Here is a 56408-nt window from a genome sequence, read left to right as displayed (position 1 = left end):
GCGGCGGCAGGCGGTCGAGGCCGAAATTGCGGGCCGCGTAGTCGTTGGCTGAAGTCACCACGTTCCAGGCGGCCCGGCCATGCGAGATGTGGTCCAGTGAGGCGAATTGACGGGCGAGGTTGTAGGGTTCGAAGAAGCTCGTGGAGGCGGTCGCGCCGAGGCCGATGCGGCTGGTCGCGCCGGCGATCGCCGACAGCAGCGTGATCGGTTCCAGCACGTTCATGAAAAGGGGAGAGCGGCTCCAGACCTTGAGGTTCTCGGTGCGCGCGGCCGGCGTGTCGGCGATGAAGAAGAAGTCAAACTTGCCGCGTTCCGCCAACTGGGCCATCTCACGGTAGTAGTCGATATCGGTGGATGCGTGTGGCCGCGCTTCGTCCATCAGCCAGGATGCCGCATGCGATCCATTGGCGTGGATCAGCGCGCCGATTACCATTTGCTTCTTCCCGCTCATGACCATCCCTCGGTGTTTTTGAATCTGTCCAATTCGTTGCTGGCTCAGCGTTTCCCACCCATCAGCAGCCACTCCTGGAAGCGATCGGAAATGGCCGCGTAGTTCTTGCCCCAGTAGGCGTAGTCGCGCACGGTGAGGCCGGCGATATTGTCCGGAAATGTCGGCAGTATCTTCGCGCGTTCCGGTGCGATGAACTTGTACGCCTTCAAATTGCTTGGGCCATTCGCGACGAGGCCGGAATAGGCCGCCTGCCATTCGGGCTGCATGCAGAAACGCACGAAGTCGCGCGCCTGCTTCAGCTTTGGCGTTCCGAGCGGAATCGACCAGCCGTCGATCGAGTATAGGCCCTTCCAGACGATGTCGACCGGCGCGCCGGAGTCAATGGCGGCAAAGGCACGCGCCGACCAGGTATCGGCCATGTCGACTTCGCCGCTCTGCAGGATCTGGGTGTTCTGTGCGCCGGCAGTCCACCACACGGCAACATCCGATCGGATCTTGTCAAGCATCGTGAACGCCCGGTCGACGTCGAGCGGATAGAGGTCCTTGGGCGCGACGCCATCGGCAAGCAGGGCGGATTCGAGCACGCCTTTGGGGTTGCGATACAGGCCCCTGCGTCCCGGAAACTTGGCCGTGTTCCAGAAGTCGGCCCAGCCCTTCGGGGCTTCCTTCTTATAGACATCCGTGCGGTAGGCCATGACGATGCCATAGGCGGAGAAGCCGAACCAGTTCGGCATCAGCGCGCCGGGGATCAAGTCATCATCCGGCCCCTTGGAGATTTCGAGCGATTCGAGATAATTCTTTTGTTGCGTGAGGCGGGCCACGTCGTCAGGCGTCACCATGCAGACGTCCCAGATATTGCTGCCGGTATCGACGACCAGCTTGAACTGGGTCACCGGATCGGATTCATGGGCGACGTTTTCGACGCGAATGCCGGTTGCCTTCTCGAAGGGATCGTAGAACGCGGTGCGCAACGCCTGCCCCGGCGCGCCACCGACGTCGGCGACGGTGATCTGTTCGGCCGCGCGAGCGCGCTCGCTCCAGACGGCTGGGAGCGCTACGCCTGTCGCGGCCGCGCCGGCCGCTTGCAAAAGCCTACGTCGCGTGATCGTCGTCGTCACAGACATTGTCTTTCTCCGTGAGGCACCGGTCGGTACGGCAAATGGATGGAAGGGGGCGGCGGGCGCGGACCATCTTCACACCACCGCGGCGGTCGTGCGGCCTTCGAGCAGGCGGGCCTGGTTCTGGTCCCAGCACATGAAAACGCGCTCGCCGATCGCGACCGGCGGCAGGCCGGTGGCACGGCGAACGGTCATCAAGGTGCCCCCGGAAAGCCTGACCAGAAGCCTCGTTTCCGCGCCGGCGTAGATGCTTTCCTCGACCCGGCCAGACAGGGTGCCATCGTCGCTGTTGCAAAGCAGCAGCTTTTCAGGGCGGACAAGCAGCGCGACTTGCTGGCCCGCCCGCGCGGCGCAGTTGGCGGGCAGCGGCAGGGCACCCTCGGCGCTCTCGATGCGGCCGTCGGCAGTGATGGTTCCAAAGATCAGGTTGGACGCGCCGATGAAATCGGCAACGAACGTGTTGGCCGGCCGCTCATAGATGTCTTCGGGGGTCCCGAGCTGCTCGATATAGCCATCGTTCATGAGGCAGATGCGATCGGACAGCGCCAGCGCCTCTTCCTGGTCGTGGGTGACGAAGATGATGGTCGCGCCGGTCTCCCGGTGCAGCCGTTTGATCTCGATCCGCATGCTGTCCCTGAGCTTCTTGTCGAGCGCGGACAGCGATTCATCCATCAGAATTAAAGACGGCCGGTAGACGAAGCACCGGGCAAGCGCCACGCGCTGCTGCTGTCCGCCTGACAGCTCGAGGGGAAAGCGCTCGGCGAAATTCGACAGGCCGACCATTGCGAGCGCCGCCTCGACCCTGGCGCGGATCTCACCCTTCGACGTTCGTCGCATCTGCAGCGGAAACGCGACATTCTCGCGGACGGTGAGATGGGGGAACAGCGCATAATTCTGGAACACCACGCCGATGTCGCGCTTATCGGCGGGATTGTCGGTCTCATCATTGCCGTCGATCATGAGCCGGCCGCCGGAAGGCTCGACAAGTCCGCAGATGATCTGCAGCAGCGTTGTCTTTCCTGAGCCCGAAGGGCCGAGAATGGCCAACAACTCGCCGGCGAAGACTTTCAATTCTAGCGGCTTGAGCACCATGGAGGTGCCGTAACTCTTCGAGATGCCGCGGACGTGCAGTTTCATCTCCGAGGGTTGCTGCCGCGGCTCGGTTACCGATCCTTGGTCCAGGGCAACATCGTCCGCGCACGGGCCGGGTTCGCTGGACCGCCACATCTTACGAAACGCTTCGCTGCCGCGGTTTCGAAGTAGTGGTGAGGCGCGGATCGCGTCCATTATAGGTCCTGTCGGGTCTCGGCCCGGGAAGTAAGCCTCCCTGAGCTGCGAGGTGTAAATTACAAAATGCGGGCCCTTTGCTTAGGCGAGAGCTAATCGGCCCGAGTGCGCAAATAGTGAGCAAGCAGTGGCTATGCATCGATCTTTGCGCCCGATGCAACGGCAACCTCCCGCTATAGATTCCCAATAATCACCGGCCACGATTTTCCTATTGTCCCCTCGCCACCGGAATTCATAATCTCGGCTACGTCATTTGGACAATCGAGAAGCCGGGGACAACTGATGAACCATTCTACAGTGGCACCGGATGAACGCCAGCTTCGCATTGATCTCGCCGCGGCGTTCCGTGCGGTTGCCAAGCTCGGCATGCATGAGGCCGTCGCGAACCACTTCAGCGCCGCCGTTTCGGCGGATGGCCGCAAGTTTCTGATGAACCCCAAATGGCGCCACTTCTCCCGGATCAAGGCCAGCGACCTGATTCTGTTCGACCTCGATGATGCGACAAGCGTCAAGAACAGGCCCGACGTCGATCCGACGGCGTGGGCCATCCATGGCCAAGTGCACAAGCGCTTGCCCCGGGCCCGGGTGGTGATGCATCTGCATCCGCCCTTCGCGACGACGATAGCCTCGCTGGCCGATCCAAGCGTCAAGCCGATCGATCAGAATACGGCGCGCTATTTCAACCGGCTTGCCATCGATAAGAGCTATGCTGGCATGGCCGACAGCGAGCAGGAGGGGGCGCGCCTGGCCCGCCTGCTGGACAACAAGTCGCGTCTGATGATGGGAAATCACGGCGTGCTCGTCACAGCCAGTACGGTCGGCGAAGCCTTCGACGACATCTATACGCTCGAGCGGGCCTGTCAGGTGCTGGTGCAAGCCTATGCGACCGGCCAGCCGTTGAAGGTGCTCCCCGACGAGGTCGCGGAAAACACCGCGCAGGATTGGGAGCAGATTACCGACTTCTCGATCGCGCATTTCGAGGAGATGAAACGCGTCCTCGACGCCGACGATCCGTCCTACGCGCACTGATGGCGCTTGGGCATGCGACGTCCATATCCTTCGGCCGCCGCGAGGCAAAGCGCCGGAAAGTGACGTCCCGAGCCAAAATGACTACAATAACCGAGGCGGAAAGGCCGCCGCGGTCAAGCCTATCTTCCCGAACGATCTGGAAAGCCAATGACTCACACGCGCATCCGCAAGTTCAACACCAAGAATACCTATCCCGAGCAGAAACTCGACAATGATCTGTGCCAGGCCGTGGTGGCGAGAGGAAGCATCGTCTTCGTTCGTGGGCAGGTCGGGCAGGATCTCGACACCGCGGCAAGCATCGCCATCGGCGATCCCGCCGCGCAAGCCGACCGGGCGATGGCCAACATCAAGACGCTCCTGGAAGAGGCCGGTGCGCGCCTCGAGGACATCTGCAAGATCACCATCTACATCATTGATCCACGCTATCGCGAGCCGGTCTATCGCAAGGTTGGGGAGTACCTGAGGGGCGTCTTTCCGGTCTCGACCGGGCTCGTCGTGTCGGCGCTGGCGCGGCCGGAATGGCTGGTCGAGATCGACGCTACCGCCGTCATCCCCGACAACCGATGAGGCCGGCATGACCTTCTCCCTAACTGCCCGGTGCCCGGAGACCGGGATGTTCGGCATGGTGATCTCGTCCTCCTCCCCGGCGGTCGCGGCACGCTGCGTTCATCTGCGCGCCAAGGCCGGTGCGGTCGCGAGCCAGAACGTCACCGATCCTGCGCTAGGCCAGATCGGCCTCGACCTGCTCGCGCGGGGCCTGGGTGCGCACGAAGTGTGCGCCGCACTCGTCGCATCGACCCCGTTCATGGCGTACCGTCAGCTTGCGCTAGTCGACGCATTCGGGCGCGTGGCGTCATATTCCGGCAGCAACACGCTCGGTATCCACGCCGTCCATAGCGGCGAGGGCGTGATTGCGGCGGGCAACCTGCTGTCCAGCGACCAGGTGCCGGCAGCGATGGTCCGAAGCTACCAGGACAACGCCGGCAAACCGTTCGCGACGCGACTGGTTGCTGCCTTGCGGGCGGGGCTCGACCAGGGCGGGGAGGCCGGCCCGGTCCATTCCGCCGGTCTTTGCGTCGTGCGAGAGGTGTCCTGGGCGATCGTCGATTTGAGAGTCGACTGGAGCGACAGGCCTATCGCAGCGCTCGAGGAAGTCTGGGCTGCCTACGAGCCCCAAGTCGAGGACTATGTCAGGCGCGCGAGGAATCCCTCAGCGGCGCCCGGCTTTGGCGTGCCCGGCGACAGCCGGGTCTGAGCGGCAAGGGCTCGATTCTGTTGCCGTCAATCCTGCTATATTCCGGGCCGACGCTTTGCGATCGGCATCTTCCAGGAGACACGGTGTGGTCGCTATCAGCCATCCTTGCAGCGAGGGTCGATAACGCCACATGCGATACACGCTACGCCAGATCGAATATTTCATTGCGACAGCCGAGACCGGAAGTATCACTCTGGCGTCCGAGCGAGTTAACATATCGCAACCTTCGATCTCGACGGCGATCGCGCATCTGGAGGAGGAGCTCGGAACCCAGCTTTTCGTCCGCCGCCATGCGCAAGGACTTTCGCTCACTTCGGCTGGGCGGCTCCTGCTGGTCGAGGCGAAGCGGCTGGTCGAGCAGGCCGAGTACATCTATTCGGTCGCCAGCGAGGTCGGAGAGCGGGTCCGCGGGCAACTGTCGCTGGGGTGTTTCATCACGCTTGCGCCAATGGTGATGCCGGAGCTTTCGCATTCGTTCACGTCGTCCTATCCGGAGACACGCATCATACAGACGGTCGCCGACCATGAGCAGCTTCTGGAGCGCCTGCTGAATGCCGAGCTCGACGTTGCGATCACATATGACCTGCTGATTCCCGACGAGTTCGAATTTCTGCCGTTGGCGAGCCTGCCGCCGCACGTCGTCGTCAGCGAGGGGGGGTCCTTGGCGCGTCATTCCGCCGTCAGCCTTAAGGAACTGGCGCGCGAGCCGCTGATCCTTCTGGACCTGCCGATCAGCCGCGAATATTTCCTCAGCATGTTCCTCAAGGAGGGGATCGAGCCCAACATCGCGGCGCGATCGACGCATCAGGACGTGATCCGGACGATGGTAGCCAATGGCTACGGCTACACGCTCGCGAACGTTCGCCCGCGTTGCGAGCTCGCGCTGGACGGACGACGCGTCTCGCGGATTCGCTTGTCCGGCGATCACAGGCCGATGGTGATCGGCGTGCTGACATTGGCGCAGCGCCGCAAGTCGCTCCTGCTCGACGCCTTCGCACAACATTGCCGCCTGCTCGTGTCCGATGCGAGTATACCCGGCATGGTGGCGCCGGCCATGGAGCGTCGCACCTTCGTGGGGCAGGCCGACGGCAACGAGGCTCGACCCGCCGATGGCTCATCGGGTTAGCGCCGGAAGCGGTCGATGCGCCGGCTGATGGACACCTTTTTGTACGATAGACTTGCCTGTCCTACGATCAATGGGCGAAAGGTCTCGTCCAGTTTGAAGTGAAGCCGCAGCTTGTTTGCTGTTGAAGCAAGTCGATGCTTGGGAACCGGCGAGAGTTTCCGGTGCGGCGATCGGGCCCGCGAGAAAACAGCGGCTAATAACCCACTGATTTCACTGGTGCGCTCGGCAGGATTCGAACCTGCAATCAGACCGTTATGAGCGACAGAATATCGATCAGCTTTGTTGTTTTTAATACGGTTTTGTTTGATTTCGATTGCGTTCGTTGTGCTTTGTCGAGGTTGTTTCTGGTGCGAAACTGGTGCGGTTAGCGAACCTCGGGGCGGAGCCGTTTCACGCGGCTAGCACCGACCGTTCGGAGGACTGCATGTCGGGGGTGTGAGTCGGTCCCATGATGGATTGGACCGGGACATCTCAAAAAGCAAAAGTACAATCAGTACTTAAGAGCGGTCGTCGCTCGCCGTGCAGTACCAAACGCAGTACCGCTCCATTGATGAGTGCCATGTAGCGAACAAAATTCGGCTTCCTGCTGCGCTCGGCGGCTGCAGAGCGCGCGATTTCATCTCCGGCCCTCATACGCTTGTCGCAACTTCATCCTCAAGATTGACAGAGACGTTGCGGGCTCAGCCGGCGTGGGTTGGTAGCGGAATCCCGCTACGCCATCCCACTAACTTCTATGCCAAACTACGATTTTTCGCGATTTTGCGCGCCTGATGGCAGCGTCTAACAGCGCGTTAGATTTCGTGGAATGAGCGGTTATGGAATGCTTGCGGCCCCCCCCCGCTCGGCCACATCGCCACGCGCGGCATCAATGGTCGTTCAGATGGCGAGAAAGTCTGCTCGTTAGGCAACATCGTAATCTACCAGGGACGAGAGGCAAGTGATCCAGAGATCGCTTTACTGCCGAGCGGCCGTCGGCGGTTCGACGGACCGCGTGAAGCCGCTTCTTTCAATTTCAAGACAAGAACCGGAGTTCTGCTCGGGGGGACGATGCCTAGTGATTGCAGCGATCGCCAGTCGATCTGTAGTTCCTGCAAAACAAAGGTGTCTTTCAATGAGCAAACAAGATGATAACAAGGCCGTCGTTGGTCGTTGGTTCACGGAATTCTGGGGCAAGACCGTCAATCTTGGTGTCATCGACGAGATCGCGGCCCCCGAAATGCTGCTGAAATATTCGCTGCATGAGCCCCGGCGCGGCCGCGCCGACATCAAGGCGTTCATGACCGACTTCCGCGCCGCGTTTCCCGATCTGAACTTCTGGGGCACCGCGGATCTGATCGCCGAGGGCGACTATGTCGTCGGTCAATGGGAAGGCGGCGGTACTCACACAGGCCCGGCATTCAACGATTTCCTGATCGGCAGCCTTCCGGCTGCGACTGGCCGCAAGATGCACTTCACGGGCACGACGGTGCTCAAGGTCGTCAACGGCAAGATCGTCGAGGAGATCGGTCTCGATGACGGCGTCACCGCGCTGACCCAGCTCGGGTTGCTCAAGGCGGCGGCCTGATCGGAACGCATCCTCACCATCGGTACATCCGATGTCTTTGAGCGAGGCTCGCACGTTGTGCGAGCCTCGTCTGCTTTTGGACCGGCCGCAACGAGCATCTCGGCGAGCGATGTTGGATTGCATCGCAGGAAGCGGAGCGTGCCGCTGCCATCGTCACGGTAGCGTCTGCCGCGCTGAAGTCCCGATAAGAACAGGACCACTCACATGATCCGCATTGGTTACGCGCCGGGCGCATACGATCTCTTTCACATCGGCCATCTCAATTTGCTCCGTCGCGCCAGGGAGCACTGCGAATATCTGATCGCTGGCGTCGTGGCAGACGAAGTGCTGATCCGGCACAAGGGGGTGGCGCCGGTGATTCCCCTCGCCGAACGGGTCGAGATCGTCCGCAACGTTCGTTTCGTCGACGCCGCGGTCCCGGCGCTGACGAACGACAAGGTCGGCATCTGGAAGGATCTTCGCTTCAATGTTCTGTTCAAGGGAAACGACTGGCAGGGTACCGAAAAGGGCAACAAGCTCGAGCGCGACTTCGCGGCGCTCGGCGTCGAGGTCGTCTACTTTCCCTACACGCTTTCCACGTCGAGCAGTGCGCTTCGTCGCACCCTGCAGAACATCGACGCTCTGGCCGGCCATTCGTCCAGTGGCCCCGATCTTGAGCGCGCGGCCTGAGCGGCTCGCCAACCCCAGCAAAGGAGGACACTCGCCATGTCAGCATTGGGAGTGGACGCGCCTGTCCGAAGCCGCCGTTCATGGGCTTTTCTGAGCAAGATCCGCGCGATTAGCGCCACCAAGCGCGCCGATGTCGTTCGTATCCGCCAGCGAGGAGGGGAACGCGTGTCGGGGGGGCCGCCACACGCATCGCCTCGCCGAGACGCGCCGCTTGGAACGACTCGGCGACGCGTCGTTCTCGGCCCGCGACCTGAATCGTCGCCGGCGCCTTCGATTTGAAGGCAAGGACCGGAGTGCGCCCTCGGAAATCGGGTGGCAACGTCTCTGGTATCGTGGAGACTGGAAACCGATGACCGCAGCGCTCGTTCAATTCCGGAAACAGATGCCCCTACCGGTCGCGGATGATCCTCGATGGGCCCGCGTCCTCGCGCGCGACAAGACGGCCGATGGTCACTTCTGGTATTCGGTTTCGACGACGGGGGTCTATTGTCGTCCGTCGTGCCCCTCGCGGACGGCAAACCCGACAAACGTACAGCTTCACGACAGCCTGGCAAGCGCCAAGGCGACGGGCTTTCGCCCCTGCAGGCGTTGCAATCCGGACGGGCCCTCTGTCGAAGCCGAGAATGCCACCTCGGTCGCCAAGGCGTGCCGCATCATCGAGACGAGCGAGGAGGAGCCTTCTCTGGAGGATCTGGCTGAGGCAGTTGGCATGAGCTCTGGCTACTTTCATCGCATGTTCAAGGCCGCAACTGGACTCACGCCGAAGAGCTATGCCGCCGCGCACCGTGCCAAGAAGGTCCGCGAAGGTCTGGTTTCCGGCAATTCCGTCACCGAGGCGATGTACGACGCCGGCTTCAATTCGAGCGGGCGGTTCTATGAGAAATCGACCGACATGCTCGGCATGACGCCATCGCAGTATCGCGCCGGAGGGGCGAACGAGGAGATCAGGTTCGCGGTCGGTCAAACTTCTCTCGGCGCCATTCTGGTCGCATCGAGCAAGAAGGGCGTCGCCGCTATCCTTCTCGGGGACGACGCGGAGGAGCTCGTCCACGACCTTCAGGATCGCTTCCCCAAGGCGCGTCTGATCGGCGCCGACCGTGACTATGAGGCGATGGTCGCGCGGGTGGTCGGCTTCGTGGAAGCGCCGGAGATCGGTCTCGATCTGCCGCTCGACATTCGCGGCACTGCGTTCCAGCAGCGGGTCTGGCAGGCGCTTCAGGAAATTCCCGTCGGCGCGACGGTCTCCTATGCCGATCTCGCGCGGCGGATCGGGGCTCCCAAAGCGGTGCGCGCGGTCGCCGGCGCTTGTGCGGCGAACAAGCTCGCGGTCGCCATTCCGTGCCACCGCGTGATCCGCAACGACGGGTCGGCATCCGGATATGCCTGGGGAGTGGAACGCAAGCGCGCCCTGTTGGACAGGGAAGCCTCGCAAGCCAGCTGAACCGCGCCGCAAACGACCCCGAGCCCCGATGACGAGTTCGCCATGCGCGTCCCGAGAGGTTTCACGCGCCGGACCGCGCTACGCGTTCCTCGCGGCAACCTCGCTAACCCTGCTGAAGCCTCTGCTTCGAAGGGCGTTGCGGCCCATCGCCGGCCGTCTGTACGAAGCGGGCGTCACCGCCAATCAAGTAACGTCGACGTCCCTCATCGGCTCCGTCCTGGTTGGCGCGCTCCTTTGCCGCTTTGCGGACTATTCCTCGTTGTTCGCGATGCTTCCGGCCTGGCTCGTGGCGCGTACCGCATTCGCGGCCGTCGATGGAACGCTCGCCATCGAATTCGGGCAAAAGAGCCGCCTCGGCGGCGTCTTGAACGAGGTAGGCGATGTCGTTTCGGATATCGCTCTCTTCTCGCCGCTTGCGTTTGTTCCTCCGTTTTCGGGCGCCTCGATTGCGTTGGTCGTCTGCTTTGCGGCCATGTCCGAGTTCGTCGGTGTGGCCGGGACGATGCTGAGCGGCACCCGCCGGCTCGAAGGCCCGCTTGGAAAAGTAGATCGATCGATCGTGCTCGCGCTTGTCGCGATAGCGATCGCCGCGTGTGGCCGGCTTCCCGAAGGCGCGTGGCTCGTCGTGCCGGCGCTCTGCCTTGGGCCGGTCATCACCATTTGGAATCGCTTGCGCTTCGCGCTGGTCGAGCGGGGGACGCAAACCGGGTAATTCCATGGATTTTGACGACATTAATCGGAGTGTCGGGTCGCTCTCTCGCGGCTACTAGGATATGGATCGCGGTGATCCGGGCGGGCGTCGGTACCGAAGTCGCTGTTGATCGCCCCCGCGAATCGACGGGCGCAAGGAACCTGCTCCGATCATGACGGCATGGCGCGCATTGAAGGCGAAGAAAAGACACGGGAAACGTGTTCGCGCCCAGGCGAGGCCCGCCGCGCTCGTAGATGGCGTCGAGGCAGATTCCGACAAGGCTCGCGTCATGGCTCATTTCCGGGGGCTAGTCGCCGACGGACTGGCCGAGTGGCAGACGCTCGATGACGGAACCATCCGGCTCTGTCTCAGCTCCGGCGAAACCTACCTTCTCAGGAAGACGACCGTCACGCGCTTCGCGTGACTTTACCGGACCTTTAGGCCGTCAAACGCGGCCGGATGCCATCGCGTCCGGCCGCGTTTGATTCGCGCGGAAGGTCTTCGGAGATTTTCTCGGTTTGAAAGCAAACATCGGAGTTTGGGTAAGAGCGCGTGCGCGTAGCTTCGATCATGAGGACAACGAAGGAGTGACACCATGAACCTCATGACATCCGAAGCCGCCTTGCGGCTGCTACCCGCGGCCGAGCCCGCCAACACGGCGACCGACGTCCTCCTCTTCGGGGTCGGTGACAGCGCGTTGGGCAAGGTTCTGCTCGCCCGCAGCGCCAAGGGCGTCTGCGCGATCCTGCTCGGCGACGACGCCGGCGAGCTGGAAGCGGACCTCGCGGGTCGTTTTCCCGAAGCCACTCTCGTCGCGAACGAGGTCATGGTCCGCGACGACCTGGCGAAGGTGGTCCGCTACGCGGAAAAGCCCTCCGAGGGACTCGACCTCGCGCTCGACATGCGCGGGACGCCGCTTCAGCGCCGGATCTGGCGGCAGATCTGTGCGATCCCCGTGGGCAATACGATGAGCTACATGCACCTGGCTCGGTTGATCAACAACGTCTATCCGAAGGTCGCCGCTCGCGTGGTGGCGAACGCTTGCGCCGCCAATATGATCGCGCTCGCCGTTCCTTGCCACCGCGTCATCCGCACGGATGGCGAGCTCGCAGGCTACCGTTGGGGCATCGAGCGCAAGCGCGACTTGATCGAGAAGGAGGCGCTGGCATGAGGCCGAACACTTCCATCGTCACGACGGCTTTCGCGGGCGTGCCCGCGGAAGCCCGGGTCGCGGCCTACGACTGGCAGGTGCTCGCGCAGGATCTCGACGGCTTCGGCTGTGCCGTCCTGCCGAAGCTCCTGTCGCCCGTCGAGTGTCGCGCCATCTCGAGCCTTTATTCCGAGGAGGAGCATTTTCGCAGCCACGTCCACATGGCGCGGCATGGCTTCGGCAAAGGCGAGTACCGCTACTTCAAGTATCCGCTGCCCGACCTACTCGGCGGCTTGCGCACGGCGCTCTATCCGGGCCTCGTGGACGTCGCCAACGAGTGGAACGATCGCATGGCAATCGACGAGCGGTATCCCGTCGAGCACGCTTCGTTTCTGAAGCAATGCCATGAGGCCGGCCAGGCGCGGCCGACGCCGCTGTTGCTGCAGTACGTGCCCGGCGACTTCAACTGTCTGCATCAGGACCTCTATGGCGATCTTTTCTTTCCAGTTCAGGTCGCGATCCTTCTCTCGGAGCCCGGCGCTGATTTCACCGGCGGAGAGTTTGTCCTGACAGAACAACGGCCGCGGATGCAAAGTCGCGCCGAGGTCGTCCCGCTTCGACAGGGTGATGCGGTGGCCTTCGCGGTTCATAACCGACCGGTGCGAGGGACGAAGGGCAATTACCGCGTGAACCTCCGGCACGGCGTCAGCCGCTTGCGCTCCGGCATGCGTCATACCGTCGGCATCATCTTTCACGACGCGAAATAGCAAAGCTTGGGCGGCGCGCCGTCGCCCCGCTCCAGATTCAACGACCTGTCAACCCGACCGCAGGCTCCTCATGACTCATGCGCGGAGAGGCAATTCTCTTTTCGAACGGTGAACGTCATGAAACTCGTCAGAATGGCCGATGGAAAGATTGGGCTCTTAGTGCTGTTGCCCAAGGGAGCCTACGCGATCGATATCGCGAGCAGCTTGGGCGTCTTCTCCCACGACCCGCTGTCAAACGGTCTCCTCAACGGCGTACTGAAGGACGGCCATCACTGGTCGCTCCTGGTAAACCACTGGGCCCACTTGCGCTCGCCCCTCAAGAGGCTGCAAAATATCGCGCTGCGAAGTCCGGATCATCCGAGCCTGGTCTTGCAGCCCCTCACGAGCGGCCCGCCCGCCGCCAGTGTCGGCGATCCGATCATCGCCATCGAAATTACGGACATCGAGACCTTCGAGGAGCAAGATCCGACGGGTCGGCGCGCAATGGAGCGGCAGTTCATGCCGCCTCCGGAGAGCAATTCGCCACGCGGCTCGACGGCGACAGAAACTGCGCAGGTGATCGACTTCTCTTCTATTAGAGGCGATTCCTCTCGGAGGTAGCGAAGCCCGCATCGGCAGTGGTCTCGCTGGATCGATACAAAGACGCGTTGGCGACGACGCTCGGCTCGAGCGGCGCCGCCATTTGCGTTCGCTTCGAAGTTTACTGTCGGTCGGCTTCGCTTCTTTCCGATTTGAAAGCAAGGATCGGATCGGCTCCGCCGATGTCACTTCGTATCTTCGGTACAGACGATGCGAAGGAGCGAAAGATGCGCGAGGTAATCCGTTTCGCCTGGGGGAATAGTTCTCTCGGCGAGTTCATGGTGGCGATGTCGGATAAGGGCCTCGTGGCCTTAGAGCTCGGCTCGGGTCGTGACTTGGTGGAAGAGGCGCTGCGAATCCGTTTCCCGGGCGCTGAAGTCGTCAGCAGACAGCTTGAACTGATCGATATTCTCGACAAGATCACGCGCGTCATCGAAGAGCCGAGGTTCAATCCGGAACTCCCGCTCGATATGCGTGGAACGGCTTACGAGATCGAGGTCTGGTCGATGCTGCGCGTGCTACCCGTCGGCGAGACGATCAGCTACGGCGCGTTCGCGGCCAAACTCGGTACGCGCGACGCCCGAGACGTGACCAAGGCAATCGCTTCCAACCCGATCGCCGTGCTTGTGCCATGCCATCGTGTCATCAAGAAGGACGGATCGATCTCGGGCTATCGCTGGGGCGTCAAGCGCAAGCGCGAACTGCTGGCGCGCGAGCAACGGGCCAAACCTCTCCCGACTTCGGAGGGAGATGGATGAAAAGTCATTCGAGTCTATCTTTGCAGGCCGGCAACCGGCAGTGATCCGACCCTGCCACCGGCATAGCCGGTCTTCCATTGCCGTTATTTCCCGTCAGCGACCCCACGGACGAAGCGGTGGCGGATCGCCCAGCGGATCCGCAAGATCATCGACGTCGGGAAACAGATCGCGTGTCTCCAATAGCTTTGTAAGTTCCGTGGGCAGGAGGAAGCGTTCCATGTCCAACAGGGTTTCTCTCGCCCACTTTATCAGGCGTCGAATTTCCGGTGAGGCTGCCTCTCCGTTCATCTCCCATTGCGCAACCCACCCGCGCAACTCAAGCGCTTTCCGCTCGGTTTCGATGAGCTTTTGCAGCAGAGCTTCCCGCTCGGTATTCCTCGATCGACGGGCAGCCGCGAGCCCGCGCCGGTGAGCGAGTTCCTCGACATCACTTCTGGCAGCACGAATGTCGCTCATGTGAGCTTCCTGATCGTTAGGTGATCAGGCGAAGACTGGGCGTGGGCCAAGGTTTCGACACTCCGTTTCTTGCTTTCGAATTCTAATCGATCTCGAGGTCTGCCCCGGCTGCCAGGGTTGCTGACGAAGTGGTTCACGACCGCGGCTCGCGGTAGCGGAAATCGAGTACAGCGCGCATCACCGGCCAGATCCGGGACTCCTTGATCTCGTTCAGTTTGATGCACAAGCGAGCTATAAGCGATCGCCGCACTGCAAGCGCTTTACCGCGTAATGTCGCGCCGGCTTGGCGACTTCTGGCGACACTCGCGATTGCATCCCTCTTGGCGGGTAAGCGAACGTCAAGCGATGCTACGACGCCGGCGAACGATCGTCAGGGCGGGGCGTTCGGTCTGGGCCGGGCGCGATGGCTCGCCAAAGAGCAGGGCATCCAGTTGCTTCCGGAGAGCTGCGGCCTCTCGGCGCAAAACGGGGGCATGTGGATTGGCGAAATCGAAATAAAGGCCGACCGACGCGCTCTTGAGAAGGGCCTGGACACCCGGCCGCAAGAATTGCCCGCGCGCGGCCGCAAACGTGTAGAGATTGAGGGGAGGAAAGCTCATTTCGCGGTCTCCTACCGCCAAGGAGCTTCCAGTTTGCATGGCGTCAGGGTCGCGGCACTCCGATCCTTGCTCTGATATTCGCGTTTTGCTGAGGGCGTACTCGCGGGGGCGGAGCCTCACGGCTAGTGCGTTTTGGCGCGATGTCCACCGCCTTCGAGATGTGCCTCGCCCAGTTCTTGCGAGAGTTCCTCGGTGAGGCTGAAGGAGACCGTGAATCCGTCCGGTGTCCCGATCGTCGGAATACGAAGATTGTCGGGACCAAGCTCGATCTCAAATTCCCGGAGAGGATATGTGATCCTCATGCTGGGATCGTTGTGCGCACGCTTGACGGCGCTCGATGCGATCGCCGGCAGTGTCATCAGCAGCGCCGACAGCGTCTCGATCGTCAGGATGATGCCGATCTTGCGGTTCGCGACGTCGCAGACGACAAGCTTGACCGCGGTGCCATCGGTCGCAGTCTCGAAGTTGATCAATCTCTCAACCTCGATTTCGTTTGTCATCGTGCGCCCTTTCCTTTCGGGCACCTAGCGCATCGGCGTGGTACCGACACTCCGCTTCTTCGCTCCAAACTCCAGCCGCTCCGAATGACGACTTAGATTTGAAAGCAAGATCCGGAGTGGCGACCGACCTCCGCCGATGCAAGCTACCCGACATGTAAGAGGACTCGGGAGTGCAGGAATGATGTCTCTAGGCAATTTCAATGCGATTGCGGCCTCGCGTGGTGAGGGTCTCCATCCGAAGCTCCGCGAATTGCTCGATCGCTCAGCCGCCTCTCCATATTCCGAAGTAGCCGTGCGCTACGATGGAATGCTCCAGGCCGGACCGAGCCCGCAGTCTGAGAAGGGTAGGGTCTCCTCCAGTCAAACCGAGCCGCGACTGATCTACGAGGCTCGCGTATCCCAAATGGGAAAGGCGTCAGAGCGCGCTTAGAACTCGGCGGCTTTCGCCCGATACTAAGGTTCGTAGCCCTTCGACGTATGTCTTTTAGAGCGTAAGAGCCGAGCTCGCTGCGGCCCTCACGAACTGCCTCATGCGAGGGATTGGATGAGATGTCGTAGGTTTGGTTGGTGAAAGGCGGCGGCGCTCCAGTGACTCGAACCCCCGACCAGAGAGTTCGATAGAAAGGAATTACTCTATCTGCGCACGGGCGCGCCCGACACGATTCGACGTGTGACCTTCGGGCAACGCTCATTCTTCGGGCCCAATATTGGCCGAAGCTTTCGCCAGCCCGCGGTTCTCGTAACGAAAGCGCCCACTTGCGGACCGCAGCCCCCAAGTTTTCTTGCTCTATCGCCGCCAAAACTACGACTGCACTTGTTCTACGCTAGGCGTGGCCAGAGCGGCGCGTTACTTTGCGGCCGAAGCGAACCGGATCTGTAAGGAGGGTCCAAACCAGACGGTACTGCGGGAGCTCATCCGGTACTGGGCGCCGTACCGAGAAGGGGAGCCGTGTTCTAGGGGTGAGAAGCCTTCCTGATAGGCACTTGAACTGAAAGGAAAATGCCTCAACTGTCAGCCTGCGATTTCTGTCGACCCAAAAATCAACTGCGCCAAACGAGACGATAAAGCGAAATAACATCAACATGTTAGCGCATCGATTTTGCATTGCACCCATGATGGATTGGACGGACTCTCCGGAAAAGTGAAGGATCATCAGCACTTAGCGACGGCCAAATGAAGCGTGCAGTACCAAATGCAGTACCGATCTCGTTTGAGGCGTACGCAGGCGATTGATGTCGCAATTTGGTGTGCATTGGGTCACTCGCGCGTCGCGCAGCGTACTACACCAATCTGCGCGATTGTGCTCCTTCGAACGAAGGCGGCGCTGTGTCTCGTTTATCAAGGTGGGAGAGGCTGCGAATATCGGGCCGGTCGTCGTCACCGTTCGCTGGCACAGATAACCCGTGTCGAGGTGGTCACGGGCCCGCTCACGGAAAATCAGAACGCGGGCGTCAGCCGCCACATAGAGATTCAAATCCGCCGGTGGACCACCAGGGTCAGCGTTCACTCGGCGCCAGCCGCGCAACACGGCAGCGGAGCATTCAGACATCCAGCACAAAATTTTACCTTAGGCGACCACATGTAAAAATACGGCAGTTGGCGTATTTCGTATCAAGATCATCTGGCTGATGGTTTAGTGGATCCAAATCCTTGATTGGAGTTGATTGATATCCTAACAACGTTATAGGCCGGGGCGATACATGTGTGGACTCGTGCGAACGATCATTGCTGACGATCACGCCATCATTCGGGAAGGTCTCAAACAGCTTCTGTCGACCGTGGACGAGCTTACGGTCAGTGGAGAAGCGGCGGACGGTGAAGCCGTTCACCGGCTGCTGAACGAAAGTTCCGCCGATCTTCTCATACTCGATCTCGGCATGCCGGGTGTGAGCGGGTTTCAGTTCATAGCGAACCTGAGAACCGAATGGCCGGAGCTACGAGTTCTTGTCCTCACCGCCAATGTTGACCCACGTTCCGTCCGGGCAGCTTTTTCCGCGGGCGCAAATGGCTATTTGACCAAGGGCGGCGATCCATCCGAACTCATCGCTGCAATCGATGCCATCAGAAAAGGCAACGCCTATGTCGCGGAGGAGGTTCGCTTTGCGGTGGACCGGCATGACGGCCCGAACGGGACCCCGGAGCCCACGGCTGCGATAATGTCTCCGGTCACGCTTACGAGGCGTGAGCGGCAAATCCTGGGGATGATCCCTCACGGTGCCAGCAGCCGCGACATCGCCATCCGCCTCGGCATTAGCCCGCTTACCGCCAGGAAGCATCGCGAGAATCTTATGCGGAAGCTTGATCTGCACAGTGGTGCAGAATTGACAGCCTACGCAATTCGTCTTGGCCTTCCAGCGGGCTAGCGCAGCGCAACTCGCGAACGAAGCCGCCGCACCGACCGGCGCGCGGAGAGGTTTCGATGCAAGAAGACAGGATACGCGAGGCGCTCGTCGAGCTCTTGTATCGCAATTCCTATGGGGTGGTGGTCGCCAACATCCTAATCTCCCTCGCGGCAGCGTACGTACTAAGGAGCACCGTATCGACGAACTGGTTGATCGGATGGCTCGGTGCGTTGTATCTGCTCACCGCCCTACGCGTCTTGGCGGCTCGCCGGTTCTTCAGCCGGGATAGAGAGCCTGCGTCCGCGTTGCGATGGGGCTGGCTTGCGGCTGCGTTTTCTTGCGTGTCGGGCCTGCTGTGGGGAATGCTCGGCTGGGTTGGGTTCCTTCCTCAGGAGCCCATTCTTTTCTCATTCACCGTCATCGTCTTGACCGGTCTGATCTGCGGCACGGTTCCGTCGCTCTCGGCCTTTCCGCCTGCTCTGGTCGGCTCGATCGTCGCAACGGTGCTGCCGATCACGGTACGCTCCATTACCAATGGGGGTGATATCTCCGGCGCATATCTCTCCCTGCTCGCGGGGCTTGTGGCCATCAATCTCTATTACTGCCGCACGACGTACCACATGCTGCGAGAGACCATCAGGTTGCGCTTGGAAAATGTCGAGTTGGTCAGTCACCTGCAGGAAGAACGCGACCGCGCGCAAGCCGCCGATCGTGCGAAAACGCGCTTCCTTGCGGCCGCCAGTCATGACCTGCGCCAGCCGATCCATGCTTTGAGTCTGCTGATCGCCACGCTCGCGATGCTGGGTCAGCGCGGCGCTGTCCAATCCAGCGATGCACGCGATCTGGCCGGCAAGGCAAAATCCATTGTCGGCAACCTCAGCGCCCTTCTGAATGGACTGCTCGACATCTCCCGGCTTGATGCCGGCGTCGTTACCGTTGCGAGGGAGACGGTGAATCTGTCCCAACTTTTCTACCATCTCAGCAACGAATTCGCTGCAGCCGCGGACGATCGCGGCCTTGATTGGCGTGTCGTTGAATGCCGTCTGCAGGTGGACAGCGATCCCATGATGCTGAAACGGATCTTGGGCAATCTGCTGTCGAACGCCTTTCGATACACGAGGTCCGGCGGCGTTCTGCTCGGCTGCCGCAGACGCGGCGCTTCGGTGGAAATCCAGATATGGGATACCGGCCCGGGCATCCCCGCAGATCAGCAAACAATAGTCTTCGAGGAATTCGTGCAATTGCAGAACCCGGCGAGGGATCGCGCGCAAGGCCTTGGCCTCGGCCTCGCCATCGTTCGCCGCACCGCCGTACTGCTGCAGCATCCGCTGAAGCTGGTCTCCGTCACCGGGCGCGGCTCGATGTTTTCCGTTACGGTTCCGAAAGCCAGTGCGGTGGAAACTCTTTCGCCCGATAACAGGGCATCACCAGCAGGCATCGCCGTTAGCATCATGGTGGTGGAAGACGAGGGGGATGTTCTCGATATCATGGTGCAGTTGCTCACGCTGCAGGGGCATCGCGTCTATGCCGGCCGATCTGCCGCCGAGGTGCAACAGGTTCATGCAAAGGCGATAATGGCCGGCGATGCACCGGTCGATCTGATCATCGCCGACTACCGGCTCGGAGATGGTGCTACGGGCGTGGACGCAATCGAGGCTCTTTGCGCCCATATCGGCCGCTCGGTCCCTGCCGTTATCGTGACGGGCGATACCTCGCCGTCGCGCATCAAGGAAGCCACCGCCAGCGGCCATCGTATTCTGCACAAGCCGATCACCGGCGAGGAATTACACGAAGCGATCGTTGCAGCCTGTGTTGACGGCAAGGATTCAATCAATGGTGGTTGCTAAAAGAATGTGTAGCTGCCCACAGGTCGGCGATCATCCCGGCCACGGTTGAGATTGTGTCTCGGCGCTGATCTCCCTCGGCTCCACCACCTGCGGCGGCGCGGGGCCTTTCGACATTAGCCTCCTTAACTGACGGCGAAATACGATATCTGCCGTATCGCTTGCGAATGAACCCAGCGATATCTTTCACCCCAACTGGACACGCTTGAACAGCAGTCGATCCTGAGTTCGGCAGTTGGTCGCAGCAGTGCGCCATCAACGGGGCTATTTGATTGCGAAGGAGTGCGCTTTCAAAGTGGCAGTGGAATTTTCCGAACGCGTACAAGAAAGCAATTTGGATATGGCAATTACCGATAGTTCCCACGCCCGGCGACCATCGCCACCTCTCAAGGCGCGGGCAATCGCTGTCCTGGCTGGCTTCGGCATTTTGCACGTCGTCGGAGGATACATGCTGCATCACGCGCCGAGTATCCGACCCATCGAAACGGCAACAACGGCGATCCACGGCGACTAAATGGATTGATTGTTGTCACTTGAGTGAGTTCGGACGACCCCACGCTGTCCCGCCATCGACGACGATCAACGTTCTAGAGGACGCGCTGCCATGTCAGACATAGCGGTTTATTTGGTGCTGAGCGGGGCAGTTTTTGCCGGCGCGCTCGTTTCCGGCCTTTCCGGGTTTGCGTTCTCGGCGGTCGCCGGCGCTATCCTGCTGCACGTTTTTCCGCCGATAGAAGCTGTGCCATTGATGATGGCTTGCAGCATCACCGTACAAGCGGCCAATCTGTTTGCGCTACGCAAGAGCATGCAATGGAAAACCAGCCTCGTTTTCATCGCTGGTGGACTGTTAGGCATTCCGATCGCGATCTATCTCCTGCAGAATGTGGATACGGCGATTTTCAGGCTAGGTTTTGGAACGCTCGTATCGCTTTACGCGGCATATGCCTTGTTGCGGCCAACGGCTGCTTACTTGCGTCAGATGGACAGCCGAAGCAGGAACGCGCTGGTAGGGTTTGGTGGGGGGCTGGTCGGCGGGTTGACCGCGATGCCCGGCGCACTTCCTGCGATCTGGTGCGACATCCATGGTCTCCCGAAAACTCAGCAGCGCGGCCTGGTTCAACCCTACATCGGGGTCATGCAGCTTTTCGCGCTCGCTCTCATGCTTTCGCACCACAGCCTCTCGCTGCAGGTTTTGATCGACTTTGGCATTTCTCTGCCCGCCTTAGCTGCTGGAACGGCTGTAGGTATCGTCCTGTTCGGACGGATCAACGAATCGGCCTTCAAACGAATTATCCTGGGCTTGTTGCTGTTTTCGGGACTTTGCCTTGTGATCTAGAAGGGGGTCTTCGTGGAAAGGTGTGAGTGGTTTCGGGCTGAACATCATCTGAGAGCGCGAGAGTAGCCTTTTCATACGATGAGGTCGCCGAGTTCTGCTCGGCTGCCGCAGGCGCGGCGCTTCGGTGGAAATCCAGATCTGGGATACCGGCCCTGGCATCCCCGCAGATCAGCAAGCAACGGTCTTCGAGGAATTCGTGCAATTGCAGAATCCGGCGAGGGATCGCGCGAGGCGATCGTGGCGGCCTGTGTTGGCGGCAAGGAATCAATCAATATTGGTTGCTAAAAGGATGTGTAGCCGCCCCAGATTGGCGATCACCCGGCCACGGTTGAGATTGTATCTCGGCGCTGATCTCACACCACGCCGCCACCTGCGGCGGCGGCGCAGGGCCTTTCGACATTAGCCCCTCACCGACGACGAAATACGACATCTGCCGTATCGCCCAGCGACGGAGATAAAGATATGAAGCTTGGTCATTGGGCGAATTTCGTCTCGAGCATTCGCGTGAGTGGACGGTAAATAAAGAGGGAGTTGAGCGCAAAGTTCGAACGCCGGGTATAACGCTTGGCATTGATGAAACTGGAGATTGAAATGACCAATACGCAGGATGCGAATAATCAAGGGGACGCCGTGCCTGGCGAAAACCTCAAGGACAGCGCTCAGAGCAAAGCATCCCAAATCTCGACGTCTGATGCACTCAGCGACAGCTCGCTGGACGATGTGTCAGGCGGCAGTTGGCCGTACGCAACCTTGCGCTCCGCTCAGGTCTCTCCAACCATCTGATCTTGGGGTGACGGCGGGATCGGCTTAGATATTACCGAGCCTTTACGATGACCGGTCGTCCTGCAGGCGGGGGCATCGGTCATTTCGTTTTGCTGTGGAGCAACTTCGCCCAACGTGCTGCAGGCCTTTTCGTAGTACTTGAGCTGGGCTGCAGGCGCAGCCCTCCCCAGTGACTGGTGCAAATCGCGTCACGGTCGCTCGCCGGACTGCCCCACGAAATTTTAAAGTGGGTCTCAATTTCACTCACAGCAGACGCATTGATTAAGCCATTGAGATTATGGAGGGGTGCACCCGACACGACTCGAACGTGGGACCTTTGCCTTCGGAGCAAGATAACGTACCCATCCGAAAAATGCGATAGGGCACGCTATGCTACGCTATCCACCTAAAGCAACTGGATATTCTCGACAACAACAGCGACTTTCCTATCCGAAAACCCGCACCGATTTTCTCCCGCCTGCTTACGCGTTGCTTACTTGGGAGATCGCGCCCGGAACGAAGGAACGTCATGGTCAAGATCACGAAGAGGGTTGTCGAGGCGGCGGATGCCCGAGAGAAGGACTACCTAATCTGGGACGACGAACTGCCGGGCTTTGGACTCCGGGTTTTTAGTTCTGGAAAGCGCGGCTACGTCATCCAGTATCGAACGAGAGGTCGGTCTCGTCGATACACAATTGGGCTTCACGGAGCCTGGGCACCAGAGACTGCACGCCGAGAGGCAAGGGTGCAATTGGGGCGCGTCGCTGGGGGTGATGATCCCGTCGAAGATCGCCAGCTCGATCACAAGGCGATCACCGTGAAGGAACTGTGCGCCCGCCATCTCGCCGACCTCCAGGCCGGCCTCATCCTGGGAAAGGGAGGGCGACCGAAGAAGGCCTCAACGATCGTCACCGATACTGGCCGTATCGAGCGTCACATCATTCCCCTCATAGAGATCCGGCGGGTCAAGGATCTGGCGAAGACTGACATCAACAAGGTCCTCAAGGACATCATGGCCGGAAAAACGCGGGTTTCGGTCAAGATCAAGAAGCTGCGCGGAAAGGCCATCGTCCGAGGCGGCGCTGGAACGGCCACGCGTACCGTTGGTCTTCTCGGCGGCATTCTTACCTACGCCGTCGAGGCAGGGATCATCGAGAGCAACCCGGCACATGGCATCCGCAAGCCAAAGGACAACGTGCGAAAGCGTCGACTGTCAGAGGCGGAGTATCGAATTTTGGGTGGGATGCTCCGCGCGGCCGCCAAGCAGGAGAAATACGCCATGATCGTAGACGTTGTCCGTCAAATTGCACCGACCGGCTCCCGGCGAAGCGAGATGATCGGCTTGAAATGGACGGAGGCGGATACCGAGGCGAGCTGCCTGCGGTTGGAGGACAGTAAGGAGGGTGAATCCATCTGTCCCATTGGGCTGCCTGTCGTCGAATATCTCGAGCGACGGCGTACTGACGATGTTGGCACATACGTTTTCCCGGGTCAGTGTGAGGACAACGCGTTCGGCAGCTTCCGGAGCCATTGGAAGCACATCTTCGAGGACTCCCCCCTGTCGGATGTGACACCGCATGTCCTACGTCATAGCTTCGCGAGCAACGACCCCGGCTTTACCGAGGTCACCATCGCGGCTCTGGTCGGTCATGCCAAAGGTTCGGTGACCAGCAAGTACATCCATACGCTTGACACCGCGCTCATCATGGCTGCGGACACGATCTCCGGCTACATTCAAGGGCTCCTCGACGGCATTGAGTTCAAGCAGACCGCCTACGCGCTGGATCGCGATTCACGAAAGGCCACCCTTGCCCGCTTCCTGAAAAGGGCGTCAGGCGACGAGCCGGAGGAGGGCGAAGAGGAGCGTCGCTTGGCTGCATAATCCCGAGTCGCAATGTACTGTTTGTGGAGCGGCCGCTCATGGGCGCAAAGCGGGCACTCATAGAGCTTTGCGATGGGGCGAGACCAAATTATATCGCTATTCGATAGCTCTTATATTATTGAAATACCTAAATATTTTTTCTTTGATGGGACACGAAACTCGACTGAATGGCGACTTTACGCCGGGAGGAGATACCCGCGCTCATCGTGAGCGTGGGTGAACTCAGAGGACGACCACTGCGTGAAGATCTCCCAGTCCATGTTAGATCAGAAGCGCGAAGCGGATACATCCGCCTCGCGCTGCTATCCTGCGGTCTCAGTGGCCGATGTGACTGCGGATGCCGTCCGCGACCTGGCGGATGGCCGCCCGGGTCGTCGGCAGATCCGCAATCGCATTCAGCACGCCGAAGTCATGGATGGTGCCGTCGTAGCGCGTGGAGACCGTGGGTACGCCCGCATCCTGAAGACGATGCGCATAGGCCTCGCCTTCGTCACGCAGCACGTCGTTCTCGTCGGTGATCACCAGAGCGGGCGGAAGTCCGTTGAGGTGGTCGAGGCTGGCCCGTAGCGGCGAGACATAGGGATTGTCCCGTTCGGCCTTGGTCGTCGCGTAGAGATCCCAGCCGTACTTCATAAAGGCGCGGGTGAGGAAGCGATCGTTCGCGAACTTCTCGTAGGAGCAGGTATCGACGCCCGCATCGGTCGCCGGCCACAGCAGCGCCTGGTAGCTGATCTTCGGCCCATTGCGATCCTTGGCCATCAGAGTGAGCGCCGCCGTCATGTCGCCGCCGACCGAATTGCCGACGACGGCTATGCGGCTGGGATCGGCGCCGAACTCCTCCGCATGCTTGGCGGTCCATTCGAGGGCGGCGTAGGCCTGGTTCATCTGGACCGGGTATCTCGCCTCCGGCAGGCTGCTGTATTGCAGGAAGACCGCTGGTTGTCCGGATTCGACGACGATGTCGCGGACCAGACGCTTATGGTTGTCGAAATTGCCGACGATCCATACGCCGCCGTGCAAGAAGAGTATTACGCCGGGACGCCCCTCGACGTGGTCGGGCTTCATGACGAACAGCTTGACGTCGCGGCCGTCGACCGTGAGCGACTGTTCGGTCGTGGTCACGCCGGACATGTCGACCTTGGTCTCGTTCTGCAGCGCCGTTAGAGTGTCCTGCGGCTTGGGCTGCGGCAGCTTCCAGAACGGCGAAGAGTTCTTGTCGAGCTTGACCAGGAATTGGCGGACCGCGGGTCCGATGTCGGGATCGTCGGCGACGTCCGACGTCGCCGGGGTCACGCGTTCGGTGCAGGCCTTCGGCTTGAACGGGATGGTGGCCTTGCCCTCATCCTGGGCAAACGCGCTGGTCGGCGTCAGGGCGTGCAGCACGCACGTCCCGATCAACAGATGCTTCAGTCGAACCATTGCAGACTCCTTCTGGACAGTCATTGTTGGCGATGCGAGGCCAATGTAGCTGTCCGGTCGGAATCGGTATTTCGATTAAGGCGAGGAATTTTTAGTGTTTGCACGTCAATTCGGCCGGAGGCGCCTCGTCCTGAGAAACCGGGCTTCGCTTGCTCGCGAGCAAGTCTGTAATTGCAGAGAACGTTCAGCCGCTCAGGCCGGTTTTGGCACGTATGGGAAGGTCGACGTCGGCTTGGATGTGACGGACTCCTTGCCGATACCGAGCCGGACCGGCGCGTTCGCCGCGATCGAGAACATCACGTCAGGGGCGTTGTCCGTGAGCGAGCGGCCGTTCCATTCGGCGAAGCCGAACACCGCCGGCGTTCCGACGACGTAGGGAAGAATGTTCGGGAAGAGGCGCTGGACCACCATCTCGGCATACGCGCGCGGGCTCTCGGCTGTTCCGGTCGCGGCCACCATGGCGGCGATCGCTTGGGCGACGGCTTCGCCATAGGTGGCGAAGTCGTCGGCGGGGCAGCCGGCATTGAGCCGGTTGCCGAGATCCTCGTTGTACTGCGTAAACAGCGGATGGATCATCGGCAGCCCGACCCGGTTGATCGGGCGCCATCCCCCCGCATCGGTGGCGAGCGTCGCGACGGCCCAGACGCCGATCCGGCGGCGGCCGGGCGCATCCACGAGCAGCGCGGCATCCGGCACCTCCAGCACGATGGAATAGACCGTGTGGCCGGCGAACAGGTTCCTGGCACGGGCCGGATCCCATCCGGTGAGATCGACTATGGTGCCGTCCTGGAAGGCATGACCGACGGCGTGAAGCACATCCGGTTCTATCCAGAACGGATCGCCGGCCTGGCCGGCCCAGATGCGCACGTCCTCGGATGTGGTGGCCGTCGCGCCGGTCGTTCCTCGCGCAATGACGCTTCCCGGGGCAGCGGGATCGGCGGCCTCCGCCCCCCGAAGGCAGCGCAGGACAAAGGCCTGGTTGCCCTGCGCGTCGCGCGCGTCGAACGTGATGCGATAGGTCACATCCTCGACGGCGTCGCCGTCGCGATCGATCTTGAACTCGTACATGCCTTCGGGATGATAGCCCGGGGCGGCAACGGGGCCGGCGATCGAGTGACAGACATTGATCACGAACACCGTGCCGATCTCGCCCCGGAACAGATAAAGGTCTGTGATGTCGAGCCTTATATCCTGGCGGGCAAGCGGCGAATCGAGGTGGTGGGACATATTGCCTCCTTTGTCATACGCGCCGTGTCGGCCGAGCTTGGCGGCCCGGCGCGGATTGCTTTGGCCCGAGCCTCTACCGGCCGCCGCCCTCGAGATTTCGAATCCCAACGCAGAATCCAGAATTCGCACGATCTTGTCGGGGGCGCGCCCGCAGATCGGAACGAGGCCCGATTTCTTGGCGTAGTCCAGCGCTTCGATTGACTTGTCTCGGGCGCCTTTCAAGGCGAGACGGTCATTTGCTCGGACCACAATCCGTTCGCGCAAAGACGAGAACTTTCAACTGTCGATTGGCAAGCAGCGTCCAATCGAAACGAGCCTCATCGGTCATCAAGAGACGACCTAAGCCGACCATGCAATATCGTCCGCCGGTATTCGCCTGGTGTTACGCCGAGGCTACGGCGAAACACCGTTGTAAGGTGCGCCTGACTAGAGAAGCCGCAGGCCGCGGACACCTGCGTGAGACTGCTTCGGCCACGATTAAGCATCTCTTGCGCACGGCGAATTCGGCGGCACAGAACGTAAGCGTGAGGGCTCATACCAATCGTCTCCCTGAACCGGCGCGCGAAATGATAGACGCTCATTGAGGCGACGCTTGCAAGCGAGGCCAAATCAAGATCTCGATCAATACTGGCTTCGATATAATCAACCACGCGTGCGACGCCGAGAGCGGGAATCTTTCCGAATGAAGTGCGAGGATGCTTGTCGCTATGGCTTGAGAACTGGCGCACCAGGATCTCCGACAGGATCAGCGCCCAGCTATCGAGAATGAGGTTTGTCGGCTCGATCAACGATAGTGCATATCGAACGGACCGCGCGGCACCGCATAGTCTATCGCCTCCAACGCCAGACGGCATCCGCAGCTTGTCGTGAGCAAGCTCCCGGTTGAAGATGCTCTCCGAGACGGTTTGGAGGAGAGTGAAAGGCACATATAGCTGGACGAAGCTGACAGGATGCTCGAATCGCCAGCGCGCTCCCTCGAAGGGTTGCATGGCCACAGATCCAACCTGGCTCGGTATCGTCTCGTTGTTGCGCCAGATGGGTCCGCCGCCCGTATTCAATGCGATGCAGACGAAGTCGGGGTCGCCGTTATGATCACATTGCTCGACCGTGGAATGCCAGAATGTCGCCTTCAAAGAGCTGTTCGCACCTACACCGATCGTCCGGACGGGCGCCATGACATCGCTCTCGAGGTAGCGCGGCGTAAAATCCGACACTGCGGGGCTACAGAAACTGAGACCCTGCCTGCCTGCTGCAAGCATATTATCGTAATCGATCGACGAGTAGTTCGGCATGTGACAACCACCTCTGCACAACGCATTGCTTGCTAACGCGTGCCCCTATCGTAGATAGTTATTCTTCATCGAACTGAAGGCCCCCAGACCAAGATTTCAAAGAACGATCCTTTGCTGGTTGTTTGGCCGGCCCGGCTCGTACAGCGACGGCGATGTCCCTGTCGAGGAACAGCGTCGGCGTTCTGGTGAGGAATTGCCGGACGGGAACACCTCGCGGGTGTTCGAGCCATCGCTGGATTTGATTGCTGAGGTGGCAAGCCGGCAACGGTCGCGCTTGCGACTCGGCCTGCGGGTCGAGACCGCCTTCCCGTGGAAGGGAGCGGAAAAAGCAAGAATCTGTAAAAAACCGCGGCGCGCATGTGCGATTGCACGTCCGAGGCGGAGGAATGCGGCGCGGTCCTGTCGAAGGCCACGTTCAAAAAAGCAAGATTTTGAAATACCAGGCGTGGGATTTCAAAAGACCCGCTTCAGCATTTCGCTTAGGTGCACAGAGGTCGCCAACGCTTGGATGGCCGAAGCTGTAGCCGAGTTGCCACCGATGGAGAATGCTCTGACCGTCAATTCACCACCAGGCGATTTTGTTGGAGAGCAACTTTCCCCCGGCGAAATTATCGGCGGTGGTCGACGGTTTCACCACAGCTTCACAGCTATCGGTAGCCACGATCAGCCGACCGAGCCCGACGGAACGATCGGTCAGGCGTGTCGGGGACGATTGCGTTTTGCTCTCGGACTTGGCCTGGCTCTGGCGGCTATGCCGGCGATGGCTCATTCACAGGCCGTTGAGACGGATCCAGCGCGGCCTTCCGAATCGCGTCGCGTTCAGGTCGTAGTTAAGCTCGTCAAGTCGCAACAGTATGCGCCAAAGGTTTCGCTGACGGGCTCACTGGAGCCGAGATTCTCGACCAACATAGCCTTTCGAATCAGCGGCAAGATCGAGCAGCGCCTCGTGGAGGTCGGCGACCACATCACGGCAGACCAAGTCTTGGCGCGGCTTGATCCTCAGGTGCAGCAAGCCAATCTTGACTCTGCCAGGGCTGGACTCAGTTCGGCACAAGCCCTGCTGATACAAGCCAGTGCCACGTTCGATCGGCAAACGGAACTCTTGAAGACCGGCTTTACTACTCGCCAAACATATGACGAAGCGCAGCAAGGATTACGAACGCAGCAGGCCGCAGTCGAATCGGCCAAGGCTGCCGTTGGTATCGCCGAGGAGCAACTCGGCTACGCCGAACTCACGGCCGGCGTAGCCGGAATTATTACGGCGCGCAACGCCGAGACCGGCCAGGTTGTTCAAGCCGGCCAGACAGTCTTCACGATCGCTCAAGGCGGGCCGCGCGATGCCGTATTCGACGTTTTCGAAGCCCTGCTGACCGATCCACCAAGCCCGAACGTGCAGGTATTTCTCCAGGCCGATCCGAGCGTCGTGGTGACCGGAACCGTGCGCGAAATCTCGCCCACGATCGACCCCTCGTCGGGAACGGTAAAACTGAAGGTTGGACTGGACAGCGTTCCGCCGCAAATGTCGCTCGGCGCGATCGTCGTCGGTATCGGCGCATTTAGGCCGCGTCCGGCGATCGTGATCCCGCGCAGCGCGTTGTTCCGCTGGGACGGCGAGCCGGCTGTCTGGCTGTTCGATTCGAAATCCCGGACCGTCAGTCCAAGGGTCATCAAGATCGATCGTTACGCCGGCGAACAGCTCGTTCTGTCGGAGGGTGTCGCGTCCGGTGACTCCGTCGTGACCGCCGGCATCCAGTTTCTGCGTCCCGGGCAGGTCGTCCTTCTCGGTGCCGAAGAGCAGGCCCCATGACGTCCCTGCGCCTCGGCTTGTTCCTCTCGGCTGCTATCGGTCTGGCCGCCTGCAGTGATGAGAAAACACCGCCAATGCCACCGCGTCCGGTCCTGACGATCACTGTTGCGCCGATCGCGACCGAAACCTTCGGGCCGTTCACCGGCACGGTCGAACCTCGCTATCGCACCCAGCTGGGCTTCCGGGCCTCGGGCCGCATCGTCGCGCGTGACGTCTATGTTGGGGATATCGTCAAAAACGGACAGCGGCTCGCGGCGCTTGACCCGACCATTCCGCAGTTCGCACTCGCACGCGCCAAGGCCAATGTGGCTGATGCCGATGCGCAGCTCACGAATGCAGAAGGCAATACAGAACGGCAGACCACCCTCAGCGCCAGCGGCAGCTCCAGCCGAGCTGCGCTGGATAGCGCTATCGCCGCCCGAGACACTGCGAAAGCACGGCTTGACCAAGCCAGAGCCGCAATACGCATCGCGCAAGAGCAAATTGGCTATACGGAGCTGCATGCCAATTTCGACGGCGTCGTTACCGCGTGGTCGGCCGAGGTCGGGCAGTTCGTCGAGGATGGCCAGGCGGTGGTGACGATCGCCCGCGAGGACACACGCGAGGCTGCCGTTGATATCCCCGACGAGCTGATAGGCCACGTCATGCCCGGAATGGTGTGCAACGTACGGCTCGAGGCATCACCGGAGATTACAGCGAAGGCCCGCGTGCGCGAGCTCGATCCGCTCGCCGACCCGCAAACTCGTTCGCATCGTGTTCTCTTGACCCTCGTCAACCCGGACCCCGCTTTTCGGTTGGGCTCCACGATAACCGTGACAGCGGACCACGCAACACCTCCGAAAATTCTCGTGCCAGCCGCCGCAGTGCTACGTCGTGGCGTCGAGCAATACGTATGGGTGCTTTCTGCGGACGGTCGCAGCGTCGCATCACGAACCGTCCGCGTCGCGAGCAGTCAAGACGAAATGGCTACAGTTAGCTCCGGACTCGAGGCCGGCGACAAAGTGGTCATCGTAGGCGTGCACAGCCTCCACTCCGGCGAAGCAGTCGCCGGCGAGGCCGCCCGGCCGAATCGGGGAGCATCGCTATGACCCGCTTCAATCTGTCGGAGTGGGCGCTTGGTCACCGCGCTTTTGTCTTATTTCTAATGATCGCTTCCGTCATTGCGGGCGCGTTGGCCTATCGCAAACTCGGTCGCGAGGAAGATCCATCCTTTGCGGTCAAGACCATGGTGGTCGTCGCCGTATGGCCGGGCGCAAGCATCGACGACACCCTCGATCAGGTCACCGACCGCCTTGAAAAGGAAATCCAGCAGATCGATTCGCTGGACTACACGCGCAGCTACACCGTTCCGGGCAAGGCGACGGTATTCGTGCAGTTCAGGGACACGACCGACCCGAAGAAGCTACCCGACCTGTTTTATCAAGTACGCAAGCACATCAACGACATCCGGGGCACTTTTCCGGATACCCTGCAAAGTATCGGTTTCAACGACCAATTCGGCGACGTCTTCGGAAACGTCTATGCCTTCACTTCGGACGGCCTGTCGGAACGGCAGCTGCGCGACTACGTCGAAGGAGTGCGCACCGCCGTGCTGCATGTCAACGACATTGGCAAGACCGAGATCATCGGAACTCAGGATGAGGCGATCTATCTCGATATCTCGGCGCGCAAGCTCGCTGGGCTCAAAATCGATATCGTTTCTCTCATAAGGACTTTGCGGGCGCAGAATGCGGTCTCTCCTTCGGGGGTCATCCAAGCGGGCGCAGAACAGGTGTCCGTACGAATAGACGGCCAATTCGTTTCACAGGAGAGCCTGAAGGCGATCAACCTTCGCATCAACGACCAGTTCTTCAGGCTGTCAGACGTTGCCGATATCCGCCGAGGCTACGTTGACCCGTCGCAGCCCGCGTTCCGCTTCAACGGCCAGCCGGCGATAGGCCTTGCGATAGCGATGCGAAAGGGCGGTAACCTCCTCAAGTTCGGCGATGCGCTAAAAACGAAGATGCGAGAGATCGAAGCGATGCTGCCAATCGGCGTCGGCATGCATCTCGTTTCCGACCAGCCTGGTGTCGTCGCAAAGGCTGTTGGCGGCTTTACCGAAGCGTTCCTCGAGGCGATCGCAATCGTCCTTCTGGTCAGCATCTTGAGTCTGGGCATGCGGGCCGGCCTCGTGGTTGCAATTTCGATCCCTCTCGTTCTGGCCGTAACGTTTGTCATTCTCTACGTATGGGGGATATCGCTGCAGCGCATCTCGCTCGGCGCGCTCATCATTGCACTGGGTTTGCTTGTCGACGACGCCATGATCACCGTCGAAATGATGGTGGCCCGGCTGGAAGCGGGAGAATCGAAGGCCGCCGCAGCGACGTTTGCCTACACGTCCACCGCTTTCCCGATGCTGACAGGTACGCTGGTCACGATCGCCGGCTTTCTGCCGATCGGATTCAATGCCAGTGCGGCCGGCGAATATACCTTCAGCCTTTTCGTCGTCATTGCGATCGCACTCCTCATCTCGTGGATCGTGGCGGTTCTGTTCGCGCCGCTCATCGGGGTTGTCATGCTGCCGTCAACCTTGCGGCAGCATGACGCGCGACCACGGCGTCTGATGGGGCTGTTCCGGACCATGCTCGTCGCCGCCATGGGCTGGCGCTGGATCACGATCGGCACAACACTGGTTGCGCTCGGTCTTGCGGTTGTCGGTGCGCGCTACGTGCAACAACAGTTCTTTCCATCCTCCGATCGGCCCGAAATCCTGGTTGACATGACACTACCCCAGACCAGCTCGATCGATGAGACGAACCGCCAGATGATCCGGTTCGAGGAACGACTGAAAAACGATCCTGATGTTGCGCAATGGAGCTCCTATGTCGGGCAAGGCGCGATCCGCTTCTATCTTCCGCTCGATCAGCAGCTCGATAACGCGTTCTTTGGCCAGTTCGTCATCAAGGCGAGATCGCTCGAAGCGCGCAACCGCATCATCCCGAGGCTAAAGCAATTCGCTCGCGACCGCTTCGTCGGCATCGACGTTTTCGTCCACACGTTGGACCTTGGTCCACCGGTCGGGCGTCCGATCCAGTATCGACTCAGCGGACCGGATCTGCAGTCCGTCCGCCAGCGGGCTTTGAGCCTAGGCAGCGTCGTAGCCAGCAATCCGCACGTCGACGTTCCGACATTCGACTGGAACGAGCCGGGTGAAGTTCTGCGCGTCGAAATCCTGCAAGATAAGGCACGAGCGCTCGGCATCACGTCGCAGGATATTGCCAACTTCCTCAACGGTGTCGTGGGCGGCTCGATCATTACTCAGGTGCGCGACTCAATCTATCTCGTCAACATCATCGGCCGTGCTCAGTCCGCCGACCGCCATTCGCTCGATACCCTTCAGACGCTGCAGGTCGGTCTCGCCAATGGCCGAATTGTACCTTTGCTCGCTTTCGCGCGCATTGCTTATGATATCGAGCAACCGATCGTCTGGCGCCGTGATCGGCTGCCGACGATCACCGTCCGCGCAAACATCATCGACGATACGCAACCGGCCACCATTGTCGATCAACTGCAGCCGTCAATCAGCGCTTTCGCCGCGGCTCTTCCCGCAGGGTTCAGCCTCGCGACCGGGGGAGCGGTCGAAGAAAGCGCCAAGTCTCAGGGACCCATAGCTGACGTAGTGCCGGTCATGCTTCTCGTCATGGCATTTCTTTTGATGGCTCAATTGCAGAGCTTCAGCAAGCTCGCACTGGTCGTCAGTGTTGCGCCGCTCGGCATCATTGGCGTGGTCGCGGCGTTGCTCTCATTCGGCGCACCGCTCGGCTTCGTCGCGCTGCTCGGCGTTTTGGCGCTCATCGGTATCATCATTCGTAATTCCGTGATCCTCGTGACCCAGATCGACGAATATATCCATGAGGGCCGGGCGCCTTGGGACGCGGTCGTCGAAGCGACGTGTCACCGTGTCCGGCCGATTCTTCTCACGGCCGCGGCGGCCAGTCTCGGTATGGTTCCGATAGCCCGGGAGATCTTCTGGGGACCGATGGCCTACGCCATGATCGGCGGCATCCTGGTTGGCACCATGCTGACATTGATCTTTTTGCCGGCGCTCTATGTCGCAGCCTACGGGATAAGGCCTGTATCTGATTCCGCAGGGGCCGTCGGTGCGCCGCGTCTGAATGGATTAGCCGAAGAACGTTCTTGAATTGGACAACACGAGCAAAAGATGGCGCGCGCAACGGCATGCAACGTCGCCGGGAGATGGCGCAGCGCCGCGAGGTCGACGTCGTGCCGTGTCTTGTAGCGCGAGCGCTCGATATCGAGCCACGGGTGGCCAACCGTCTCCCATCGAAAGGACTCTTGTCATGAGCTGCGTTCTACTCCCGATCCCCAGCCGCGATTTCGACCCCACGGAAGTCGCGGTGAGCTGGGAAATACTGACCCAGCACGGTCATCGGGTCGTTTTCGCGACGCCCGACGGCAAGCCGGGCGCCTGCGACCCGATCATGCTCTCCGGTATCGGACTAGACCCCTGGAGCGGCATCCCGGTGCTCCGCAATATCCGTGTCCTGGGCCTCCTGCTGAGCGCCAATGCCGACGCCCGGAATGCCTATACCGAGATGCTGCGCGATCCAGCCTTCAAGAGCCCGATGCGCTGGGACCGGATCGAATCAAAGGACTTCGACGCTCTGCTGCTCGGCGGTGGGCATCGGGCGCGTGGCATGCGTGAATATCTCGAAAGCACTGTTCTTCAGCGGATCACCGCCGAGTTCTTCGCGGACGACAAGCCGGTGGCCGCGATCTGTCATGGCGTGCTGCTGGCCGCCCGCAGCAAGCGGGTCGATGGCCGGTCCGTGCTGTACGGAAGAAAAACCACGGCGCTGCCTTGGGCGCTGGAGCGCAAGGGCAGTGCTCTCGCTCATGTCGGGCGTTTCTGGGACCGCAACTATTATCGCACCTACACGGAGGCGACGGGGCAACCCGCGGGATACATGTCCGTGCAGCAGGAGGTCACGCGCGCACTCGCCAGCTCTGCGGATTTCATCGACGTTCCCGAGAGCAACCCCGAGTTCAAGCGCAAGACGAGCGGCACGGCGCGCGACACGGTGACGAATGATCGCCCCGCCTGGGTGGTGCGGGATGAGAATTACGTTTCGGCGCGTTGGCCCGGCGACACCCATAGCTTTGCCCGCACATTCGCCGAAGTGCTCGAGGCGAAGGCATCGTGACCGATCACGATGATGCAGCACCTTCAACCAAACTTTCAGACATAATGAACGAGGAAGATCATGGTTAGTCAAAATGCGTTCGACTATACGCTCCGCTGGTGGCCTGATCAGAAACCGGAGTTTCTGTCGTTAACCCCCGGCGGTCCAAAGGTCCGCTATTTGCGGGCCGGCCAAGGCCCGGCGCTGGTCCTGCTGCATTCAATCCGTACCCAGCTAGACTTGTTTCAACGGGTGATCCCAAAGCTCACCGATCACTTCACCGTATACGCGTTCGACTATCCGGGATTTGGCTGGTCGGAAATCGTTCCGGGCGCCGACTATCGGGAACCGGCGATGCGAGAGCATGTCGTTAATTTCATCGAACGGCTCGACTTGCGCGACGTCACTCTGGCCGGCGAGTCGATGGGCGCCACATTGGCATTGACGACGGCAGCGGTGCTTGGGGATCGTGTGAAACAGGTCGTCGCGTTCAATCCTTATGACTATTTTCCAGGTGTCGAGCGGGCGAACTTACTTGCGTCCTTCATTATCAAAAACGTTCGCGCACCCCTCATCGGGCCGATTTTCGCCACCATGGAAAGCCGGGCCAGTCTCGCTGGTATCTTGAAGGGCGGTTTCCACGATCCGCGGAGCTTGCCGCCGGACTTCATCGACGAGTTGGTGAAAGGCGGGAAACGGCCGGGCTACTCAAACGTTGCGCGTGCTGTCTATAAAGGCCTTGCGAGCTACGTCGCGGCGAGATCGTATTACGCTCGGATCGATGTCCCGGTGACCCTGGTCTATGGCTATCATGATTGGTCGCGCCCGGCCGAACGCGAAGCGAACCGGGCTCAGATTAAGCATGCGAAGATGATTGTCCTCAAGGACGCCAGACACATTGTTTCGTTGGAGAGGCCGGAAGAATTCGCCCGAATTCTTATTGAGACCCTATCAACAGCCCGCTCCGCCGCTTGAGGTGGAATCGGCAATGCGCGCCTAGCGAGGCGCGAACGAAATGGACGCTCCGTGGGCCGATCCAGAAATCGACCTACACCGCACCCGTTCCTCCTGAACCCGGAGTGAACGATGTGATCGCAAACCTCGCCAGCACTGAAAGTAACTGACCATGAAGACTGCAGTCGTTCGCATTCACCGCCACGGCGGCCCAGAAGTGTTACAATATGAAGAAGTCGATCTGCATGAACCCGGCCCCGGGGAAGTGTTGATGCGGCAAACAGCGATAGGGTTGAATTTTTCGGATATTTATCAACGCGAAGGCGAGGCGGGGCCGCACGAGTCTCAACCAATGCCGATCGTGCTAGGCGGGCAGGGTGCCGGCGTTGTCGAAACGGTCGGTCCGGGCGTCGCTAACTTCAAGCCCGGGGATATGGTTGCCTATATTTATTCTGGCGCCTATGCGGAACGGCGCACCGTTCCGGCTGCGCGATTGCTGCATTTACCGGCGGGCATATCCGACAAGGTCGCTGCCGCCACACTGCTGCGTGGGCTCACGGCCGAATATCTCGTGCGTCGGCTCTATAGGGTAAAGGCCGGCGACACCATCCTCGTGCACGCCGCAGCCGGCGGCATGGGATTGATCTTGGGGCAGTGGGCGAGCGCTCTGGGTGCGCGGGTTATAGGAACTGTGGGTGCCGACGCCAAAATCAGTGTCGCAAAGGAACACGGCTGCAGTGAGGTGATCGTCTACACCCGTGAAGATTTTGTCAGCCGCGTCATGGAATTGACCGATGGAGCGGGCGTCGAGGTCGTCTATGACGGCGTCGGCAAGGCAGCCTTTCTCCAGTCCCTGGACTGCGTACGTCCGATGGGAATGGTGATCAGCTACGGCACCGCGTCCGGCAATGTCGGAATGTTCGATCTGCAGGCCCTTCACGCAAAGTCAATTATAGTTGCGCGGCCGACTTTGCGGACTTGGATCGCGAAGCCATCGGACTACGAGGCGTCGGCAGCAGCGTTCTTTGACGCAATAAAGTCCGGCAAAGTGCGTGCCGAAGTGAGCCGGAGCTATACCTTGCGCGACATACGTCGGGCTCACGAAGAACTGCAGAGCCGGATGACCGTCGGTCCGGCCATCATTGTTCCCTGATGTGGCGGAGGCTCGGTCGGCGTTCTGCTATTGCCGCGTCTTGGAAAAACGCGAGGACATGCCTAGCGATAAAATCACCCCCGCAAAGTCACCCGGTCCTCGCGCGCACAAGCGGTGACGAAGTCGATCACCGCGCGCACCACGGGGAGATCGACGAGGTCCGGATGGGCCAGGAGCCAGAGGTCCGCCACGTTGACGAGCTTTTGCGGCGCGACGCGCACCAGATCGGGATCGGCGGCGGCGACGAAGCAGGACAGCGCTGAAATCCCGAGGCCGGCCCGCGCGGCGGCCAGCATGTCGCCCTGCGACGAACAGCGCAGCACCACCGATCCCTGCCGCGTGATGAAATCGCTCCAGCGTGCCAGCCTCTCGTTCGAAGCCCGGTCGGCAAAGCCGATGACGCTGTGGCCCTTCCACTCGTCGCGCCGTTCGGGGAGCGGCCGCCTCGCCGCATAGCTGCGCGAGGCATAGAAGCCGGTGCCGAGGCGGCCGATCCTGCGGCCGATCAGGTTCTCCTCACCGCTGTCGACCGGGCGCAGCACGACGTCGGCCTCACGGCGGCGCACGCTGGCCGGAAACGGATGGGTTATGATTTCGATCTGGATATGGTCGTGCGCGCGCAGGAACGGTCCGAGCCGCGGCATCAGCCAGTGCGAGGCCAGCGTCGACCCGATCGACAGTTTGACGACGCCGCGGGCCTGCGCGCCGGTCGCCGACACCGCGGCCTCGGCGCGCAACGCGGCGGCCGCCATCGCCTCGACATGCTCGCGAAACTTGCGCCCCTGCGAGGTCAGCGACAGCCCGTCGTTGGAGCGCGCGAACAAGGGGATGCCGAGCTGGTTTTCCAGCTCAGTGACCTTGCGGCCGACCGTCGGATGGCTGGAGCGGAGCTGGCGCGCCGCTGCGGCAAAGCTGCGGGTTTCCGCTACCGCGACGAAGGTCCTGCAGAGGTCCCAGTCCATCGCCTTCTCCCCCGGGTGGTGTTCATAACCGGATAGTCTTCCGTTCAATATTGGACACCCAGGCCGTGCCGTCCAGCGTTATAATGCGCTGCGTCAATCAACATGACCGACGCGTTCCGGATCGTCGCGGGCCGCGCTCCCAGGAGAGACTGCATGCCATTGCCCGCCTCGCTTGTGAATACGCTCGAACTGCCGGTGGTCGGATCGCCGTTGTTCATCGTCTCCGGGCCCGAGCTCGTGATCGCCCAGTGCAAGGCCGGCATCGTCGGCTCGTTCCCGGCGCTGAACGCGCGCCCGGTCGAGAAGCTCGGCGAATGGCTGAACCGGATCGAGAACGAACTCGGCGAATACCAGGCGCTGCACCCGGAGAAGAAGGTCGCGCCCTATGCAGTCAACCAGATCTGCCACGCCTCCAACGACCGGCTGATGAAGGACATGGAGATCTGCGTGAAGCACCAGGTTCCGATCATCATCACCTCGCTGCGCCCGCCGCAGGAAATCGTCGAGGCCGCGCATTCATATGGTGGCGCGGTGTTCCACGACGTCATCAGCGTCAAGCACGCGCGCAAGGCCGCCGAACAGGGCGTCGACGGACTCATTCTGGTTTGCGCCGGAGCCGGCGGCCACGCCGGCACGCTGTCGCCGTTCGCGCTGGTGCGTGAGGTCAAGCAATGGTTCAAGGGCACCATCCTGCTGTCGGGCGCGATCTCCGACGGCTGGAGCGTGGCCTCGGCACTCGCGCTCGGCGCCGACCTCGCCTATGTCGGAACCCGCTTCATCGCGACCGCGGAAGCTAACGCCGATCAGGCCTACAAGACCGCGCTGATCGAACACGCCGCACACGACATCGTCTATTCCAACCTGTTCACCGGCGTGCACGGCAATTATCTCGGGCCTTCGATCGTGGCCGCGGGCCTCGATCCCGACAACCTGCCGGTCGCTGACAAGTCGAAGATGAACTTCGGCTCCGGCGGCAACATGAAGGTCAAGGCGTGGCGTGACATCTGGGGCTCGGGTCAGGGCATCGGCCAGATCGCGGACGCGCCGCCGGTTTCCGAACTGGTCGAGCGCCTGAAGGCCGAATTTACCGACGCCAGCGGCGAATTTCTGAAGCGGGCGCGCGCTTAAAATCCGAGTGACTGCTTTAGACAAAAATCTGACAAAGGGACGGCAACGATGAAAATCTCACGGCATATAGTGACGGTCGCATTCGCCTTGCTGGCGGGTGCCGCAGCACACGCCGAGGACAAGGGCGAAATCCGCATCGGCCAGACGCTGCCCTATAGCGGTCCGGTGTCGGGCTTCGGCATCATCGGGCGGGCGCAGGAAGCCTATTTCGAGAAGGTCAACGCCGAAGGCGGCATCAACGGCCGCAAGATCAAGTTCATCAGCCTCGATGACGCCTACTCGCCGCCCAAGACGGTCGAGCAGACTCGCAAACTGGTCGAACAGGATGAAGTGCTGATGATGTTCGGTTCGCTGGGGACCGCGACCAATAGCGCCGTGCATCGCTATCTCAACAGCAAGAAGGTGCCGCAACTGTTCGTCCTGAGCGGCGCTACCAAATGGGCCGACCCGAAGCACTTTCCGTGGACCATGCCGGGCATGGCGGCCTACCAGTCCGAGGGCGTGGTCTATGCCAAGCATATCCTGCAGACCAAGCCCGACGCCAAAATCGCAATTCTCTCGCAGAACGACGATTTTGGCCGCGACTATGTCGCCGGCTTCAAGCGCGCGCTCGGCGACAAGGCAGCGACCATGATCGTGGCGGAAGCAAGCTACGAGACCAGCGCGCCGACCATCAATTCGCAGCTCGCCACGCTGAAGGCCTCCGGCGCCAACGTGGTGTTCGGCGTCGTGCTCGGAAAGTTCACCTCGCAGATGATCAAGGGCGCAGCCGAGATCAACTGGAAGCCCGACCTGTTCTTCGTGCCGACCTCGGCGTCGTCAATCTCGTTCCTGGAGCCCGCCGGCCTCGAAAACGCCGTCGGCCTGATCTCGTCGAGCAACCTGAAGGACCCGATGGACATGCAATGGGCTGACGATGCCGGCGTCAAGGCGTACTTCGTCTTCATGAAGCAGTATCTGCCGAACGCCGACCTCAACAATTCGAACTACGCCGCTGGCTACCACTATGCCAGCCTGCTGATGAAGGTGCTGACGGCGTGCAAGGACGACTTCAGCCGCGACAACATCATGAAACAGGCGGCGTCGCTGCACGAGGTGCCGCTGCCGCTGCTGCTGCCGGGCATGACGGTGTCGACCGATGCCGACGACTATCTGCCGTTCCAGCAACTGCGGCTGCGCCGCTTCGACGGCAAGAGCTGGGTCGGATTCGGCGATATTCTGGACGACCGCTGAGCCAAGGCCGGGGAGAGCAACGTGACATCGATCATCAGCGGCGACCGCGCGATCAGCTATCCCGAGATGCACGCCCGCATCGCGCGGGCAGCGGCCGGATTCAAGGTGCTCGGCCTTGGCGGCGGCACACCCGTCGCCATGATGCTGCGTAACGACCTTGCGTTGTTCGAGGTTTCCGGGGCTGCCGCCGCCCTCGGCAGCCCCGTGGTGCCGATCAACTGGCATCTGAAGGCGGAAGAGGTCGCCTACATCCTCGCCGACAGCGGCGCCGAGATCCTGGTCTGCCACGCAGACTTATTACCGCAGATCCGCGATGGCCTGCCCCAGCATCTAAAACTGTTCGTGGTGACGACCCCACCGGAGATCGCCGCCGCCTTTAACGTCCCGATGCCGCTGACGCGGGTCCCCGAAGGCATGACCGACTGGGACGACTGGCGCGACAGCCATGCCCCGTCGCAGGCGCCCGCGATCGGCAGCGCGCCGATGTTCTACACGTCAGGCACCACTGGTCTGCCCAAGGGCGTGCGCCGCAAGCCGATGCAGCCCGAACAGCAGGCGGCATCCGCGCGGGTCGGCACCATTGCCTACGGCATCAAGGCCGGCGACAGCCAGGTCATCCTGATGAACGGCCCAATGTACCATTCGGCGCCGAATTCCTATGGCATGCTGGCGTTCCGCAACGGCTGCACCATCGTGCTGGAGCCCCGCTTCGACCCCGAGGATATGCTGCACCTGATCGCGCGCCACCGCGTCACCCACATGCACATGGTGCCGACGATGTTTGTTCGCCTGCTGCGGCTACCGGATGAGGTGAAGCGCCGTTACGCTCTGTCGTCGCTGCGCTTCATCGTGCATGGGGCTGCGCCTTGCCCGCCGCAGGTCAAGCGCGCCATGATCGACTGGTGGGGCCCTGTCGTTCACGAATATTTCGGCTCGACCGAAACCGGCATTCCAGTGTGGCACTCCGCTGAAGAGGCATTGGCAAAACCCGGCACCGTCGGCCGCGCCATCGAAGGCGGTATCGTGAAAATCTTCCGTCCCGACGGCGAATTGTGCGACGTCAACGAACCCGGCGAAATCTTCATGCGCCAGGTCGCGATATCGGATTTCGACTATCACGGCAACGCCGAGGCGCGCGCCGAGGCCGGACGTGATGGCCTCATCAGCGTCGGCGACATCGGCTATCTCGATGCGGACGGCTATCTGTTCCTGTGCGACCGCAAGCGCGACATGGTGATCTCAGGCGGCGTCAACATCTATCCGGCGGAGATCGAGAACGCGCTGATCGGCATGGACGGCGTGCGCGACTGCGCGGTGTTCGGCATCCCCGACGACGAGTTCGGCGAGCGGCTGTTCGCCTGCATCGAGCCCGAAGCCAATGCGACGTTGACGTCTCGCGCGGTGCAGACCTTTCTGCGCGGCCGGCTCGCCAACTTCAAGGTGCCGAAGGACATTCAGTTTCTCGACGCACTGCCGCGCGAGGCCAGCGGCAAGATCTTCAAACGCAAGCTGCGCGATCTCCATGCCGAAGGCGGCCTGCGCGCGGCGACGTAAATGAGGCTTCGCACATTTAACAGCGGTTGAAACGAACAACGCCTTAAACAGCATCCGCCGTTGCAAAGCGGTCATCGAACCGGACAAAGGTCGCGGGCCACGTGATGAGCAGGGATCCAGCCAATGCAGTCCACCAACTTCGTCGTCGCCCGCAACGACATGCTGAGGTGGCAAGCCGGCAATGGTTGCGCTTGCGACTCGGCCAGCTAGTCGAGACCGCTTTCCTGTGGAAGGGAACGGAAAAGCAAGAATCTGTAAAAAACGAGGTGGGCATGTGCGATCGATTGCACGTCCGAGGCGGAGGAATGCGGTGCGAAGGCGACGTTCAAAAAAGCAAGATTTTGAAATACCACGCGTGGGATTTGAATAGATGCAGCGCAGCATTTCGGTTAGGCGCACAGGAGATTGCTGGTCAACAGACACTGGTCGAGTTGAGCGTCGCATCTCGAGCGCTTCTTGGCGTCGACCGAAGGTGAACACGTGGGGTTATCCCATTGTCGAGGAGGTAGATCATGAAGACGTTTCTTAGCATTGGCACTGGTCCGGGTATGGGTCTGGCAACAGCCGAGCGGTTTGCCGGCGAAGGATTCCGGGTCATCTTGAGCGCTCGGAACGAGACCAAGACAAAAGAGCTTGCGGGGCAGCTCGAGGCGAAGGGCCATAAGGTCGGCGTACGGACGGTCGATGCGGCTGAACCGTCGAGCGTCGCAGCGCTCGTATCGCAGGTTGAAAGCGAGTTCGCCGGAATAGATGTTCTGCACTTCAATGCAGCCTCGCTGCGAAAGGCCACGTTGGCAGATCAGCCGCGCGATACGTTCAACTATGATCTCGCCGTTAATATTGGTGGCGCAATGGTCGCTGCGCAGGCTGCGGCGCCCCGCATGATTGCACGCGGCTCAGGCTCCATCCTGCTCACGGGCGGCGGTTTCGGCGTTCAGCCGCACCCGGATTTTCTCTCTCTGAGCATCGGTAAGGCAGGTATTCGCGCGCTGGCGCAAGGCATCTTCGAGCCGTTCCGGGAAAAAGGCGTCCACGTCGCGACCGTTACCGTCGCAGGCCTCGTCAGGAACAGCAAAGACGCCAATGCCGTCGCCGAACAGTTCTGGCAACTGCACAGCCAGCCTGCCGGTTCGTGGCAGGTGGAGACCATATATACGCCCGCCGGCTGAGAATGACTTCTGCGATCCGTCTTAGCAACTACAGTTGCATTTGTATTTCGACCATCGCGATTCGGAGGTGATGGATGGAGGGGCATCGATCGAGACTGCGCTTGAGCTTTGGGCGTCGTCGACGAAGGTACGGATGCGTCCGCTGTTTACATAGGAGCGTGCTGCAGCTTCGGCAGGATTGTTCTTGGATGGGCTGCTCGGAACTGAACGGGGATATTGATGACACGACGACTGGCACAGGCGCCTCGGTCAGGACCACAACAGCGGGAGATCGGAGATCGGCTGCACGCGGCTTCGCCTGTTCTATACGGGCGCGACGACGATATAACCCTGATCAACGAGCTGATTGACCGCGTCCGCGACGCCGGCTCCGCACTGGTCGTCAGCGGCGAACCCGGCATCGGAAAATCGACCTTGCTCGACGCTGCGCAGGATCATTCCCGAGCGCGCGGAATGCGCGTACTTCGGCTCTCCGGCGTGACATCCGAGGCGCACCTGCCGTTCGGCGCGCTCCACCAGGCTGTAGGACCGATGCTCAAGCAGGTCGCTTCCCTGCCGGCACGCCAGCGCTCGGCGCTGCTGGCTGCCTTCGGCCTGAGCGACGGCAGGACGGCGCCGGATATCTTTCTTGTCGGTTTGGCGACACTCAATCTTCTGACCGCGAGCGCGGCGCGCAGACCCATCCTGCTGATCGCCGACGATGTCCAATGGCTCGACCAGCCCAGCCATGATGTGCTCGCATTTATCTCGCGGCGGCTGAGTTCAGATCCGATCGTCCTTTTGATGGCAATCCGGGAAGGCTCGGACCAATCCTTTCTTCATTCGGGCATCCTGCGACATCGGCTATCAAGGCTCAGCGCGGCAGCGGCAGAACGCCTGCTCAACGTCCAAGCGCCGGGACTCTCGCCTAATCTGCGCCATCGTTTCCTCGACGAGGCGGCAGGCAATCCTCTGGCCCTGGTCGAGTTGCCGCGCGGCGAGAGCCGGACGGAATCCGGCGAGGCGCAATGGCTGCCGCTGACCGATCGCCTGGAGCGCGCCTTCTTTAGCCGGGTCTCCGGCCTTCCCGCGGCAACTCGCACGCTGCTCCTCGTCGTCACCGAGAATGACAGCAAATCCCTTCGCGAGGCGTTGGACGCGGGCGAAGTGCTGCTTGGCGAAAGAGTGGGACTTGACGCACTGACGCCAGCGGTGTCGGCGATGCTGATCGAGGTCGACGGAGGAGAGGTGCGGTTTCGGCATCCTCTCGTCCGATCGGCGCTACATCAAGCGGCCAGCCCGATGATGCGCCACGATGTCCATGCGGCATTGGCCCGCGTTATCAAGGATCAATCAGATCGCGCAGTCTGGCATCGGATGGCCTCGACCATCGGACCGGATGACGCTTTAGCCGCGGAACTCGACGAAGCCGCCTCGCGATCGCAGCGGCGTGGTGCGCTGGTGACGGCGATTTTTGCGGAGGAGAACGCGGCGCGGCTGAGCCGTACGGCCCTGGCGAGGAGCGAACGGCTACTGCGCGCGGCGGGGTTCGCCGCCGACATGGGCCAACCGGAGACGGTGGAGCGCCTGTTGCGTGAGGCGACGCCAAATGAGTCGCATCCGCATTTGCGGGCGCGTTTTGCCTGGATACGCGAAATCAGCGAGCCTCTGACAGTCATCGATCTTGCCCGCATATCCCCGCTCGTCGGCTTCGCTGCCGATGCGCGAACCGGTGGCGACGACGATCTGGCATTGGAGCTGCTGTGGCGTGCGGCTCAGCGCTGCTGGTGGGGCCACGCAAGCGACGCGGTGCGCGCGAGCGTCCACGCCGCTGCCCGTCAAATGCGAGTGCCCGCGACCGATGCGCGTCTGATCGCCATCGCCGCCTATGTCGAACCGCTCAAGAACGGGGGTGAGATTCATCGGCAGCTTGCCGCGCAAGCTGCGCCAGGTGTCGCGGATCCGGGCATCGCATGGACTCTGGGCCTAGCGGCCAACACCATCGGTGCATTCGACTTCGGCCTCAGTTGGCTGACTGCGGTCAGTACGGCATTTCGCGAGCAGGGACGACTCGGCGAACTGGCGCGTGTGCTGTTCGCGCGGGGATGGGCGGAAATGGAGACTGGCGACTGGATGGGCGCCATGCGATCGGCGGGAGAGTCGCTTCGGTTAGCCGAAGAAGTGGGAGCGACGGTGTGGATCGCCGCGGCCACTGTCGTGCAGGCGAAGCTGGCCGCCATGCGGGGAAATCTCGACGCCTGCGAGGCCCATGCGCTCCAGGTGGAGCGGTTGGTCCTTTCGCCAAACACCAACTTTCTGTTGGCGCTGCTGCAGAACGCGCGGGGCATTGCTGCGCTCGGCGCGGGCCGATCTTTGGAGGCGTACGAGCATTTGCAGCGACTCCAGGCGCCTGCCGATCCCGCATTCAACACGAATATTCAATTCTTCAGTCTCGCGGACTACGTCGAGGCTGCGGTATCCTGCGGTCAGGAAGCCGTCGCGGCCGCGGCTATCGACGATGTCGAGCGGCGGTCGGCGCCCATGGCCGTGCCGTGGGTCCAGATTATGCTGTCCTACAGCAAGGCTTTGCTTGCTCCGCCAGCCCGCGCGGAGACGTTCTTTCAGGACGGCCTTGGCACTATCTCGCAGAACTGGCCGTTCCTGCGCGGGCGATTGCTCCTGGCCTATGGCGAATGGTTGCGGCGTCAGCGCCGCGTCATGGACGCGCGCGCGCCGCTGCGGACAGCGCGCGACATCCTTGATGCGCTGGGCGCGGTGCCCTGGGGCAATCGGGCAAGACGGGAATTGCGCGCTGCCGGCGAGGCCAGCCGTCCTCGAGCAGGACGTGTGCTTGATGCACTGACGCCGCAGGAGCTTCAGATCGCGGAACTCGCGGCCGACGGATTCTCAAACAAGGAGATCGGGGCGCGGCTCTATCTGTCCCACCGGACGGTCGGCTATCACCTCTACCGGATCTTTCCGAAGCTCGGCATCACCGCACGCTCGGGTTTGCGGACGGCGCTGAACCGCCCACAACCCATCGCCTGATCGGCCGGCCAGTCATCTGGCCAGTCGTTCGACAGAAGCCGCGCATCCCGGCTCTTGCCACCCTTGGCCGATCGACGAAGCAGCCAGGTGGCAGCCATGACGGACAGCAGCGTTCTCGAATTCTTTGGCAATGAACCGCAGGAGCTCGAGCCCGGGCCGGGTGCCCACGACAGGGCGGACAGTCCCAGACTGCTGATCTCGCTCGAAAGACCCAGGCCACATCGTCCTGTCATCTACAAGGAGCGGAAGTGGCGGCTGCCGGACAAGCCGGACGGCATGGACCAGCGCGTCCCGCGGCTGGTGGTCTCGCGCTGGCAGGGGGCGGACCGCGACCAGCATTCGTTCGAAATCGCCGGCGATTATCACATCCTCGCCGTCATTCTACAGCCCACCAGGCTGTCGCTGCGAGTGGGACCGAGATCGTTTCAGCACCAGGACGTCGTTCCTGGCGTCATCCAGATTACGCCGCCGGGGCTGCCGGCAGATGTCGTCTATGCGCGGCCCTATGACATTCTGCACTTTCACATTCCGAATGCGCTTCTCATGGAGTGCTTCGACTGGTCGCATGGCAAGTGGCCGACCGATGGGGTGGCTCTGCGAGATCCCCTGCCTGCCCGGGATGCGCTGCTGGAGAAACTCGGCACCACCCTGTTGTCGATCGACGGTGCAGATGGTTGCCTTTTTGCCGATTTCCTCGGCCTGGCGATCGTGACGCACCTACTCCGGCTCTATAGCGAGGTCTCGCCGCCATCCGCTCGAAAGATCACCGCGCTTCCCAGATGGCGACTGAAGCGCGTCAACGAATTCATCGAGGCCCATCTCGACTCTCCGGTGGCGCTTGCCGATGTCGCCGGTGCCGCAGGCTTGAGCTGCATGCATTTCGCGGCGCAGTTTCGCGCAGCCACGGGCGTTCGCCCGCATGAATATCTGGTCCGCCGCCGCATCGCCAAAGCGCAGGCCATGCTCGCGACGACCGACATGCCCATTGCCGAACTGGCTTTGGCGGTGGGATTCGGTTCCCAGGCGCACTTCACGGTGGCCTTCAAACGTTTTTCGGGCCTGACCCCGCTGCGATGGCGCCAGAGCCATTGCTTGCGATGATCGCATGCCAGTTTGCCTCTCAAGTTTCTCCTGTCAACTTTGAGGAACCATGAACGCGATGATCCCATTTGAAACCAAGGCCGACTCCACTCCGCTTTCCCAGATCCTCGGTCGCCAGCGCGCCGCCATTCTGCGCGAAGGCACGCCCTCGCTCCCCCACCGCCGTGCGACGCTCAGGAACTGCGCGAGACGGTCGTCGCGCATCGCGCCGAGATCGAGGAGGCACTGAACGCGGATTTCGGGCACCGCTCGCGCCGCGAGACCGCAATCATGGAGATCATGGCGCTCAATCGCCTCGGTCAAATACTCTGCAGGCGCTGGCCGCCGCGGCGGCACTGCGAGACCGGATGCCCGACCGGCTCATCGTTGCCGGCCACAGCGTCGGCGAAGTCGCGGCTTGGGGGGGTCGCAGGTTTGCTGGACATGAGGGACGCGCTGGACCAGCGCAAAGCGGACGTTGTGGATGTCTCGCTACCTCCCGCTAACTCGACCTAGCCCGAACAACTTCCTCTCGATGGGCCGGACCGACCTGCATTTCGAGCGCCAATTCAAGCGCGTTTAGAAATTTTCTCCCAATTGCTTACTCGCGCGAATGAACCAGAACTCAAGCCTCAGGCTGTGCGGCTGCATATCGCGTTGTAAAACAAAGAAAAAGCTGGCGCACCCGACACGATTCGAACGTGGAACCTTTGCCTTCGGAGGGCAACGCTTAGTCGATCAGCCTCGCTTCTAAGCGTATCGCATGGGATACGATAGCGCCGGCGCGAATACTTCGACGTCGCTAATACAGTCCGAAAAATTCTCTCTCCGCCGCTGCTGTCCGGAAGTTTTCGAATGCCCGCTGCTGCGCGCTATCGTAAGGACGGCAAGCGCTTGAATCGCAAGCGGCACCTGATGAGGTCGTCTCATTTTCATCTTTTTGGCGGGTGTACGCCGCTCGGCGGCAGCCAAGTCGAACTCGGTCCATTCGGCGTGCCGAAGCTCCCCAGGTCGAACAAAAACCAGTGGCGCCAGTTTCAGCGCCAGCCTCGTTACGGCATGTCCCTCAAAGCCATCGATTGCACGCAGCAGGCGCCGACAGCTTTGGGTTCGACAATTGTCGCCCGGTGAGTAACGGTGGGCGTGATGAGCGCGCCACGCAGGTCCGCGGTTGGATCACGTTCTGCGCGACTCGTTGCTATGGCAAAGCCGAATACAGCGCCAATAGTGCTCCGAGCGCGCGTTGCGGTTGGCTGAGGGATCGATGCCTTCGGCAAGCAATCTTTTTGCGTTGTCTCGCTTGATGCGCGCGTCCGCGAGTGATGTCACCGGATACTGACCAAGGGCGAGCAGCTTCTGCTTGGCATCGAAGCGATAGCTAAAGCGCCAGAGCTTTGATCCGGTCGTGGTGACCAGCATGAAAAGTCCACCACCGTCGGATTGCTTGTAGTCTTTTTCGCTAGCGAATGAGGGCGGACGGTAGGATGGTGCCCTGGCCGGCGTTGAATTGGACGGCCACCTTATTGCTTTCATTTCGTTTTTTCTCGTTACAAAATGTCGATACCCACATGGATACCAACATTCCAAGAATCTACACCGAAACAAGGCAATCTGCGCGGAATTGCCAAGCGCTTCGAGGCGGTTCGCGATTAGGAACGTTGCGTTTACGTCAGGCCATCTCGGGACCCTACTCGACTACTGTATGCCGCGATCCATGCCTCGTGTTCGGCTTTAAGGTTCTCGACGAGTGTATTCACCGTCGCGTCATTGAGCCGGCTGTCGAAGGGGTGACGACTGGCCCGGTGGAAGGGTGATTTTAGGCCAGAAACGTCGCGGCTGGTTCACGACACTTAGCGTCATGTGGGATCGATTCTTGCGCGGCTTCAGAAAACCAGCGCATTGTTGGCGAACCATCTCAATGCCATTTCCAAGCCTCGATTGCCCGTGAGCTTGATATAACTCTGAGCGGCGGGATTCTTGGCGAGTACCGCAATGCTAAGACAGGCGGCTCTTGAATAGGGCAAGCCTCGCGTTATGTGCCCGCCCTGCAGTAGATCGGTGGCGTCAAACAATAAATCGAATAGTCTTTGTCCACCTGACATGGCGCTCACGCGCCACAGGTATCGAGGAAGATCGTCCTCCAAAATTGCCTTCCGAAAACCGGATATGATCGTGGTGTCTCGGTAGACATCACTCTTGAAATCGGAGTTTTCGGTCAGCACGATGTCCCATTCGATTTGATCGGCCAGGGATAGGACATTGGCGTTTCGCGCGGTCTCTAGCCAGCGATCCAGCGCGGCAATCGTGGAAATGACGGACGTAATTGGAACGCGAATCTTGTGATAAAGCGGAACCAATAGGATTTCGGGCTCGAAGAAAACATTCCCTCTGTTTTTATTGCGATCAATCCAAGATGTCAGGAGTGGATACGGCTTCGTTCTGTCAATTTGGAGACGGGAGAAAGGCCCAACTTGATCGTCGTGAGCATAGATGCGGGTCGTCGAAGGCGCAGAAAATAAGGTTGCGTCATAGGACACTGGGGGTCCTTTCGGTACGCCAAATCCAGCGAGGGCAATTGCATGATGGCCCAATCGGCGCTCGGGAGTGCCTAGTATGCACTCAAAAATTGCTCCCATGAGTAGACACGGAATCTTCGCGCGTAGATATGCGCTGGCGCTTATCAAGAGCAGCCCAAGATTTTTCGCATTGATGTAGAGCGGCTCTAGGCCAACACTGCGAATTGCGTCGGCCATTTGTTCCGCCGTTAGTCCGTCGCCGGCCGGAAGGGTTCGATTTACCAGCCGCTGAGATGAGGCAGCAGCCTTGGTAATTTCAGCCGGTGACGGAATATGATGCTGGAAAAGATGACCGGTGGCGTTGAACACTGACCACAGCGCACTCGTTGCACAGGCCGCTACGTCCGTATCTTGCTCTTGGAATGGGAGGGATTGAACAGTGAGTTCAATCCCAAAAATGTGGACCGTGTAGGGGCGAGTCGTGGGAAAGGCTCGATTCCGACCAACATTGCCGTAGGTAACGAGACACGTTCGACCAATAACGGTTGATGGCAGCGGTTTAACAACGACGAAGCCCAGGTAAGAAGTCTTCAGCGTGTCGACGGCAGCCGCATCACCTTCGATAGCTTTGGAAATAAGAGTTGTATCGAAGCCGCTGCTGAAAAAGTGTAGACGCGCGCATCGTCTTCCATACTCCGCGTGACATCGCGCATAATATGCTGCGTAATCCTCAAGATAGTCGCGATCGGTGTACGGATGCTCGGTTAGAATGGTCTTGGCGCCGACCGACGAAAAATATTCGTCGAAGTATGAAAGATGGGATTTGGCCTCGCTATAGCCATCTCCTTGATGGCTATGGCGATTCAGTCGCGCGCCCAGATTCGAGACGGAATAATCTTCCACCTCGTATGTCGTCATAGTGTCGCCTCCCGCGAAAATTCGCAGCAAGCAATCGCAATTATAGAGTTACGGTCTGCCGCAGCTGCTCGATTTCAACCTGAGCGTCAGTAGTAACCTTTTCTGCCGCGATTCGCGCCGCATCTTTTGTTGCCAGTAGTTGGGCCGTACCCTCCGTCGAGGATACCCATGCTTCAACCCGCTGCTCCAACTCGTCGATCGTCACTGGGGAAACCGCATCACTATGACTCGTCGATCGGTTCGGCATGATTCCTCTCTCGTACGGCAAGCGCATTCACTTGGGCGAGAACGCGCCGGGCTAAGAGGGTTTCCATGGCAATGTTTGCGAAGAAGGCGAGGCGAATCACAGTACCCTTAGGAACCTGCACGGGTCAACGCGCGGCGCTGGAGGGTCTACTCGCTTTCGGATTTTCGCATCGAGTCGATAATAGCTTGAATATGTTGCTGATTTTCCGGGGATAGCGACTGTAACGTACGATACAGCGTCGCCGTTTTGTTATCAGATTTTTCTTCGGGAATTTCACCCACCAGCCAGGCGACGCTCACTTTGAAATGGTCTGCGAGCCGCCGAATGAGATCCAGAGACGGGTTCTTTGTGCGGCCAGTCTCGACCTCCCAAATGTGCGCGCGCGAGGCGCCCACCGCGTCGGCCACTCCCTGAAGCGACTCTTCCGATTCCTGTCTGAGTTTCAATAGCTTGCTTGCCAGGCTCACGCATTTCTCCCTTAGAGAACGTCGTCATATAGCGCTCGCCTTGTACAGTCAATCAGACAATTTAGTCTGAATCGGTTGACATGCGCTGCCTTGTCTGCTATTTCAGACGTATTCGTATTACAGTGGTAGACACCAATGGAGCTGATCATGAATGTTTCAGTCGCCGATCGTTCTGGCCCTGCCGAGATCTTCGAATTGGAGATCGAAGGGCGAGCTGTCGCTTGGGGGCATCCGACCATCACGACAGAAGAGATTGCGCGGTTGGGAGGTTGGGACCCAGCTCAAGGCGTCATCATGGTCGACCGAGAAAATACGGAGCGCACCCTGAACCCGGGTGAGCGGATCGAAATCAAGCCAGGTCTTGGTTTCGGCAAGCGAATCCGATGGAAGAGGGGCTGACGATGCGAGAGAGGATTGCGCAGGAACTCGCGTTGCTTCGCCGCCATTACGGCGAGGACGTCGAATATCGAGAACAGGGCGATTGGTTCCTTGTGCCTCGTTATCCGACGCCCGAACTGTGCCAGTGCCTCTCGACGTCAGTCACATTCAATCTTCGGCCGGGCTATCCCGGTGCGGAGCCTTACGGCTTTTTTGCTCCATCAGAACTCCGCTTCGGAGGCCAGCCATACCAAGCTGGCTCGCCGCCGGTCGCTCCGCCGTTTCCCGGTCAATGGACGTTCTTCTCGTGGGCGCCGGAGGGATGGTTTGCGACCAACGATCTATCGTCTGGTTCAAATCTTTGGGGTTGGGCTCGCAGTTTTATCGCCCGCCTTCGTGAGGGACCATGACCGCGATCAGCATCGATCCAAATATTTGGAGCATCGTTTCCAGACACCTGCTGCAGACGCGTTCGGAAAAGGAGCAGGCCGCATTCCTGTTCGGCCAGTACGAAGCTGACCTGAGCACCATTCAGGTAATTGATCATCAACTGATGACCGATCGAGACTTTGCCTCGCAAAGCGGCGACTACCTAGAGCTACAGGACACGACCCGTGCACATCTGATCAAACGTGCTCATATGCAGCGCGCATGTCTAATCGAAGTTCACTCGCATCCAGGCTCGCATCGTGCGGCTTTCTCGACCTTCGATTTTCTCGGTCTCCAGGAAACAGTGCCCCATATGCAATGGCGACTTCGCGGCCAGCCGTATGTGGCGATCGTGGTAGCTGGCAATACTTTCGACGCGTTAGTATGGACGGTCGCGGCGCGCCACCCGACTGCGCTTCACGCGATAAATGCTGGTGAGCGCGCCTTGTCCCCAACCAATCTTTCAGTCGAAAGATGGAAAGGAATCAAGAATGACTCGTTTTGATCGCAACATCCGACTATTTGGAGAGAAAGGTCAGAGAAAGTTACGCCAAACCAAAGTAGCTGTAGTTGGCGTTGGCGGGCTCGGCAGTCACGTCGTTCAGCAATTGGCGCTTCTGGGAGTAGGCGCCCTCTACCTAGTCGACGGGGAACAAATTTCGACATCAAACAAGAACAGATACGTTGGAGTTAGAGACAACGATCCTGTTCCGGGGACAAGTAAGGTCGACGTTGCTTGGCGGTTGGCGCAGAGTATCGATCCCTCTATCAAAGTCGTCACGGTCCCGAATAATCTGATAAGTCCAGGCGCATTCTCAGCGATTCGAGATGCCGACTATGTATTCGGATGTCTAGACAGTGACGGTCCCCGGTTTGTGCTCAACGATGTGAGCACCGCCTATGCTAAGCCGTATCTCGACTTGGCGTCAGACGTTTTGGAAGGTTCGTTCGGTGGAAGAGTCGTTTTCAAAACGGAGGCCCCGGGGTGTCTCTTTTGCTTCGGAGAGCTTGACCAAACGGAGATACAAGCGTTTCTAGAAAGCCCTACGGACCGACTGAACCGTGAAGCCGTTTACGGCATTCATCGAGCCCACCTGAATCAGGCAGGTCCGTCCGTGGTTTCGATCAACGGCGTGATTGCGTCGCTCGCAGTAACCGAGTTTATGATCGCTTGCACAGAATTGGGCGTACCCAAGCAGTTCATAAATTATCAAGGTGAAAGAGCCCGCTCCGCAGAGCGAATCGTCTCAGTCAGATCGGGCTGTCCCTACTGCGGCCAATGGAACTCCGGGGATCGTGCCGACACTGATAGATATCTGAGGGCGACGTTCGCTAAAGCATGAGCCATTTGGGTCTCGCGGACGCGCCGTTCCTTAGTGCTTCCTGAACGAACATCCATCCTTTAGTTCAGGCTTGCCTAGAATGACAAGCCTCGCGCAGCTAATTCTTGGGGCTGGGATCGTCGACGTGATCCGAAAAATCAAACCAGCGTATCTCCACATTGGTCTCTTTGAAGAGTTCGAGGGCAGCGCTAAATGCCTCCCCCCACTGTGGATCGTTTTCATCGGGACGTACAGCGATGAGTTGCTTGATTCCGACTTGCACAATTGCTCTAGCGCAATCCATGCAAGGAAACCATGGGACATAGATCCGGCAACCTTCGAGCGGTATTCCTGATCTTGCGGCATTAAAAATCGCATTGCGCTCGGCGTGTTCAGTCCAGAGATATTTTTGTGGGCGCGCATGTCTCTCAATTTGGCCATCGTCAGCTCCACGCGGGAACCCATTATAGCCAGTGGCTCGGATCTCATTGTGGGGTCCAACAATCACACAGCCGACCTTGCGGCTTGAATCCTTGCTCCAGTTTCCAATGTGGACGGCGAGATCCATGAACCGCTTGTCCCAATTTGCCGTCATTCTTACCCGCCAAAGGTCATGTTCTCGTGGCCATAGAGCGCTTCTGCTTTGCTTGAAACGGAACGCCAGAGATCTCGGTTTGTAGGATCTTCTGTTGATTGAAACATCGAACGCGATATCGTCTTCACTGTCTGTAGCCAGTCTTGAGGTGCTTTTTGGAGATCGATCAATAGAGCGCGGGCCAACTCCGTGGCGACTCTGTTGTCGACCGAAATTCTATCTGCTCTTCTTTCAACCTCTGTCGCAATGACATTTCTGAGCTCAACGTCACTATAGCTCGCCATTTCAACAAGGGACCGAATCGCTCCATAGCGCACATCCGCTTCTAGATCCTGATCAAGAGCGCGGATCAAGGCGCCAAAGTTTGCATGCGTAGGGAAGCTGCCGAGAGCGTGAGCCGCCCTCCAGCGAACTACCGCCTCATCCTGAGTAAGCAAGCCGCGAAGCCTTGACTGTTGGTCAGGAGATAGATGCGTGCGTTTTGCAACATTTGCGATGGTCCAACCCCTTACGGAGTCGGTGTCTAATATCAAGTCCAACGACTCGTCATCCAAGGGGGATCCAAGCGGCTTTAGAAAAAGTCTGCGCCACTCGTTGAACCAATGCTCTGTTGAATCAACCATTCTGATGGCGTCAAACACCCGCTGCAAATCGGTTGCCGCTCTGTACGGAATAGCATCAGGCGATTGATAGATCAGCAGGGCGTCGTTTGCTCGCTGTCTCGTCGCCATTACTACGTCGAACCGTTTCTCCGCCAGCATTGCGAAAATCAAGGCGCGCATTTCTCTGGTTGGTCCATCTCCCTGCGTGTCTGCTTCTGCCATTGCGTAGCCGGCGGCGTACAGATCCCAGTCGTAGAGAGTGCGCAAAAAAAGACTTGCCTGCTGTCCTTTCTGTAGCCGGAGAACCAGAGCGACAACGTCGAACGAACTCCGATCGAAGCTGACCGCATTTAGCGTTTGTCTCGTCCAGGCCGTAGATGCCTGTTCCGCCAAATATCGTGCCACCAAATAATCATGAACTAAGTGATGAGAAAAGTAGGCTAACCCGTCATCCAGTTTCTCTACTATTCTGGCATTCAGAATAGCGTTTGCAATGTCTGGTCCAGTCGATTGCAACAGCTGAGCAAATTCAAACGTGCGTGCCTTGTTTTGCAGATAGGCATCAAACGCAAACCTAGCGAGCAATTCGACTTGATCGTCCGTTAATCCGGAATGCCTTCGCAAGAACGAGCTGCTAATGCCTGCTCGCCCGCCAGGCACCAAATCTCCTTTGATGGCAGCGTTGAGGAAGAAAGGAATTTCGAGCATCCGAGAGTCGTTCGTAGCTTGGAATTTATCTCCGAAGTAGGACCGAATTTGCGCTTCGGAGAACGGTAGAATTGTCGATAGCGCCCAGCTTCTTTCTGATGGAAGTTGTCGTCGAACTAATCGATCGGCCACAATTACGTAGGTCTGAACCTGATCAGTAGAAATCTCGTTCAGAGCATAGAGAATCTGTTGACCGACGTTCGCGGACAGCTCGTTCAAGCCGTCCACGACAAGTACCTTCTTTGCTGTGGGCGGAAGCCAGTCCAGTTCAAGAGGAGATACCTTTGGGCTGCTAAAACGTTCTATCAAGAAGCTGGCGCCCTCCGACAAATCTGCAGCGGTCCAATCCTTCCACCGTTCATAATCAGCCCCAGACCATTTCTTCAAATCAATGAAAATCGGAATGAACTCGGCGGCGGTTGCGCGCTTCATCGTTCTATACAACAGATGCGTTTTGCCTCCGCCGCCGCGACCGGCAATTACAACCTTTCCCTTCTCCAATAGCTTGTTCAGCAGTGCGTTCTCATCGGTCTCCGAATGGATGCCGGCGAACAAATCGTCATAGTTGTGAGACCAACCTAGGCGGAGCGCAAATGTCGGCTTTTCGTCGGGAAGATTGGCCAACTCGCGACGTGCGGCTTTCGACAGAATTTGTAGCTGCTGCGCTGGAGACACCTTCATAGATTTACTCCAGGAGCGGGATCGCGCGGCAGTCGACGAACGAATTCCTGGGCGACGATTGCTGCGGCGTGGGCCGCAAAGGGCTTCCAGGCTGCGCGAATCTCGGCGTTCTCTGGTGGTCCCACCAAGTCTGATATTCCACGAATAACGGCGTAACGTGGATTATACCAAAACGAACTTCTCCTCTCACACACCTGGCGTGCTATCCCGATTGACTCCATGTCAACCGCAAGCGAATTGTCGAATGGCTTCAATAGATTGATCTGCACAGGATCGTGAATGTCCCCCATGACCTTCTCGCCTGATACAATCGGGCCAATATGTATGCGAGGGACGATCTGTCTTGGCGGCGTAACCTTGTCGGGCTGCTGAAGCTTAAGCGCGCCCGTCAGATCAAATTCCTTTGAAAGCGGTAGTGCGACGCTTCGTCTTAAGGGGAGCGAAGGATGATCGATCGCGTAGTGGCGATGGAAGGTTCCCTTATCTGTGATCTTAAGGAACTCAACATAACCGACATATTCCGCGATTAGGACGTGGCCTAAGTCAATACCATCGCGACCCTTCCCTTTGTCGTCACAAAGACCGCCGGCAACACCTAGCAAAATCAAGACTTGAGGACGGAGATCTTGAATCATGGCAGCGATATCACCGCTGAGCGGAACGTTTGTTCGATCGGTGGCCTGCGTGAGTACGACGTCCCAATCGCCCAGTGTCGGATCGGTCTGGACGAAATACGGAGTCTCTGGAACG

At 60.1% G+C, this 56408-nt stretch carries 55 protein-coding genes and 1 tRNA gene (2 of these 56 cut by a window edge); 36 read left to right on the top strand and 20 right to left on the bottom strand.

Translation table 11 applies throughout. The features are described from left to right. The 3 genes from BLV09_RS21330 to BLV09_RS21320 form a co-directional block, all read right to left on the bottom strand. Positions 1-451 carry the start of an LLM class flavin-dependent oxidoreductase gene (locus tag BLV09_RS21330; protein ID WP_146688781.1) on the bottom strand. The gene continues 914 nt to the left of window position 1, outside the view, so 451 of the gene's 1365 nt are visible here — the first part of the coding sequence; it begins with the start codon at positions 449-451; the stop codon falls past the left edge of the window. Between the two features lie 44 nt (positions 452-495). Next, the gene (locus BLV09_RS21325; RefSeq protein WP_146688780.1) at positions 496-1575 is read right to left on the bottom strand and encodes an ABC transporter substrate-binding protein; all 1080 of its coding nucleotides are present in this window, start codon (positions 1573-1575) and stop codon (positions 496-498) included. Positions 1576-1644: 69 nt separating this feature from the next. Continuing rightward, entirely contained in the window at positions 1645-2856 is a 1212-nt protein-coding gene (locus tag BLV09_RS21320; RefSeq protein ID WP_146688779.1) for an ABC transporter ATP-binding protein, read from the bottom strand. Between the two features lie 282 nt (positions 2857-3138). Here BLV09_RS21320 and BLV09_RS21315 point away from each other — a divergent pair, with 282 nt between their 5' ends. The 13 genes from BLV09_RS21315 to BLV09_RS21255 all read left to right on the top strand — a co-directional run bounded on the left by BLV09_RS21315 (position 3139) and on the right by BLV09_RS21255 (position 13885). Continuing rightward, positions 3139-3885: a class II aldolase and adducin N-terminal domain-containing protein gene (locus tag BLV09_RS21315; protein ID WP_146688778.1), complete on the top strand. Its 747-nt coding sequence runs from the start codon at positions 3139-3141 to the stop codon at positions 3883-3885. A gap of 147 nt (positions 3886-4032) precedes the next feature. Beyond that, a complete protein-coding gene (locus BLV09_RS21310; RefSeq protein WP_146688777.1) occupies positions 4033-4452 on the top strand; it encodes a RidA family protein in 420 nt (139 codons plus the stop codon). 7 nt (positions 4453-4459) lie between these two features. Continuing rightward, a complete protein-coding gene (locus BLV09_RS21305) occupies positions 4460-5140 on the top strand; it encodes a DUF1028 domain-containing protein (protein ID WP_146688776.1) in 681 nt (226 codons plus the stop codon). 130 nt (positions 5141-5270) lie between these two features. Continuing rightward, the gene (locus BLV09_RS21300) at positions 5271-6266 is read left to right on the top strand and encodes a LysR family transcriptional regulator (RefSeq protein WP_146688775.1); all 996 of its coding nucleotides are present in this window, start codon (positions 5271-5273) and stop codon (positions 6264-6266) included. Between the two features lie 1111 nt (positions 6267-7377). Continuing rightward, positions 7378-7830, top strand: coding sequence for an ester cyclase (locus tag BLV09_RS21295; protein ID WP_146688774.1), 453 nt, complete (start codon positions 7378-7380; stop codon positions 7828-7830). 204 nt (positions 7831-8034) lie between these two features. Then, positions 8035-8499, top strand: a complete 465-nt coding sequence (locus BLV09_RS21290; RefSeq protein WP_100384341.1) for an adenylyltransferase/cytidyltransferase family protein — start codon at positions 8035-8037, stop codon at positions 8497-8499. A 349-nt stretch (positions 8500-8848) separates the two neighbouring features. Continuing rightward, positions 8849-9940: a bifunctional DNA-binding transcriptional regulator/O6-methylguanine-DNA methyltransferase Ada gene (gene ada / locus BLV09_RS21285; protein ID WP_146688773.1), complete on the top strand. Its 1092-nt coding sequence runs from the start codon at positions 8849-8851 to the stop codon at positions 9938-9940. A 28-nt stretch (positions 9941-9968) separates the two neighbouring features. Then, positions 9969-10652: a CDP-alcohol phosphatidyltransferase family protein gene (locus BLV09_RS21280; RefSeq protein WP_197684970.1), complete on the top strand. Its 684-nt coding sequence runs from the start codon at positions 9969-9971 to the stop codon at positions 10650-10652. Between the two features lie 151 nt (positions 10653-10803). After that, positions 10804-11055: a hypothetical protein gene (locus BLV09_RS21275; protein ID WP_146688772.1), complete on the top strand. Its 252-nt coding sequence runs from the start codon at positions 10804-10806 to the stop codon at positions 11053-11055. Positions 11056-11226: 171 nt separating this feature from the next. Continuing rightward, positions 11227-11802, top strand: a complete 576-nt coding sequence (locus tag BLV09_RS21270; RefSeq protein WP_100384338.1) for a methylated-DNA--[protein]-cysteine S-methyltransferase — start codon at positions 11227-11229, stop codon at positions 11800-11802. Continuing rightward, positions 11799-12548: a 2OG-Fe(II) oxygenase gene (locus BLV09_RS21265; RefSeq protein ID WP_146688771.1), complete on the top strand. Its 750-nt coding sequence runs from the start codon at positions 11799-11801 to the stop codon at positions 12546-12548. The genes BLV09_RS21270 and BLV09_RS21265 overlap by 4 nt, the downstream gene beginning before the upstream one ends. Before the next feature lie 117 nt (positions 12549-12665). Then, a complete protein-coding gene (locus tag BLV09_RS21260; protein WP_146688770.1) occupies positions 12666-13148 on the top strand; it encodes a hypothetical protein in 483 nt (160 codons plus the stop codon). A gap of 206 nt (positions 13149-13354) precedes the next feature. Next, the gene (locus BLV09_RS21255; RefSeq protein WP_146688769.1) at positions 13355-13885 is read left to right on the top strand and encodes a methylated-DNA--[protein]-cysteine S-methyltransferase; all 531 of its coding nucleotides are present in this window, start codon (positions 13355-13357) and stop codon (positions 13883-13885) included. Positions 13886-13978: 93 nt separating this feature from the next. On the opposite strand, the gene BLV09_RS21250 is transcribed toward BLV09_RS21255, so the two are convergent. The 3 genes from BLV09_RS21250 to BLV09_RS21240 form a co-directional block, all read right to left on the bottom strand. Then, complete coding sequence (locus BLV09_RS21250; protein ID WP_146688768.1) at positions 13979-14341, bottom strand: hypothetical protein; 363 nt, start codon at positions 14339-14341, stop codon at positions 13979-13981. Positions 14342-14679: 338 nt separating this feature from the next. Further along, entirely contained in the window at positions 14680-14940 is a 261-nt protein-coding gene (locus BLV09_RS21245) for a hypothetical protein (RefSeq protein ID WP_079568510.1), read from the bottom strand. Between the two features lie 122 nt (positions 14941-15062). Then, positions 15063-15440, bottom strand: coding sequence for a hypothetical protein (locus tag BLV09_RS21240; protein WP_146688767.1), 378 nt, complete (start codon positions 15438-15440; stop codon positions 15063-15065). A 1713-nt stretch (positions 15441-17153) separates the two neighbouring features. Between BLV09_RS21240 and BLV09_RS21235 the strand changes: the two genes are divergently transcribed. The 6 genes from BLV09_RS21235 to BLV09_RS21205 all read left to right on the top strand — a co-directional run bounded on the left by BLV09_RS21235 (position 17154) and on the right by BLV09_RS21205 (position 23607). Continuing rightward, positions 17154-17804: a response regulator gene (locus BLV09_RS21235; RefSeq protein ID WP_244548774.1), complete on the top strand. Its 651-nt coding sequence runs from the start codon at positions 17154-17156 to the stop codon at positions 17802-17804. 56 nt (positions 17805-17860) lie between these two features. After that, complete coding sequence (locus BLV09_RS21230; RefSeq protein WP_146688765.1) at positions 17861-19630, top strand: hybrid sensor histidine kinase/response regulator; 1770 nt, start codon at positions 17861-17863, stop codon at positions 19628-19630. A 232-nt stretch (positions 19631-19862) separates the two neighbouring features. Further along, positions 19863-20141: a hypothetical protein gene (locus tag BLV09_RS21225; protein WP_146688764.1), complete on the top strand. Its 279-nt coding sequence runs from the start codon at positions 19863-19865 to the stop codon at positions 20139-20141. A 90-nt stretch (positions 20142-20231) separates the two neighbouring features. Beyond that, entirely contained in the window at positions 20232-20963 is a 732-nt protein-coding gene (locus BLV09_RS21220; protein WP_146688763.1) for a sulfite exporter TauE/SafE family protein, read from the top strand. A gap of 573 nt (positions 20964-21536) precedes the next feature. Next, the gene (locus BLV09_RS21210) at positions 21537-21746 is read left to right on the top strand and encodes a hypothetical protein (protein WP_244548773.1); all 210 of its coding nucleotides are present in this window, start codon (positions 21537-21539) and stop codon (positions 21744-21746) included. A 508-nt stretch (positions 21747-22254) separates the two neighbouring features. Next, positions 22255-23607 carry a tyrosine-type recombinase/integrase gene (locus BLV09_RS21205; RefSeq protein WP_146688761.1) on the top strand — a complete coding sequence of 451 codons (1353 nt, stop codon included), beginning with the start codon at positions 22255-22257 and terminating at the stop codon, positions 23605-23607. Positions 23608-23922: 315 nt separating this feature from the next. On the opposite strand, the gene BLV09_RS21200 is transcribed toward BLV09_RS21205, so the two are convergent. From BLV09_RS21200 to BLV09_RS21190, 3 genes are all read right to left on the bottom strand, one after another. Next, positions 23923-25026 carry an alpha/beta hydrolase gene (locus BLV09_RS21200; RefSeq protein ID WP_146688760.1) on the bottom strand — a complete coding sequence of 368 codons (1104 nt, stop codon included), beginning with the start codon at positions 25024-25026 and terminating at the stop codon, positions 23923-23925. 192 nt (positions 25027-25218) lie between these two features. Continuing rightward, positions 25219-26253 (bottom strand): DUF4331 family protein, encoded by a 1035-nt coding sequence (locus tag BLV09_RS21195; protein ID WP_146688759.1) that lies wholly within the window; start codon positions 26251-26253, stop codon positions 25219-25221. A gap of 317 nt (positions 26254-26570) precedes the next feature. Further along, complete coding sequence (locus BLV09_RS21190; protein WP_146688758.1) at positions 26571-27545, bottom strand: helix-turn-helix domain-containing protein; 975 nt, start codon at positions 27543-27545, stop codon at positions 26571-26573. Between the two features lie 217 nt (positions 27546-27762). Here BLV09_RS21190 and BLV09_RS21185 point away from each other — a divergent pair, with 217 nt between their 5' ends. The 6 genes from BLV09_RS21185 (at position 27763) to BLV09_RS21160 (ending at position 36642) form a co-directional block, all read left to right on the top strand. Then, entirely contained in the window at positions 27763-29352 is a 1590-nt protein-coding gene (locus BLV09_RS21185) for an efflux RND transporter periplasmic adaptor subunit (RefSeq protein ID WP_244548772.1), read from the top strand. Further along, complete coding sequence (locus BLV09_RS21180) at positions 29349-30440, top strand: efflux RND transporter periplasmic adaptor subunit (RefSeq protein ID WP_146688757.1); 1092 nt, start codon at positions 29349-29351, stop codon at positions 30438-30440. Before BLV09_RS21185 ends, BLV09_RS21180 begins: the two co-directional genes overlap by 4 nt. Then, complete coding sequence (locus BLV09_RS21175) at positions 30437-33532, top strand: efflux RND transporter permease subunit (protein ID WP_146688756.1); 3096 nt, start codon at positions 30437-30439, stop codon at positions 33530-33532. Before BLV09_RS21180 ends, BLV09_RS21175 begins: the two co-directional genes overlap by 4 nt. 160 nt (positions 33533-33692) lie before the next feature. Beyond that, a complete protein-coding gene (locus BLV09_RS21170; RefSeq protein WP_146688755.1) occupies positions 33693-34556 on the top strand; it encodes a type 1 glutamine amidotransferase domain-containing protein in 864 nt (287 codons plus the stop codon). Positions 34557-34616: 60 nt separating this feature from the next. Continuing rightward, positions 34617-35510 carry an alpha/beta fold hydrolase gene (locus BLV09_RS21165; protein WP_146688754.1) on the top strand — a complete coding sequence of 298 codons (894 nt, stop codon included), beginning with the start codon at positions 34617-34619 and terminating at the stop codon, positions 35508-35510. 151 nt (positions 35511-35661) lie between these two features. Further along, positions 35662-36642 carry a quinone oxidoreductase family protein gene (locus tag BLV09_RS21160; protein ID WP_146688753.1) on the top strand — a complete coding sequence of 327 codons (981 nt, stop codon included), beginning with the start codon at positions 35662-35664 and terminating at the stop codon, positions 36640-36642. 74 nt (positions 36643-36716) lie between these two features. Here BLV09_RS21160 and BLV09_RS21155 read toward each other — a convergent pair whose 3' ends face one another. Then, positions 36717-37604 (bottom strand): LysR family transcriptional regulator, encoded by an 888-nt coding sequence (locus BLV09_RS21155; RefSeq protein WP_100384319.1) that lies wholly within the window; start codon positions 37602-37604, stop codon positions 36717-36719. A 153-nt stretch (positions 37605-37757) separates the two neighbouring features. On the opposite strand from BLV09_RS21155, the gene BLV09_RS21150 reads away from it, so the two are divergent. The 6 genes from BLV09_RS21150 (at position 37758) to BLV09_RS21125 (ending at position 46816) form a co-directional block, all read left to right on the top strand. Then, on the top strand, positions 37758-38732 hold the full coding sequence (locus tag BLV09_RS21150) for an NAD(P)H-dependent flavin oxidoreductase (protein ID WP_146688752.1): 975 nt from the start codon (positions 37758-37760) through the stop codon (positions 38730-38732). Between the two features lie 48 nt (positions 38733-38780). Continuing rightward, complete coding sequence (locus tag BLV09_RS21145) at positions 38781-39965, top strand: ABC transporter substrate-binding protein (protein ID WP_146688751.1); 1185 nt, start codon at positions 38781-38783, stop codon at positions 39963-39965. 21 nt (positions 39966-39986) lie between these two features. Then, entirely contained in the window at positions 39987-41519 is a 1533-nt protein-coding gene (locus BLV09_RS21140; protein ID WP_283806780.1) for an acyl-CoA synthetase, read from the top strand. Positions 41520-42031: 512 nt separating this feature from the next. Then, positions 42032-42688, top strand: coding sequence for an SDR family NAD(P)-dependent oxidoreductase (locus tag BLV09_RS21135; protein WP_146688750.1), 657 nt, complete (start codon positions 42032-42034; stop codon positions 42686-42688). 219 nt (positions 42689-42907) lie between these two features. Further along, positions 42908-45715 (top strand): helix-turn-helix transcriptional regulator, encoded by a 2808-nt coding sequence (locus BLV09_RS21130; protein ID WP_146688749.1) that lies wholly within the window; start codon positions 42908-42910, stop codon positions 45713-45715. 96 nt (positions 45716-45811) lie between these two features. Next, on the top strand, positions 45812-46816 hold the full coding sequence (locus BLV09_RS21125) for an AraC family transcriptional regulator (protein WP_146688748.1): 1005 nt from the start codon (positions 45812-45814) through the stop codon (positions 46814-46816). Between the two features lie 33 nt (positions 46817-46849). Here the strand turns inward: BLV09_RS21125 and BLV09_RS37415 are convergent, their stop codons facing one another. Both BLV09_RS37415 and BLV09_RS37410 read right to left on the bottom strand, forming a co-directional pair. Then, positions 46850-47119 carry a hypothetical protein gene (locus BLV09_RS37415; protein WP_157810110.1) on the bottom strand — a complete coding sequence of 90 codons (270 nt, stop codon included), beginning with the start codon at positions 47117-47119 and terminating at the stop codon, positions 46850-46852. Between the two features lie 353 nt (positions 47120-47472). Then, positions 47473-47543: transfer RNA gene (locus BLV09_RS37410), tRNA-Arg, on the bottom strand. A gap of 107 nt (positions 47544-47650) precedes the next feature. On the opposite strand from BLV09_RS37410, the gene BLV09_RS38640 reads away from it, so the two are divergent. After that, entirely contained in the window at positions 47651-47926 is a 276-nt protein-coding gene (locus BLV09_RS38640; RefSeq protein ID WP_349536563.1) for a hypothetical protein, read from the top strand. Here the strand turns inward: BLV09_RS38640 and BLV09_RS38865 are convergent. The 5 genes from BLV09_RS38865 to BLV09_RS21105 form a co-directional block, all read right to left on the bottom strand. Continuing rightward, positions 47848-48072 carry a phage integrase central domain-containing protein gene (locus BLV09_RS38865; RefSeq protein WP_433994350.1) on the bottom strand — a complete coding sequence of 75 codons (225 nt, stop codon included), beginning with the start codon at positions 48070-48072 and terminating at the stop codon, positions 47848-47850. The genes BLV09_RS38640 and BLV09_RS38865 overlap by 79 nt on opposite strands. Then, positions 47972-48328 carry an Arm DNA-binding domain-containing protein gene (locus BLV09_RS38635; RefSeq protein ID WP_349536561.1) on the bottom strand — a complete coding sequence of 119 codons (357 nt, stop codon included), beginning with the start codon at positions 48326-48328 and terminating at the stop codon, positions 47972-47974. Before BLV09_RS38635 ends, BLV09_RS38865 begins: the two co-directional genes overlap by 101 nt. A 350-nt stretch (positions 48329-48678) precedes the next feature. After that, a complete protein-coding gene (locus BLV09_RS21110) occupies positions 48679-50229 on the bottom strand; it encodes a hypothetical protein (RefSeq protein WP_146688747.1) in 1551 nt (516 codons plus the stop codon). A gap of 40 nt (positions 50230-50269) precedes the next feature. After that, a complete protein-coding gene (locus BLV09_RS37405; RefSeq protein WP_167558831.1) occupies positions 50270-50476 on the bottom strand; it encodes a hypothetical protein in 207 nt (68 codons plus the stop codon). A gap of 146 nt (positions 50477-50622) precedes the next feature. Then, the gene (locus tag BLV09_RS21105; RefSeq protein ID WP_146688746.1) at positions 50623-50943 is read right to left on the bottom strand and encodes a helix-turn-helix domain-containing protein; all 321 of its coding nucleotides are present in this window, start codon (positions 50941-50943) and stop codon (positions 50623-50625) included. A gap of 135 nt (positions 50944-51078) precedes the next feature. On the opposite strand from BLV09_RS21105, the gene BLV09_RS21100 reads away from it, so the two are divergent. Genes BLV09_RS21100 through BLV09_RS21085 form a run of 4 tightly spaced genes read left to right on the top strand, consistent with a single transcriptional unit; the run spans position 51079 to position 53093 of the window. Further along, positions 51079-51342: a multiubiquitin domain-containing protein gene (locus tag BLV09_RS21100; protein WP_146688745.1), complete on the top strand. Its 264-nt coding sequence runs from the start codon at positions 51079-51081 to the stop codon at positions 51340-51342. Next, complete coding sequence (locus BLV09_RS21095) at positions 51327-51731, top strand: hypothetical protein (RefSeq protein ID WP_146688744.1); 405 nt, start codon at positions 51327-51329, stop codon at positions 51729-51731. Before BLV09_RS21100 ends, BLV09_RS21095 begins: the two co-directional genes overlap by 16 nt. Beyond that, positions 51728-52255: a Mov34/MPN/PAD-1 family protein gene (locus tag BLV09_RS21090; protein ID WP_146688743.1), complete on the top strand. Its 528-nt coding sequence runs from the start codon at positions 51728-51730 to the stop codon at positions 52253-52255. The genes BLV09_RS21095 and BLV09_RS21090 overlap by 4 nt, the downstream gene beginning before the upstream one ends. Next, entirely contained in the window at positions 52242-53093 is an 852-nt protein-coding gene (locus BLV09_RS21085) for a HesA/MoeB/ThiF family protein (protein WP_167558830.1), read from the top strand. Before BLV09_RS21090 ends, BLV09_RS21085 begins: the two co-directional genes overlap by 14 nt. Before the next feature lie 97 nt (positions 53094-53190). Here the strand turns inward: BLV09_RS21085 and BLV09_RS21080 are convergent, their stop codons facing one another. The 3 genes in view from BLV09_RS21080 to BLV09_RS21070 are tightly spaced (at most 2 nt apart) and all read right to left on the bottom strand, a layout consistent with a single transcriptional unit that may run on beyond the window. Then, on the bottom strand, positions 53191-53667 hold the full coding sequence (locus tag BLV09_RS21080) for a deoxycytidylate deaminase (RefSeq protein WP_146688741.1): 477 nt from the start codon (positions 53665-53667) through the stop codon (positions 53191-53193). Positions 53668-53669: 2 nt separating this feature from the next. Then, complete coding sequence (locus BLV09_RS21075; RefSeq protein WP_146688740.1) at positions 53670-55658, bottom strand: HEAT repeat domain-containing protein; 1989 nt, start codon at positions 55656-55658, stop codon at positions 53670-53672. Beyond that, positions 55655-56408, bottom strand: partial view of a 5'-methylthioadenosine/S-adenosylhomocysteine nucleosidase gene (locus tag BLV09_RS21070; protein ID WP_146688739.1) — the 3' portion only. The gene runs 191 nt beyond the window's last position; the window shows 754 of its 945 coding nt (coding positions 192-945); the start codon falls outside the window, past its right edge; the stop codon is at positions 55655-55657. The genes BLV09_RS21075 and BLV09_RS21070 overlap by 4 nt, the downstream gene beginning before the upstream one ends.

Source organism: Bradyrhizobium canariense (genome assembly GCF_900105125.1).
Classification (GTDB): domain Bacteria; phylum Pseudomonadota; class Alphaproteobacteria; order Rhizobiales; family Xanthobacteraceae; genus Bradyrhizobium; species Bradyrhizobium canariense_A.
The sequence above is the reverse complement of the archived record's forward strand: the minus strand, read 5'-3'. Positions and strand labels throughout refer to the sequence as shown.

Bases quoted from the DNA above. Each gene is read 5' to 3' on its own strand.
- BLV09_RS21090 (WP_146688743.1), top strand. From the start codon at position 51,728: ATGACCGCGATCAGCATCGATCCAAATATTTGGAGCATCGTTTCCAGA.
- BLV09_RS21100 (WP_146688745.1), top strand. From the start codon at position 51,079: ATGGAGCTGATCATGAATGTTTCAGTCGCCGATCGTTCTGGCCCTGCC.
- BLV09_RS21280 (WP_197684970.1), top strand. From the start codon at position 9,969: ATGACGAGTTCGCCATGCGCGTCCCGAGAGGTTTCACGCGCCGGACCG.
- BLV09_RS21230 (WP_146688765.1), top strand. From the start codon at position 17,861: ATGCAAGAAGACAGGATACGCGAGGCGCTCGTCGAGCTCTTGTATCGC.
- BLV09_RS38640 (WP_349536563.1), top strand. From the start codon at position 47,651: ATGCCCGCTGCTGCGCGCTATCGTAAGGACGGCAAGCGCTTGAATCGC.
- BLV09_RS21295 (WP_146688774.1), top strand. From the start codon at position 7,378: ATGAGCAAACAAGATGATAACAAGGCCGTCGTTGGTCGTTGGTTCACG.
- BLV09_RS21255 (WP_146688769.1), top strand. From the start codon at position 13,355: ATGCGCGAGGTAATCCGTTTCGCCTGGGGGAATAGTTCTCTCGGCGAG.
- BLV09_RS21265 (WP_146688771.1), top strand. From the start codon at position 11,799: ATGAGGCCGAACACTTCCATCGTCACGACGGCTTTCGCGGGCGTGCCC.
- BLV09_RS21175 (WP_146688756.1), top strand. From the start codon at position 30,437: ATGACCCGCTTCAATCTGTCGGAGTGGGCGCTTGGTCACCGCGCTTTT.
- BLV09_RS21305 (WP_146688776.1), top strand. From the start codon at position 4,460: ATGACCTTCTCCCTAACTGCCCGGTGCCCGGAGACCGGGATGTTCGGC.
- BLV09_RS21125 (WP_146688748.1), top strand. From the start codon at position 45,812: ATGACGGACAGCAGCGTTCTCGAATTCTTTGGCAATGAACCGCAGGAG.
- BLV09_RS21135 (WP_146688750.1), top strand. From the start codon at position 42,032: ATGAAGACGTTTCTTAGCATTGGCACTGGTCCGGGTATGGGTCTGGCA.
- BLV09_RS21110 (WP_146688747.1), bottom strand. From the start codon at position 50,229: ATGACGACATACGAGGTGGAAGATTATTCCGTCTCGAATCTGGGCGCG.
- BLV09_RS21310 (WP_146688777.1), top strand. From the start codon at position 4,033: ATGACTCACACGCGCATCCGCAAGTTCAACACCAAGAATACCTATCCC.
- BLV09_RS21205 (WP_146688761.1), top strand. From the start codon at position 22,255: ATGGTCAAGATCACGAAGAGGGTTGTCGAGGCGGCGGATGCCCGAGAG.
- BLV09_RS21270 (WP_100384338.1), top strand. From the start codon at position 11,227: ATGAACCTCATGACATCCGAAGCCGCCTTGCGGCTGCTACCCGCGGCC.
- BLV09_RS21145 (WP_146688751.1), top strand. From the start codon at position 38,781: ATGAAAATCTCACGGCATATAGTGACGGTCGCATTCGCCTTGCTGGCG.
- BLV09_RS21165 (WP_146688754.1), top strand. From the start codon at position 34,617: ATGGTTAGTCAAAATGCGTTCGACTATACGCTCCGCTGGTGGCCTGAT.
- BLV09_RS21080 (WP_146688741.1), bottom strand. From the start codon at position 53,667: ATGACGGCAAATTGGGACAAGCGGTTCATGGATCTCGCCGTCCACATT.
- BLV09_RS21300 (WP_146688775.1), top strand. From the start codon at position 5,271: ATGCGATACACGCTACGCCAGATCGAATATTTCATTGCGACAGCCGAG.
- BLV09_RS21195 (WP_146688759.1), bottom strand. From the start codon at position 26,253: ATGTCCCACCACCTCGATTCGCCGCTTGCCCGCCAGGATATAAGGCTC.
- BLV09_RS21220 (WP_146688763.1), top strand. From the start codon at position 20,232: ATGTCAGACATAGCGGTTTATTTGGTGCTGAGCGGGGCAGTTTTTGCC.
- BLV09_RS21275 (WP_146688772.1), top strand. From the start codon at position 10,804: ATGACGGCATGGCGCGCATTGAAGGCGAAGAAAAGACACGGGAAACGT.
- BLV09_RS37405 (WP_167558831.1), bottom strand. From the start codon at position 50,476: ATGCCGAACCGATCGACGAGTCATAGTGATGCGGTTTCCCCAGTGACG.
- BLV09_RS21320 (WP_146688779.1), bottom strand. From the start codon at position 2,856: ATGGACGCGATCCGCGCCTCACCACTACTTCGAAACCGCGGCAGCGAA.
- BLV09_RS21325 (WP_146688780.1), bottom strand. From the start codon at position 1,575: ATGTCTGTGACGACGACGATCACGCGACGTAGGCTTTTGCAAGCGGCC.
- BLV09_RS21210 (WP_244548773.1), top strand. From the start codon at position 21,537: ATGAAACTGGAGATTGAAATGACCAATACGCAGGATGCGAATAATCAA.
- BLV09_RS21250 (WP_146688768.1), bottom strand. From the start codon at position 14,341: ATGAGCGACATTCGTGCTGCCAGAAGTGATGTCGAGGAACTCGCTCAC.
- BLV09_RS21180 (WP_146688757.1), top strand. From the start codon at position 29,349: ATGACGTCCCTGCGCCTCGGCTTGTTCCTCTCGGCTGCTATCGGTCTG.
- BLV09_RS21260 (WP_146688770.1), top strand. From the start codon at position 12,666: ATGAAACTCGTCAGAATGGCCGATGGAAAGATTGGGCTCTTAGTGCTG.
- ada (WP_146688773.1), top strand. From the start codon at position 8,849: ATGACCGCAGCGCTCGTTCAATTCCGGAAACAGATGCCCCTACCGGTC.
- BLV09_RS21200 (WP_146688760.1), bottom strand. From the start codon at position 25,026: ATGGTTCGACTGAAGCATCTGTTGATCGGGACGTGCGTGCTGCACGCC.
- BLV09_RS38635 (WP_349536561.1), bottom strand. From the start codon at position 48,328: ATGAAAGCAATAAGGTGGCCGTCCAATTCAACGCCGGCCAGGGCACCA.
- BLV09_RS21290 (WP_100384341.1), top strand. From the start codon at position 8,035: ATGATCCGCATTGGTTACGCGCCGGGCGCATACGATCTCTTTCACATC.
- BLV09_RS21085 (WP_167558830.1), top strand. From the start codon at position 52,242: ATGACTCGTTTTGATCGCAACATCCGACTATTTGGAGAGAAAGGTCAG.
- BLV09_RS21245 (WP_079568510.1), bottom strand. From the start codon at position 14,940: ATGAGCTTTCCTCCCCTCAATCTCTACACGTTTGCGGCCGCGCGCGGG.
- BLV09_RS21160 (WP_146688753.1), top strand. From the start codon at position 35,662: ATGAAGACTGCAGTCGTTCGCATTCACCGCCACGGCGGCCCAGAAGTG.
- BLV09_RS21315 (WP_146688778.1), top strand. From the start codon at position 3,139: ATGAACCATTCTACAGTGGCACCGGATGAACGCCAGCTTCGCATTGAT.
- BLV09_RS21095 (WP_146688744.1), top strand. From the start codon at position 51,327: ATGGAAGAGGGGCTGACGATGCGAGAGAGGATTGCGCAGGAACTCGCG.
- BLV09_RS21240 (WP_146688767.1), bottom strand. From the start codon at position 15,440: ATGACAAACGAAATCGAGGTTGAGAGATTGATCAACTTCGAGACTGCG.
- BLV09_RS21130 (WP_146688749.1), top strand. From the start codon at position 42,908: ATGACACGACGACTGGCACAGGCGCCTCGGTCAGGACCACAACAGCGG.
- BLV09_RS21155 (WP_100384319.1), bottom strand. From the start codon at position 37,604: ATGGACTGGGACCTCTGCAGGACCTTCGTCGCGGTAGCGGAAACCCGC.
- BLV09_RS21170 (WP_146688755.1), top strand. From the start codon at position 33,693: ATGAGCTGCGTTCTACTCCCGATCCCCAGCCGCGATTTCGACCCCACG.
- BLV09_RS21075 (WP_146688740.1), bottom strand. From the start codon at position 55,658: ATGAAGGTGTCTCCAGCGCAGCAGCTACAAATTCTGTCGAAAGCCGCA.
- BLV09_RS21190 (WP_146688758.1), bottom strand. From the start codon at position 27,545: ATGCCGAACTACTCGTCGATCGATTACGATAATATGCTTGCAGCAGGC.
- BLV09_RS21150 (WP_146688752.1), top strand. From the start codon at position 37,758: ATGCCATTGCCCGCCTCGCTTGTGAATACGCTCGAACTGCCGGTGGTC.